We start from the raw sequence: 57,671 nt of genomic DNA on the forward strand, positions 1-57,671 counted from the left end.
CAACATCAACCAGTTGGTCGTCAAGTTGGGCGTTATCGAACTTCCCGGTGTCGGGTCGGTGACCTTCGGTGAGGCTGCGGCCAAGGCAGGCACCGACAAGATCGAGAAGGAGGACGTCGAGCTCAAGCCGTCCGCCAAGCTCAAGGTCGTCGGCACTCCGCAGAAGCGCAAGGACGCTCGCGCGGCGGTCACGGGCGAAAAGAAGTTCGCCATGGACCTGAAGGTTCCGAACGCGCTGCCCACCATGCTCGTGCGCGCTCCTGATCTGAACGGTAAGCCCAAGTCGATCGGCAACAAGGCCGAGCTTCTCAAGATGCCGGGCGTGACTCACGTTGAGATCATCCCTACCGGGGTGGCCATCCGCGCCAAGACCTTCGGCCAGTGCATTGAGGCCATCCGGAAGGCATCGGTCACCTGGACCGCAGGAACCGTTCCTGGCAAGGACGCCGACGACATCCGCAACGAGATCCGCAAGGCTGAGTTGCCGCTTGTCGCGCCCAAGCTTGGTGCGATCAGTGTCGAGGGCGAGTTCACCTTCCACTTCCGCAGTGGTTCACCGCTCGAACCCAACTGCGCCATTGCCGACGTCAAAGGTGGCAAAGCAACCATTTGGGGCTCGCTAAAGTCGCCTCAAGACACCCAGGGCCGGGTCGCCGAGGCTATCGGTACCTCGAAGCTCAATGTCACGGTGAACGTGGTCGAGGGCGGCGGCTCGTTCGGTCGCAAGCTCTTCAGTGACGCTGCGGTCGAAGCCGCACAAGCATCGAAGGCTTTCGGTGCGCCCGTGAAGTTGATGTGGCACCGAGCTGACGAGCCACGCCAGGGTCGGGTGCACCCCATGACTACGTCGCGGGTGCGCGCCTCGGTCCTGCTCGGAACCGTGGTGACCTTCGAACAACGACACACCAGTGTGAGTACCGACTTCACGCACGGTCTAGGTGACCGGCTGACCGCGCAGGTCGCGGCCCTGCCGACTGGCCTTGCCAACCTGGCGTTCTCGCAGACGATCTTCCTACTCACCCAGGAGATCCCGTACAACTTTGGTGTCGTCACCCAGTTGCTGAACGAAACGAACTTCGACTTCAAACGGTTCAACACCAGTTCGGTACGAAACATCTACTCGCCCGATGTTCGCTGTGCCAACGAGCTGATCGTGGATCAGATCGCCAAGCGACTAAGACAGGACCCACTGCAGTTCCGCCTCCGCCACGCGAAGAGCAAGGTCGTGCGCGGTGTCCTCGAAAAAGTTGCCGAGATGGGCGATTGGGGACGGTCGATGCCGGCCGGAACGGCGCAGGGTATTGCGGTCCACAAGGAGTACAAAGGTGCGACCGCCGTCCTTGTCGAGATCGACTGCCGGCCGGAGACGGTCAACCGGAAGGTGCGCGATGCCGTGACCGGTCCGCGTGTGACCAAGGCGTACGTCGCAGCGGATGTCGGTCTGTGCATCAACCCATTGGGCGTCAAGGCCCAGATGATGGGCGGATTCATGGACGGTATGGGTCAGGCGCTGACCTACAGCAACCACCTCAAGGACGGACACTTCCTGGAGGCGAGCTGGGATAACTCGGCCTACGCCCGCCAGTGGAACACCCCGTTCGAGTTCAACTGCGAGATCGTCGACTCGGGGAGCAAGAACCCCGGAGGTGTCGGGGAGGCTGGAGTCGCCGCATCGATGGCTGCCACAGCCTGTGCCTACGGCCGTGCGGTCGGCAAGATGCCGACCGAGTTCCCGATCAATTTCCGAGATGAACTGCACTTCGAGCCGAAGTCGTTCACGCCATCCGTACCCGCGGCGCCCACCGACGGCCTGCAGTTCACCTACTGAGGAAGCGACCATGCCAACGCATACATTCAAGCTCAACGGCGAAAAGGTCACCGTCGACGTCGAAGACGACGTGCGCCTCCTGTGGGTGCTGCGTGACGTTCTCGGGGTCACCGGCCCTAAGTACGGCTGCGGGATCAACGTCTGCAAGGCCTGCACCTCCCACTTCAACGGGAAGGCCTTCAACCCGTGCTCGGTGCCGATCGACAAGATCTCTGAGGACGACGAGATCACCACGATTGAGGGCCTTGCTGACACCACGCCCGGTGAGGGACTGCACCCCATGCAGGACGCCTGGATTGAGGAAGATGTCGCCCAGTGCGGCTACTGCCAGCCGGGCCAGATCATGGCGGCCGTGGCGCTGGTGAACAAGGTTAAGAAGGAAGGCCGAGCCATCTCCGAAGCCGACCTCGACACCATTCGCAACGTCTGTCGATGCGGCACCTACCCGAGGATTCGTGACGCCATCCGTCGGGGCGAAAAGCAGATGTCGTAGCCCGACATCCCAGATGCAGGAATGCCCGGAGGGGTGCCAGAGCGGCTCCTCCGGGCATTCGTGTACGTCAGGGCGCAAAGAAGCGTCGTACGATCGAGTGAATGACCACACCCTCGGACCCGCGGCTTCGCACGCTCACGTCGCTGCGGCAGGTCCGCGACCTGATGGATCGCCGTTATGCCGAGCCTCTCGATGTGGAGGCCCTCGGGCGGGCAGTTCATCTGTCGGCCGGGCACCTCAGCCGGGAATTCAAGGCAGCCTATGGAGAGTCGCCATACTCCTACCTGATGACACGGCGAGTCGAGCGCGCAATGGCCCTCCTGCAGCGTGGGGACCAGACCGTGACCGAGGTGTGTTTCGCGGTGGGGTTCTCCTCGCTGGGAACATTCAGTACCCGGTTCTCTGAACTTGTCGGGATGCCCCCGAGTGAATATCGGCGAACCTCGGCAGGGCCCGACGCGGGCATCCCGCCGTGCGTCGCCAAACGCGTCAGCAGACCGATCAGGAATCAAGAAGCACCACATTCAGCGGGCGGCCTAACGTAACCCTCATGAACCTCACCATTCACCAGTGCTTCTTGCCTCACACCGACTTTGACGCCTCCATCGCGTTCTATCGCGACGCACTTGGCTTCGAACTTCGCAACGATGTCGAGTACGGCGGCGTGCATTGGGCCACGCTGGGCCCGCCGAACCAGCCCGACGTGTCCGTCGTCTTGACCCCGCCAGCAGGTGGCGACCCCGGTGTCACACCAGAGGAGCTCTCCGTCGTACGAGAGATGATGGCCAAGGGGACATACGCCGGAATCAACCTTGCGACACCGAACGTGGACGCGGCCTTTGCCAGCCTGGAGTCGGCTCTCCCAGATGGTGCGGATGTCGTACAGGAACCGACCGACCAACCATGGGGCATTCGCGACTGCGCCCTTCGTGACCCAGACGGCAACATGATTCGAATCTTCGAAGTACGTTGATCTCCAGCACTTTTCGCTGAGCCAATCAGATTGCGAGTTCATGAGCGCTAAGACCCCCGCCAAGGCCGTGAGCATTGACGAGCATGCCGCAGACCACCACGACGTCATCCGCGTCCTGGGTGGTCGCGAGAACAACCTGCAGAACATCAGTGTTGAGATCCCCAAGCGACGTCTCTCGGTCTTCACCGGAGTCTCTGGATCCGGCAAGAGTTCGCTGGTCTTTGGCACCGTGGCCGCGGAGTCCCGCCGGCTGATCGATGAAACCTATTCGACGTTTGTGCAGGGCTTCATGCCGAACTTGCCTCGTCCCGAGGTCGACTCGATGGAAGGTCTGACGACCGCGATCATCGTCGATCAAGAGCGGCTGGGCGCCAACGTGCGCTCGACGCTGGGCACCGTGACTGACGGGTACGCCATGTTGCGTAGCTTGTTCAGCCGCTTGGGTGATCCATACATCGGTGGACCCACCGCCTTCTCCTTCAATATCCCGACGTCCAAGGCCAGCGGGGTCATGACCAATGCCAAGGGTGAGAAAAAGATCGTGAAGAACGCGATCTACCTTGGCGGCATGTGTCCAGACTGTGAGGGTCGAGGGACCGTCTCAGACCTGGATATGACTGCCATCATTGACGATTCGAAGTCACTGGTCGACGGAGCCATTCTGGTCCCTGGTTATACGGCCGACGGCTGGATGGTGGCGCCGTACAAGCAGGTCGTGCCCCCGGACGTGCCGTTGAGAGACCTCAGCGAGGAGCAGCGTCAGGATTTGCTGTACGCCGAGCCTCGGAAAATCAAAGTGGAGAAGATCAACGTCACCTTCGAGGGGCTGATCCCCAAGATCCGCAAATCGATGTTCAGCAAGGACCGGGAGTCGCTCCAGGCGCACATCAAGACCTTTGTCGAACGGGCCGCAGTGTTCCAACAGTGTCCGGGCTGCGAGGGGACTCGTCTCAACGCTTCGGCTCGTTCGGCGAAGATCAAGGGCCGCGACATCGGCGAAGTGACCGCGCTGCAGATTAGTGACCTTGCCGAGTGGCTGCGAACTATCGATGACGGATCCGTCGCGCCACTGATCGGCTCGTTGCTTCATCTTTGCGACACGATGACGGAGATCGGGCTGGGGTATCTGTCCCTCGATCGCCCCTCGGGCACGCTCAGCGGCGGAGAGGCCCAACGAACCAAGCTCGTGCGTCACCTCGGTTCAGCCCTGACGGATGTGACCTACGTCTTCGACGAACCCACGATTGGACTTCACCCGCACGACATCGAGCGGATGAACACCCTGCTGCTGGAACTGCGCGATAAGGGCAACACCGTGTTGGTGGTTGAGCACAAACCCGAGACGATCGCGATCGCTGACCACGTCGTCGATATGGGGCCCGGGGCAGGGAGCAACGGTGGGAAGGTCGTCTTCGAAGGCACTGTAGAGGAACTACGCGGAGCCAATACCACTACAGGGCAACATCTTTCGTATCGCGCATCGTTGAAGGATGAGGTTCGTAGCTCCACGGATGTGATGGAGGTTCGCGGGGCTTCGACACACAATCTCCAAAACGTCGATGTCGACATTCCGCTCGGTGTGCTCACGGTTGTTACCGGCGTTGCCGGGTCTGGGAAGAGTTCGTTAATCCACGGCGCGCTGGAGGGTCGCGAGGGCGTGGTGTCCGTAGACCAGGCTCCCATCAAGGGCTCCCGTCGCAGCAACCCTGCGACCTATACGGGTCTGCTCGACCCGATCCGTAAGGCCTTCGCTAAGGCCAACGACGTCAAGCCAGCAATGTTCAGCGCCAACTCCGAGGGTGCCTGCCCGACCTGCAACGGAACTGGCGTGATCGTGACCGAGCTGGGCTTTATGGAGTCGGTGTCCGCGCCCTGCGAAGACTGCGGTGGAAAGCGCTTCCAGGCATCGGTTCTTGATTTGCGACTCGGCGACCTCAACATTGCGGAGGTACTCGACTTGCCGGTGGCCGAAGCCTTGGAGTTTTTCTCCAATGGCCCGGCGAAGACGCCGGCCGCGGCATCGATCCTGACCCGGCTGGACGAGGTTGGGCTTGGCTACCTGCGCCTTGGTCAGCCCCTCAACACCTTGTCTGGCGGTGAGCGTCAGCGAGTCAAACTCGCGATGCACATGAAGGACAAGGGTGGAGCCTACATCCTGGACGAGCCCACGACCGGTCTGCACCTGGCCGATGTCGAGAACCTCTTGCAACTGCTCGATCGCCTTGTGGACCAAGGAAAGTCGGTGATCGTCATCGAGCACCACCAGGCGGTGATGGCACACGCTGACTGGATCATCGACCTCGGCCCAGGTGCGGGTCATGACGGGGGCCAGGTGGTGTTCGAAGGTCCACCCGCGGATCTCGTTGCCAAGAAGTCAACACTGACGGGCAAGCACCTGGCCGCGTATGTGACGACCTAAACGTGAAGCGGGTCAGTCCTCGTGAATCGGCTGTTTGGGCAGCTTCTTCACCCGGTGACGCCGCTTGGGCCGAGCAGGAATCATGCCGCGCATTTCCTCTAGTCGGCCAAAGCACAGCAGGCGGTCTTCTGCCTCGAGGATGACGTTGCGGGACGGGTTTGGCGTCACCGCCGTGCCACGGTGCAGGGTGAGAACGGTGATGTCGCGGTCGCTGAGTCCGGAGTCGCCCAAGGTTTTGCCGACCATGTCGGCTTCCCCGTGGACCGCGATCTCAGCCACGCCGTACCCGCTTGAAACGCTGAGGCGCTCATGGACATCGACCTGGGGAAATCCGACCTGGTGGGAGATGTAGTCGATGATGGCGCCCGCGACATCGAGGTCGGTGGCTGCCTCGATACCTTCAAGACCGGGGGAGGAGTTCACCTCCATGATCAGCGGTCCATCGTTGCCCTCCAGCATGTCAACACCGGCAACGCGCAGGCCCATGATCCGCGCCGCACGTACGGCAATGCGCTCGGCATCGGAATCGAGAGTGACCGGCTCGACCGAGCCGCCGCGGTGGACGTTTGACCGGAACTCGTCACCCTTGGCAACCCGCCTCATGGCTGCGACGACGCGGTCGCCCACGACGAGAGCACGGATGTCGCGGCCCTTGCTCTCTTTCACGAAGCGTTGAATGAGGACCTGCTGACGGGTGCTGTGCAAGGTCTCGACGATGGCTTCGGCGACCTTTCGCTCGGGCGCGAGAATGACGCCGATGCCCTGGGTGCCCTCCAGGAGTTTCAGGACAACGGGCGCACCGCCGACGCGCTCGATGGCCGGCAGCACATCGGCGCGGTCCCGGACGAAGGTGGTGTCGGGCATCAGGATGTTGTGGCGGGACAGAATCTGAGTGGCGCGTAGCTTGTCGCGGGAATTCGTAATCCCCCAGGAGGTATTTGGGGTGTAGACGTCCATCTGTTCGAACTGCCGGACGACCGCGGTGCCGAAGTACGTGATGGAGTTGCCGATGCGGGGCAAGATCGCGTCATAGTCCGAAAGTTGTTTCCCGCGGAACTGAAGGTCAGGCTGGTCCCCAGAGAGGTCGATCGCGAAGCGCAGGGTGTTGAGCACTTTGACCTCGTGACCACGATCCAGTGCGGCAGACCGCAGTCGACGAGTGCTGTAGGCGCGTGGGGCACGGGAGAGGAGGGCGAGCTTCATCAAATTCTTTCAGCACGAGGAAGGTGTGGGACCGGATCAGATGCCTGATTGGATACCAGGTGTGACTGACCATCAAACCATCGTCGCCGGCTGGCGCGAATGGGTATCACTCCCTGGGCTTGGAGTGCCATGGCTCAAGGCCAAGTTGGACACCGGCGCCCGATCCTCTGCGATTCATGCTTTCCATCTCAGTGAGTTCGAGCGCGAGGACGCCACCTGGGTACGGTTCGCGGTGCACCCATGGCAAAAGTCGGCGGATGATGAGACATGGATGGAGTTGCCCTTGCTCGATCGTCGGCTCGTGCGCAGTTCGTCAGGGCACGTACAACGCCGACATGTCGTGGTGATGCCGGTGAGCATTATGAAGGTGACGGTGGACGCCGAAGTGACTCTCAGCCGGCGCGACGAAATGGGTTTCCGAATGCTGCTGGGCCGGGAAGTGTTGCGTCAGGGTTACCTCGTGGACCCCTCCCGCTCCTACCTTGGCGGTCGCCCCAAACGCAGTGTCCGCCGCAAGAATCGGGGGCGCTGACGATGGCGCGGACATCATTCCCGATGGGCCCGGTACGCGTTCGGGCTGGGATCTCGAAAGAGGTCGAGATCCCTATCACGCGACTGGTCACCGGCGCCGATGTGAGCCTGCCCGTGCAGGTTGTGCACGGCCGCGAGGATGGACCCGTTGTGTGGGTCAATGCCGCGATCCACGGGGACGAGGTTGCCGGTGTCGAAGTTATCCGACGCGTCCTGTCAGTTCTGTCGGCCAAGACCCTCCGCGGCACGGTGCTCGCAGTTCCCGTCGTCAATGTTCTGGGGTTCATGGCGGGGGACCGGTATCTCCCTGACCGGCGAGATCTCAATCGGTCTTTCCCGGGGTCTCGCAGAGGGTCGCTAGCGGGCCGTATCGCCCACCTGTTTATGCACGAGGTCGTGGATAAGTGTTCGGTCGGCATCGACCTGCACACCGGCGCTGATCGACGGACGAACCTGCCGCAGATTCGTGCGGACCTAGATGACTCGCAGACCCTGCGACTGGCCGAGGCATTTGGTGCCCCGGTCATGCTGCACGCCAAGTTGCGTGATGGCTCGTTGCGCCAGGCTGCCCGCGATCGCGGAGCGACGGTTTTGCTCTACGAAGGTGGGGAGGCCTGGCGCTTCGACGACTTCGCGATTGACGCTGGCGTCGCAGGTGTCCTTCGGGTCCTCGCATCACTCGACATGATTGGTCCCGTTCCCGTCGCGGATCGCAAGAGTGTGGCGTGCTCGGAGAGCAGTTGGGTGCGCGCTCGCGGCACCGGAGTCCTGCAGTGGGAAGTAGAACTTGGTGAACGCGTCGAGACCGGACAGCGTCTCGGTGGACTGTCGGACACCTTCGGGCGGCGGGTGCGGTTGGTGCATGCAGATCGGACCGGCATCGTCGTCGGCCTCAATCGAGCACCACTGGTCAATTCCGGTGATGCCCTAGTGCATCTCGCGCGATAAGCCTCATGCGGTAGAGATGGTGCCGGATCCGATCTTGCGCTGTGCGTCCTTAAGGACGTCCTCGGAGAATGTCGGCGTCTTCGCGCTGGTGTCGGTGATCGCGAGCACGACCCAGTTCTCACCATGCAGATAAGGCAGGCGCGGGGCCCGCGTGGTGGATTTGAGGCTACGGACAAGCGGCTCAGGGCCCCGCTTGGCATCGTGGAGCGCGAGGAGGTAGCCCGTCTTGCCGCTCCTGCACTGGATCCCACCGGGTGATCCGACCTTCCCAGCCGTGGAGGTCGGTTTCGCGCTCTGGAACGGTGTGCTTGGACAACCGAGTTTGGTCGCCATCGTGGTCAGTTGCGCTTGGGTGACCGTACCGCCGGGGGCTGCCTCATCCTTCGCGCTGGGGCTCGCGGTCGCCGGATCGGAGGTGGGCGCCGAGGTTTCCGTTGCGGCAGAAGGCGATTCGGCAGTCTCGGACGACGGCGCGTCCGAGACGGCTGAGTCCGGCGCGGCGGATGCTGCCGGGCTGGTGGCGGACGCTCCGGCCGACGTCACGCTCGGTTCGCCGCCATTACTTGAACAGCCAGCGAACGCCAGGGTGGCGGCCGTCGCAGCGACGAGAGCAGAGCTGGTGCGCATGGTCAGTCCTATCCGATGAAAGTGTCCGGGACCTGGGCTGCGTACGCCCACGAGTCAACCTAGTGAATAATCCCAGGTAATGAAAACGATCACTTCGCGTATTGCTGCCGTATGGCTGGCCATCATGCTAGTCGCGGCAACCGTTGTCGGCGGTGCACCGGCCGTGGCAGCCGCGCCTCAGAGCCCACCCGCTGCTCTGCCCGCGACGCTCAAGGTCGGGACCGAGGGGGTGTATTCGCCGTTCAGTTACAAGGAAAACGGGGAGCTTACTGGCTTCGACGTCGATGTGATGCGGGCGATCGGCCGGGAGTTGGGGGTCAAGATCCAGTTCGTCGTTGTGCCTTGGGATTCGATGTTCGACGCGTTGCGAGCCGGACGTATCGACGTGATCGCCAACCAGGTGAGTTACAACGCCGAACGCGCCGGGCTGTACGACCTGTCCAAGCCCTACGTCGAGTCCACCGGCGTCGTGGTCGTGGCCGAAGACAACGATGACATCAAGGGTCTGAAGGACATTCGCGGGAAGCGCGCCGCGGAGAACATCACCAGCAACTGGGCAGATGTTGCCCGCAAGAACGGCGCGAAAATCGTCGGGGTGAACTCCGCGGACATCGCGTTGAAGGCCTTGAAGCAGGGGCGCGTCGACACTGTTGTCAACGACAAGCTGGCGATTTCGTACGCGATCAAGAATCTCGGCTCGAATGCCGGAGTCAAGATCGTCCAGGAAACCGACGACAAGTCGCGCGCAGTCCTCGCGGCGCGCAAGGGCACCGGCTATATGCCGCAACTCAACCGCGCGATAGCGACCTTCGAGAAGAACGGCACGACCAAGAACCTGTACGACAAGTACTTCTCCGCGGAGGCGAAGCCGCAGAGCGACTGGGACCTGGTGGCCTCGAATGCATGGCCGATGGCGGTCGCCGCGATCAAGGTCACGTTGTCCCTCACGGCCATCGCCTTCGGCCTCGGTCTCGTTGTCGGTCTAGGGATTGCGCTGGCACGCATGTCCTCGAATCGCGCCGTCAGCGGCCCTGCGAGGCTGTACATCTCTTTGATGCGTGGCATCCCAGTGCTCGTGCTGTTGTTCCTGGTCTTCTTTGGCCCCAGTCAGTTTGGGGTCAACCTGCCGTCCTACCTCGCGGCCGTGATCGCCTTGACTCTCAACGTCTCGGCGTACTGTGCCGAAACCATCCGAGCGGCGATCCAGTCGATTCCGGGTGGGCAGTGGGAGGCCGGACGGACGGTCGGGATGGATTACCGCACCACCTTGCGGCGCGTCATCATTCCGCAGGCCGCCCGGAGCGCCGTTCCGCCGCTGTCGAATACGTTGATTGAGTTGCTTAAGTCGACCTCGCTCGTGTCTGTCATCTTGTTGACGGACCTGCTGTTGGTGGCTCAGCAGGCGGCGGCACCGTCTGGCCGATTCTTCACGATGTACCTCTTTGCGGCGCTGTACTACTGGCTCATGGTCGTGCTGCTGACCGCCATCCAGAACCGGGTTGAGGCCCGAGTGAGCAGGTTTGTGTCATGACCAATCTCGTTCAGGTCGACCACCTCAAAAAGGCGTTTGGCGACAAGGTGGTGATCGAGGATGTGTCCTTCGGCGTGCCCGAAGGCTCCGTCACCGTCATCCTGGGCCCTTCGGGCAGTGGCAAGACCACCCTCTTGCGTTCGCTCAACGGGTTGGAACTGCCCGAGGCCGGACGCGTGCGCATCGGAGATGCCGAGGTCGACTTTGCCGACGTGACCCCAGACAAGCGCGGGCGACTGTCGGCGAAAGCGCGCGAGAGCGTACGTGCACTGACTGCCCAAAGCGGCTTCGTCTTCCAGGGGCATCACCTCTTCCCCCACCGCACGGCGTTGGAGAACGTGACCGAAGGTCCGGTTGTCGTTCAGGGTGTGCCCGCTCCCCAAGCACAGGAGGAGGCCAACGCCTTGCTGGCCAAGGTCGGGCTGGCCGAGCACGTCAACAAATACCCGCACCAGTTGTCGGGCGGACAACAGCAACGAGTGGGCATCGCCCGTGCCCTCGCAATTAAGCCGCGACTCGTGTTATTTGACGAACCCACGTCGGCGCTTGACCCAGAACTCGTGGGCGAAGTCCTCGAGGTCATGCGCGACCTAGCGCGTGAAGGTTGGACCATGGTCGTGGTGACCCACGAGATCAAGTTCGCTCGCCAGGTCGCCGATCAGGTGCTATTCATCGACCGCGGCCGCGTGATCGAGCAAGGATCACCCGCCGAGGTCATCTCGAACCCGCAACAGCAGCGGACCCGAGGCTTCCTCAAGCGAATCCTCGAACCGATCTGAGGGACACCACGGGAAGACCAGGGGAAATTATCCGCCGCGGTCGACCAGCGTCCTACCTCACGCCGGTCGAGCCTGGACGGCACACGCCGGTCGAGCAGGCGAGCGCCCTAGCTCGAGCAGGCGAGCGCCCTAGCGCGAGCCGTGTCGAGACCTCCCCTGGGGATCAGCGTGGTCTCGATACGGCCTCGGCTACCGCCTCGACCTACTCGACCGGCGTTGGAGAGAACTGTTGGTCGAGCAGGCGAGCGCCCTAGACGACATACGCCGGTCGAGCAGGCGAGCGCCCTAGCGCGAGCCGTGTCGAGACCTCCCCGGGGGTGAGCGTGGTCTCGATACGGCCTCGGCTAGCGCCTCGACCTACTCGACCGACGTTGCGGGAATTAGTCCCAACCGGCGTTAGGTGGCTGCGTCGAGGGCTGCGGCTACCCGCTGGTGCGCCTCCCAGATCTGCGCTGGCAGGCCATCGAACTGGCGCAGGTGCTTCTCGCGGAACCCCATCTCTTGCTGCCACCGGGCCACATCGATTCGCAGGATGCGGTCGAGGTCGGCCAGGCCCTGCTCATCGAGACCGTCGAGATTGAGCTCCTCACGCAAGGGGATGACACCCACGGGTGTCTCTTGACCTTTGACCTCGCCGTCCTTGTACTGCATCAGCCACAGCAACGCGCGCAGATTCTCGCGGTAGCCCGGCCACAGGAAGTGCCCGTCCTCAGCGTCCCGCTGGAACCAGTTGACGTGGGCGAAGATCGGGGTCTCTTTTGCAGCACCGATGACGTCCAGCCAGTGCTTGGCGTAGTCGCCTTCGCCGTAGGACAGGAACGGCCGCATCGACATCGGGTCGTAGCGCAGAACGCCTTCAAGTCCGTCGGCCGCCGATGTGGCCTCGGCTCCGAGAGTGAGGCCGTCGTACACGCCCTCGGCGATGTCGTGGATCGCCCGGATGAGCGGCTCACGATCGCGGGTGCGTCCGCCGAAGATGATGCCGTCGATCGGGACCCCCTTGGGGTCCTCAAAGTCGTCAGCCACATTAGGGACGTTGGCCAACGTGGTGGTGAACCGACTGTTGGGGTGCGCCCAGGGTGCGTCGGCATCGGCGGGGGAGCGGTCGGCGATCCGCTCGCCCTTCCAGTCGAGCCAGCCGTCGAGGTCCTCGGGCGGGTTCTTGGACTTGCCCTCCCACCAGACCTCATGGCTTTTCTCGTTGTACGCGACATTAGTGAAGATCGACTTCGTCCCGGGCGCGATGGAGTCCAACGCAGTCGGGTTGGTCTTCTCATTGGTGTCCTTGGCGACCCCGAAAACGCCGTTCTCGGGGTTCATCCCATACAACTTGCCGTCGTCGCCGACCCACAGCCAGGCGATGTCGTCGCCGTAGAACTCGACGTAGTAGCGGTCGCCTAAGGCATCCGGGGCGAGTGTCATCGCCAGGTTGGTCTTCCCGGACGCGCTCGGGAAGCCGCCGCAGATGTGCCACTTCTTGCCGGTCTGCTTGTCGGTGATACCCAGCAGCATGAACTGCTCCACGAGGAAGCCGTTCTTCCAGCCGTCGTAGGAGGCCTGCCGCAGTCCGTGCGCGATCTTGCCCAGGAGTGCATTGCCGCCGTATGAGGAGCCGTAGTGCAGGATCGTGCGCTCGTCGGCAACCGTGACGAAGTAGCGCTGGTCGTCGTCGGTACCTTGCCCGAGGTTCTCCAGGTCACCCGTGACGTGCACTGCGCGTATGAAGGAATCGCCGAGATCATTGACGTACTCGACACCGACCCGCGCCATGCGATTCATCTGGAGAACAACCCCACGGTTGTCCGTCACTTCAACGCCTGCCGCGAACTTTTCAAGCGGGTTGCCTTGCGGAGACATCAGATAGGGGATGACATACATCGTCTTGCCGGCGGAAGCACCCCGCATCAGCCCTTCGAGCTTTGGCTTCATTTCTGAGGATGGACGCCAGTTGTTGTAGACCCCGCGATCACTCTCGTCGCTAGTTGCCACGATGGTGCGCTGCTCGGCGCGCGCGGTGTCCTTGAAGTAGGACCGCGAGTAGTAGAGCCCGTCTCCGGCCGGGGCGAGTTCACCAGCCTCGACGGCCTCGGCCAGGAGCCGGTCGTCGTCTCCTGACCCCACAACCTCGACACGAGCTGCGCCGGTGATCTCGGCCCAGTGCGCGACGTAGTCGCGAACATGCCGGTTGGTTAGGCCAGCTTCATCCAGCGCCTGTATGACATCCACCATCTACCTGCCCCACCTTTCAGGGAGTACGTCGGTTGATCGCACCGTACCTGGCCGGTGAATGGATGCGGATGAGGTGAGACACATTGATCGGTTTAGGCACTCAACACTGTGCACTTGAACGATCCAGACTGGTGACTCGACCCGCCCGGATCGCGCACGTTCGGTGAACTGGACGCACCTCGAGGTTGGATGGCGTCCATGCGTGAAAACACTCTTGCGATCGTCCAGGCTGGTGGTCAGGGATCTCGGATGGGGGTTCTGACAAAGGAGCGGGCCAAGCCCGCTCTGCCATTTGGCGGGTCCTACCAACTGGTCGACTTTCCGCTCACCAATTTGCACCACAGCGGGATTGAGCAGGTCTGGTTGTGTTTGCAGTACCAAGCCGATTCGCTGCATGACTTGGTCGCAAACGGCCGTCCGTGGGATCTCGACCGCACACGTGGTGGTTTGCGACTGGTGTTTCCGCGGCAGACCGGCGACACCGGGGGAGACCTCGATGAGGGCTTTGCGACCGGTAACGCCGACCAGCTGTATCGGATCCGCGAGGACATCTCGGGCTCTGACGCCGACGTGGTGCTCGTGATGAGCGCAGACCACATCTATCGGCTGGACTACCAGGAGGTGCTCCGCACACACCGGGAGTCCGGTGCCGAATGTACGGTCGTGACCACGGTCGTTTCCTCGGACGCGGAGGCCAGCGCGCACGCCACGGTGACGACCACCAAGACGGGCAAGGTGAAGGCGTTCGCCTACAAGCCGAGCAAGCCGAGCACCCGGACGATTGCCACCGAGGTGTTCGCCTATGACCGCAAGGCCCTCGTGCGGGCGCTCGAAGAGTTGGGTAGCCGACTCAGCGATGATTCCGACCACGATGATTCAGGCCTCGGCGACTTTGGCGACCACTTGATTCCGTGGTTTGTCGGACGCGGGAAGACCTTCGCTCACGCCCAGCCGGGATATTGGCTCGATGTGGGTCGACCGGAGACCTACCTGGAGGCCCATCGTGATCTGCTGGGCGGAAAGGCCGCCGTCTTTGATTCCGACTGGCCGATCCTGACGCAGCAGCCGCAGCGAGAGGCGGCGCGCATCCATCGCGGCGCTCTGATCGAGGACTCGCTCCTCAGTCCCGGAGCCGTCATTTCGGGAACGGTCCGCAGGAGCGTGATCGGGCCTGGCGTGGTCGTGGAACGCGATGCGGTGGTGAGTGACTCAATCCTGTTCGCGGACAGCGTTGTTCGGGCAAAAGCCGACGTTGCGTGGTCTATTCTCGACGAGCGCGTAACGGTAGGGCGCGGCGCCAAGATAGGCGGGCGCCCACGCAAGCGCCCGGTGCCGAGTGAGTCGATCACGATGCTCGGCACCGGGGCTCGCGTTCGTGCAGGGGGACGTGTGGAGCTTGGTAATCAGCTAGAACCGAGAGCACGACGCTGACTGCGAATCCCGAGGAGCATGTCGAGGGCCAGGAAGGCGAGCAGACTCAGCCCCAGGAGTGGCATAGACCATCCGATCAGCGCCGTAATCGCCCCGATCCCCAGCAACGCTGGCCAAGGTGCCTGCCGAAGCGAGCCGCGCGGGTATGCACGCGGTAGGCGAAGGCCTTCGCCTCGGGTCGGACGGCGCTGCCACAACATGCGATAACCCAGGAGGATGAGGGTGATGAGGGCGATGCCGAGCGCCATCAGTGCCAGTTCGTTGACGACACCGAACAGCGATCCCATGTGGATATCGATGCCCCACCGGGCCATTTTGGCCATGAATGGGTAGTCCTCGAAGCGCACGATGTCGGTGACCTGCATCGTGGCCGGATCGACCGCAGCCACGTCAACCTGGGTCGGCCAGCCACGATCGACCTCGGTCACCGTCCATGCTGCGTCTGGCGCAGCAGCTGGCGCGACCTCGATTTTTGCGGCGTTGATTCCCCCTTCGCGAGCTGCGGCGACGACGTGATCGATATGCCCAAGGTCGTCGCCCGCCAGACCCGACTGCCCATGGCCGGCGTGCTCGCTATGCCCCGCGGCTTCTCCCGCTCCGGTGTCGACCGCTGGTGCCAGCCAACTGAGTTGGCTGCGTACCTCTTCAATCTTGGCCCCTGCGTGGATCGACCAGGTCAAGCCGGTCACTGACAAACCCAGCATGCCGATCAGTGCCACCGCGCCGACGCGGCCGTGAAGACGTCGAGTCCACGCGCGGGTTCGTCCCGGCGTCGACTCTGTGGATCGTGGTGAGCGACGAATCCGGTTGAACCACAACACAATTCCACTAAGTGCGATCACCCAAAGCCACGAGGCCGCGAGCTCAGAGTAGTGCCGACCTGGGTCGCCGAGGTGCAACGAACGGTGCAGGTTTGACAACCAGGTTCGCAGGGGAAGGGACCCAGAGGTGCCATACGTCACCAGGACCCCTTGCGATGTCGCAGTTGCAGGATCGATAAAAACAGAGCGTGTTTCGGAGGCTGCGAGGGTGGGGTCGGCGAACATCACGCGCGTCGTGGCGCCTGCCTCTGGTGCGGGGCGGACAGACTGAACCTGGAGATCCGGCAGCACGGCGCGTGCGGTGGCCACCTGCTCAGTCAGGGGGAGTGGCGCGCCGGTTGTGCGCGAGTTGAGTTGGTCCTGGAAGACGATTCGCTCGGCCTGTGGCGCGATGGCGTAGAGCGTGCCGCTGACGGCGGCGGCAAGGATCAGTGGCCCGATGAAGATGCCGACATAGAAGTGAAGCCGCAAGACGAGTGCGCGGAACCATCCGCGCCCTGGCTCGACGGGCGGTGCGGGATCTTTTGATTGAGTGACGTGCGTGTCAGACATGGGTGCTCCTGGGTACAGCGAGGCAGGCCTACGGGCCTACCCCGTGCCCGCTCGGCGGGCGAAAGTAGTGGAAGGGCGCGGGAAGCTACTGGCCCAGGAGAGGTGGCCCGCGACGAGCGGGCGGCAGCGACTTCCAGAGGTCTCTGGGGTGCGCGCCAATCGGCTCCGCCCAGCGGACAAACTGGTGCGTACGGGCGCGAATAAGACTGGGAGCACTCAGGGTTCGCAGTCCAGCCGCGAGATACCCCGCGCGCTGGACGAGTTGGATTCCAGCACGTCGCGCCCGTTGCGCCAGACCGACCCCGCTCCAGGATTGTCCGGAGGCGGCGATGAGCCATCCAAGAAGTGCCGCAGCGCCGATGTGGGCCGCGAACATGCCCGGCGACGGCATGAGTGCGTGCGCGGCGTGACCACCGGACCCGGCAGTCACACTCTGCGGCGCGTGACCACGATGCTCAGCGACATACGAGACGCGAGCCGAACTACCGGATCCCATGGTCAGCACGGCGTGGGTCGCCAGTTGGTGCGCTAACAGCAGGGGAGCGGCGAACTCAAGTCGTGACGGCCGCAGCGCGAGGGGGAGTGTGAGGACGGTCAGCAACACCACGATCGCCGCGACAAGACCGAGTCCAGGAACTGGCCCGCCAGCCAGAACGTGAGCGCTTGCACCGCAGAGGACACCGCATAGCGTCAGCGCGATGGCACGGCAGAGACGCAGCCATGCTCGGGTGCGCTCGAGGCCTGTCACGATGGTTGAACGTACCAGTGGATCGGCCATATGGGGCCAAACTCGTGCGGCGGTGGTGAACCCAGCAAGGGGTCGGGAAGGTTTCAGGCGGTGAAGTGTCGCCAATGACCTTCCGACACGACCTCCACCGCGTCATCGACAACCGTGAGTGCAGTGGCGTCGTCGATTGCGTATGCAGGGTGCGACAGCCCCGCCGCCCAACGCTCTGCGTCGGCCATCGTGTTTTCGGGAAGGTCCGGATGATCAAGGTGAGGGAAGATTGAGAAGTCGATCAGTCCAAGGGCATGATCGCCCCCGCCCGGCCGCTGCCAGCCCACGAAGTCGGCGCCAATGTGCGGTGCCATGATCATGCTGCCAGCGCTGAATCCGACCCACAGTGTGTCGTCAAGCGTCGGGAGCAGGTCTGCTAATCCGGACTCGACCAACCAATGTGCGAGGAATATCGGGTCGCCGCCATTGACCAGGAGGACATCGGCGTCGCGGACCGCTCGCACCCAGGCATCACGATCGATGCTCAGCAGCACGCTGAGCTCCAGGACTCCGACCGATTTCCAGCCCAACTCAGTCATCGGGCACTGTGTCTCTCGTCCGGCGACGAATGCCCACGCGCGGGTCAGCCCGCCATGGTTGGCGTACGCCGCGGTCGGGATGCACAGCGCATTCGCCTCAGCGATCGGCTTGCCAAGTAAGTCCAGGAGTGCGCGATGAATGCTGGGATTCTTGATCCCGGCGGAGGTGAGCAACATCTTCATGGACTCACTCTTTCGGGTTCGGACTGCGGGGTCTATAGATGGCCAGGTTCACCAGGGCAAGCTGCACGTACCTGGCGACCTGCAGGCGCGGATCGCAGATCCCGGCGCTCGCACCCTCGGACTGTCGCCGACGCATGGGCTCGCGATCTCCGATCTTCCCGTGCATCACCGCGACCCGTTCGACCGACTGACTATCGCCCAAGCAATGCTCGAAGGACTGACCGTTGTCACGGCTGACACGCGATTCGCGGCCTACGGCATCGAGTTGCTGGAGGCGTAAACCGGGCTCGGGCGCTGCGCTTCTCCGTTGATCGGTTCAACCCCGATAATCTACATTATGTCAAGTAGCAGCTTGAGGGCTGCATCTGATGAATCACCGACGCCTCCCCGAGGCACTCCCCGCTCGGCGGCACGGTGAGCGTGGAAAGCGGATCTACTAACCACGCGGAGTAACCGTGATGACCTCGCAGGTGAAGGGGGCGCCGGAACGTTCGATCTGATGACAAACATCTCGCCTCAGGTTGCCTCTACGCCCGCCGATCGAACCTGCCTACGTCAAGGTCGAGCGCTCTAGGTCCGGGTCAAGCGGACGAGGTGTGCTGATTCACGAAGGTGGTCGCGTTGGTGAGCGCACGCGTGATGCTGCCTGAATCATGAAAGCGAGGCCAACGACGCACTGGCCGCACGCTAACAGTCGGGCTACTCCCTCGGACGATGTCGCCAACCAAATGCCGGCCAGGAGAATGACCGCACCCGCAACACATTGAATGTAACGACGGCTAATGGAAACCTCCCCCGGCTGGCTGATCGCTCATTTCGTGCGCCGCTCACGGCGCCTACGTCAGGCTACCGCGACAGAAATGCGTCGGTCGCGCGTGAAGGACTCAGGTAATGTCGCCAACCATGGCGGGGTTAGTAACTGCGTGCAGTGGCTCGACCGCTACGACGATCCTGACTCCCCCACTTGATCCGAACCGCCGCCTGTGCACCTTCTTCCGCTGAGTAACGTCAGCTCGAAATGCTGGCTCCCCTTGCCAGCCCGGGCCTCAATGCGTACCTGCCAGCAGGCACCGCGGTGATGCTCAGTTGTTAGCGTCTCGAGATGACTGCTGGAAGTGCCGACCTGTTACCGGAGTTCGCCCGGCGACTGGTTCGTACGGTGTTCGGCGCGCGTGCCACCGAACCGCATGCGCTAGCGGCTGGCGCCTGGTCTCAGGCGTTGCGAGCGGACTGTCGACGGCACAGCGGACGAGCTCACACCCAACCGCCGATAATCGAAGTCAGGTGCCTGAGCGGCGAATCGCTACCATGACGGGTGTTGCTCACACAGAATCCGATCGCTCGAGAGAAGGACGCGGTGGACGAGGACGCGCTCCAGCGGATCGTGGATTCGCTTGCTTCCCGGTTGTCTCGCTCGGTGGCTCTTGATGACCCCGGAATGCGCCTCCTGGCGGCGAGCCGCCATTTCGGCGACGAAGATCAGGCGCGTCTACTGTCGCTCGTGCAGCGTGAGATGCCTGCCGAGAACTCCAGATTCGCGTTGTCCCACGGGATTTCCAGTTCGACACGGGCCCAGAGCATCGGGCCATCTCCCGAACTCGGCGCGTCGGCGAGGGTTTGTGTGCCTGTCCGCTGTTACGGCGCATTGTTCGGATACCTCTGGCTGATAGACCCCGACGCGACGTTGAACGATGCGGATCTGGCCTTTGCCGAGAAAGCGGCACACGATGCCGGTTTGGTTTTGTACCGGCGGGTGCTCCACAACGAGCGCGCGCGAGAGCGGGAGGAGATGCATCTGCGCCGTCTCCTTTCGGCTGACACCGAGTTGCGGGCTCAGGCATGTGTTGAAGTTGACGACGAGCGCGCCCTAACCACCCCTAATTTTTGCGCGGTGGTTGTGGCTGAAGTTGAGACCTCCCACGGTTTGGCGGCGCATGTCTTCGAAATGGCGCTCCGAGGTGCGGCGGAGAACGCTGTCCGAGTGTTGCCGCCACGGTCAAGTATCCACCTCATTGAGGGCCGTCAACTGGTCCTGTTGGTAACTGGTGCCGTCGCATTGAAGAAGGACATTGTCCTGGATATCGCCCAGCGGGTGGCCGACCGTGTTCAGCAGATGCTCCCGGCGGGACCCGCGGTGAAGATTGGGATCGGGTCCGTCGGCCCCCATCTAACCCACGCAGTCTCGTCCGTTAATGAGGCGCAACAAGCAATCCGGGCTTCTAGAGTTCTTTCCACATTCGGGTCCATCGTCGATTGGGACGAACTCGGCATATACGGCCTGCTGCTGCGGCTGGCACCGCAGGAATTCGTCGCCACTGACTACCTTCCGGCGCTCGTACGACTGAGGGACGGCGATCGCCACGGTAAGTTGCTGGAAACCATCGAGACATACCTCGACAAGGCTGGCGACGTGGCCCGAACGTCGGACGCCTTGCACATCCACCGCACGACGCTTTACTACCGATTGAGCAAAGCGGAGGAGCTCGCAGGCGTCAGCCTCGATAGCGGCGAGGATCGGCTCATGATGCACCTGGGTATCAAGCTCGCCCGACTCTCCGGGGCCTTGGACACGCCAACAGGTACGTCCTAGGCCGAGCAATAGCGGCGTCCAACTGGGTGCGCGGACCTCTCCTACAAATGTCGAACTTGGTGGCAGATCTTTCCTCGTATGAGCGGATGTACTAGGTCTCCCGTTGGCCACATCCTTGGAGCATGGGGTCGGTGCGATTCCGCCGCCGACGGCACCACAATCGACGTCACCACAGGTAAGGAGATGCGTCCGTCATGAAGGTCGACTGGAACCAACGAGTCCGGGACAGTGTCGACGAGCAGACCGACGAGATGTTGTCATTTCTCGTCGACCTGGTTCGCATGCCGAGCATCGGCGGGACCGACAACGAAAATGACTGCCAGGCCTACCTCGCTGACGTCTTCGCGAAAGAGGGCCTCGAGACCGACAACTGGCAAATCCCCGTTGCTGATCTTGAAGCCGAAGAGGCATTTCCTGGCATGGAAGTAGAGCGCGCGGAGGCGTGGGGCCTGGTGGGCAAGCTCTCCGGATCGGGCGATGGGCGCACCCTGATGCTGAACGGGCACCTGGACGTGGTGCCTGCTGGAGACCTCACCACGTGGACCGACAAGGACCCTTTCTCGGGACGAGTCAGCGGCGGGAACATCCTCGGGCGGGGCACGTGCGACATGAAGGCTGGCCTGGTCGCGGCGCTCTGGGCAGTGCAAGCGGTCCGACGTGCGGGAGTCCCCCTGCGCGGTGATTTGTTGCTCGCCAGCGTTCAGGGCGAAGAAGACGGCGGGCTTGGCACCTACGCAACGCTTCGTCGCGGTTGGCGTGCAGACGCCTGCGTGATTCCAGAACCCACGAGCCTCGACCTCGTCCCAGCAGCCGCGGGATCGTTGACGTTCCGCCTCCGCGTGCCGGGGCACGCTACCCACGCCTCCCGCCGTACAGCAGGAGTCAGCGCGTTGGAGAAGTTTTGGCCTTTGTTCGCCGCTCTGGAAAAACTTGAGCAGCGCCGCAACGCATCGGTAGATCCGCTGTTCGCGCGGTGGGAGCTCGCCTATCCCATATCGATCGGGGCCGTACGTTGCGGGGATTGGGCATCCTCGGTACCGGACCTGCTCCTTGCTGAGGGGCGGCTCGGCGTTGCTCTCGGGGAGGACCCGGCTCAGGCCAGAGCTGCCCTCGAGGAAACCGTCGCCGACGTCTGCAAGGCGGACCCGTGGTTGCGATCCAACCCGGCCACGGTGGAATGGTGGGGTGGCCAATTCGCGTCAGGGCAGCTGGCTGCCGACAGTGATCTGATGCCTCGAGTGCGCGAAGCCCACACGAGCGTCACAGATGGCACACCTCAGGAGGCCTGGGGTGCGCCCTACGGCAGCGATCTACGTTTGCTGACCCATTTGGCTCAGATACCAACCCTTCACTACGGGCCAGGCGATGCCACTCTCGCCCACGGTCCGGACGAATCGGTTCCGGTGGACGAGGTCATCACCTGCGCCCGAGCGCTTGCCACCCTCGCCCTCGACTACTGCGGCGTGGAAGATCACTGAACGACCCGTATTTACGCTGAACGACAGATCGAACTGAAATTCGGGAGTCGGTCTCCCCCTTCCCCGAGTCCATAAAAAACGAAGGAGCCCAACAATGACTATGTTCGTCGGAGTCTCCGACATGGCCCACTGGATCCGCACCGTTGGTCCAGAGGTCATCATTGACCAAATGTCTCATGAGATCGAGGCAGATTTTAAGCGCTGGCGAAGCTTCGATCTGGTGCCAAGGTTGGCGAGTCACACGCCGATCGGCGTCATCGAACTAATGCCCACTAGTGACGGCACTAGTTACGCCTTCAAGTACGTCAATGGTCATCCGTCCAATCCTGCACGAGGTTTTCAGACGGTTACCGCATTCGGCGCGCTTGCCGACGCGGATAATGGTTATCCGGTCCTGCTTGCCGAGATGACGCTCTTGACCGCCGTCCGCACGGCCGCAACGTCTGCGATGGTGTCCCGGCTTCTTGCACGTCCAGACTCTCGCCGCATGGCTTTGATCGGCGCGGGGAGTCAAGCGGAGTTCCAGGCACTCGGCCACCGAGCCGCGTTGGGTATCAATCAGATCGCAATTTGGGATACAGACCCCGACGCAGCTCGCAAAGCGGAGCGCAATCTTCTTGGCCTCGGTTTCGAGGTGCACGTGGCTGATAGTGCACATGCGGCCGTCGCTGGCAGCGATGTGGTGACAACGTGCACTGCTGACAAGATTCAGGCCACCGTGCTATACGACGCGTGGGTCGAGCCAGGAATGCATCTCAACGCGATCGGCGGAGATTGCCCAGGTAAAACCGAACTTGAAACAGTAATCCTCGACCGGGGTCCCGTGTTTGTCGAGCACACCCCACAGACCAGGATCGAGGGTGAAATCCAACACCGCGACGGCGAGTTTCCCGTAATCGAACTTTGGCGCGTCATTTTGAATGAACAGCATGGTCGTGAGACACCCGAGCAGGTCACGATCTTCGATTCGGTCGGCTTCGCGATTGAAGATTTCTCTGCGCTTCGGTACCTCCACGCCAGTGTCCGCGCCAACGGGACGTACACGGACATCGATCTCGTCGCAGAGCCGGAGGACCCTAAGGATCTCTTCGGCATGGTCGGTGCGCCTGTGCCTGCGTTATAGCCACGTCGCCGCCAAGCGCGGCCACTCCCCCACAACGTTGGGATTTGGCCCTTTCGCCGAAGATGCGGTCGGGCCAGAACAGCAACGCCCCATCACGCTGCAGCGATCAGCCAAGTCAGCGCATCCGCGCCAGAAAGCTCTGCCATCCCTCGACGTGCGAGTCCGCCTCGAGTCGCTCGTCGGCGTGTCGCCGTACGGCCCGTGTCTGACCGTGAGCGTCGTGCCCCCGGGGCTCGCCACCTTCGCAGTTACGTCCACGCGGCGCTCAGGCTCATTGGGGCGACCCCACGTCCAACTAAACGCAAGCGCCTGAGACTCCAGGAGGAGAATCCTCCCGTTCATCGTTTGACCTAATTGTGGGAAGTGCACGGTATATAAGTCTCCCGGGTTAGAGCCGATCGTCAATACACCTCCCCACCATTCTGAAACATGCCTTGGCTCGGTGAAACGACGTATGGCATCTTCCGGAGTCAGGTTCGCCAATTCCACCCACAGTTCAACCATGTCGCTAGCCCGGCGGTGGTGAACGTTCACACGTTACCCTCCTTTGGTTGGATTATTTCTAAGTATCCGGCTGTGGCGTTGCGTTTACTCCTCACCCTTTTCATGTACATGACGCTAACGCCACATGCTCCGCGGTGCCGCGATATTCAGGATTTCTATGGGCCCGGCTTGGCCCGGGCGTGTGCCGCGCTCGATGTCAGTGCTGCCGCCTACCTTTGAGCCATGCCTTCACACCACGCGATCAACTACATCGAGATCGGCGTCGCTGACGTCGCTGTGGCCAAGACGTTCTACGGCGATGCCTTCGGCTGGACGTTCACCGACTATGGGCCGGAGTACGCCGGAATCCTCAGCCCGGAGGGCGGCGACCGCGAGGTCGGCGGACTGAACGGTCAGGGCGTACGACCGCGCGGCGGGCCGCTCGTGCTGCTCTGGTCAGCTGACCTGGATGCCTCAGCGGAGGCCGTTGCCGCTGCCGGCGGCGAGGTCAACGAGGGGCCTTACGAATTCCCCGGCGGCCGCCGTTTTCACTTCATTGACCCCGCGGGCAATGAGCTCGGCGTATGGGGTGCGTAGGCGGCAGTCGCATCACGCAAGGGTCCGACGTACGACGCGGCGTCGCAATGTGGGTGAGGCGTAGACGTCATACCCGGCGTCGAGAAAGACCTGCAGCAACCCGACTGACGCCTCGTCCCAGATCACCTTCTTGCCTGGTGCCGGTTCGATCGGGTAGCCCTCTAGGACTGATGCGCCGACCTGCTGCCCGTACTCGACGGTGGCCGCTGCGAGTTCGTACATCAGCCCGGTGTTGCGCATTCCTTTACGGACGACGAAGCACGTCACCGACCAGATACCGTCGCGCTCAGGTTCCATGCGCATCCAGGGCTGCTTGCGACTCCAGATCCTCGGATAGGTGTCCCGAGGCTCCACGGCGACCCATCCCGCGGGCTCACCGTCGACGTACCCGATGAGTCCCGATGTCGGACTCGTGGTGCCGCAGGCAGTCTGCTCCCGGAGGGCGGCTTCGCGCCCATCCTGAGTGCTATCGCGCCAGATCCATCCTGGGACCTTCAGCGCCTGGCAACGGCACTTGCTCGCGCCACCGGCGTCGAAGACGGCCGCGACGTCTTCAACGGACGCCTCGTTGGCCGGCCGCCAGGAAAACTGCAGGCGCTCAGTGCTCATCGGGTCTGAACTGCGAGACGTCCGGCAAGCGCGACGAACGTGCCGGCGAAGACTTTGCGCATCGCGTCAAGGACCCGTGGACGCGCTAAAACCCGATCACGCACTGCGGCCCCGAAGAAGCTCAGGCCCAAGCGCCGTGATCAGGAAGGCAGGCGACATGCCACTCAGCGTATGCGGGGCGTGGGCCCCACGCATCGTTTCCGCCCACCGCGGCCCAGGTCGGCCATATGCGTGACTTCGACCACAAGGTCGGCTCTTGGCTTGGATAGACACCCGCTCGCGACCTAACCTAAGTAAAGGCTTACCTAACTTAGCGCGAAGGAGATGCAGTGCGTGACCTGCGAGTGGCGGTTATTGGAGCGGGGCCGGCAGGGATCTACGCCGCCGACATCCTGACCAAGGAGCACGAGGGAGCCTCGGTGGACATCATCGAACGTCTACCCGCTCCGTTCGGGCTTGTCCGCTACGGCGTTGCCCCGGATCACCCGCGCATCAAAGAGATCATCAAGGCACTCAACCGAGTGATGGGACGGGAGCGCATCCGCTTCCTTGGCAATGTCGAGTACGGCACCGACCTCAAGTTGGATGACCTGCGCCGCCACTATGACGCCGTCATCTTCGCAACGGGGGCGATGGCTGACCGCGCATTGGACATTCCCGGCGTCGAATTGCCGGGCAGTCACGGGGCGGCAGACTTCGTGAGTTGGTACGCAGGCCACCCGGATGTCCCGCGCGACTGGCCTCTCGATGCACGCGAGGTCGCCATCGTCGGCGCCGGGAACGTCGCCCTGGATGTCGCGCGCATGCTCGCCAAGCCGGCGGATGAGCAGCTCACCACTGAAGTCGCCGACAACGTATATCAGGGCCTAAAAGCCAACCAGGCCACCGATGTTCACGTGTTCGCGCGGCGCGGACCCGCCCAGATCAAGTTCACGCCGATGGAGTTGCGCGAACTCTCCCACTCCCCCTCGGTCGACGTTATCGTCCACCCCGAGGGCTTCGACATCGACGAGGCGAGCCAGAAGGCCATCAGCCGCAACAAGGGCACTCGGCTTGTCGTCGACACCCTGCTCAAGTACCTCGAGGCAGAGCCGACGGGCGCTGAACACCGGATCCACATCCACCTCTGTCAGTCGCCAGTGAGCGTCCTTGGCAATGACCGAGTCGAAGGCATCCGTACGGAGCGGACTGAGCTTCAAGGCGATGGGACCGTTCGCGGCACAGGCGAATTCATCGACACACCGGTACAGGCGATCTACCGAGCCGTCGGCTACCTCTCGTCCCATTTGCCGGGCTTGCCGTTCGATCATCACGCCGGAGTGATGGGCAATGACGCTGGGCGCGTACTCGACCTGGATGGCGCTCAGATCCCCGGCGTATATGTCACCGGGTGGATCAAGCGCGGCCCAGTCGGACTGATCGGCCACACCAAGTCCGATGCTGCCGAGACGATCGCGAACCTGCTCGCTGATGTCGCCAACCTCCGGCGGCCCGAGATTGAGGACCCCGACGCGATTCTCGAACACCTCGCCGGTCGCCAGATCACAGTCATCGATGCGGACGGGTGGGGCCGACTCGATGCCTACGAGCGAGAGATCGGCGAACAACAGGGTCGCGAACGCATCAAGGTCATCCCGCGAGAGGACATGGTGCGCGCTTCGACGCATCGGGATTGACCGGCCGACGATCGAAGTCGTCTGCTTGCCAACGGTTTTCCACAACCTCCTCCATCCGCATTCGAACAGGTGTACGATGTGAGCATCGGGTTGAAGTCCTGATAGGGCGAAAATAGGGGGTGGTTGGGAATGGTCCATGACGCGCACACCGTCGCTGCTGATCTTGCTCGGGTGTTGCCCGATGTCGCGGCCCTTCCCGAGCATGTTCATCAACTCCACGGCCCAGAGTTAACCTCGCTGGTCCGTGACCTGTTAGCGACGATGCAACTGTGCGAGGCCGCGGTCATTGCTGCGATCGCGGACGCACTCACCCGCGGTGTGATCAATGAATCCACCGCCGGCAACCCAACACAATGGGTTTCGCGTCTGGCCGCCGGTGAACCTCCTGGAACTCTCTTAGGCCAGGCTCGGCAGCGATCCGGCCCGCTGACCCCACTCGATGAACCCGACGCGGACACCGCCGCGACTGGAGCGGATGTGGCCTCTAGTGGTGAGCAGGGTCCTCGCCCGATCGTGCCGGGTCTGGAACCAGCACACGCCAGCCGGATCGCTACCCTCGCGACCGCCTGCACCCAACCACGCAACACCGTCCTGGCCGAAGCATTGACCACCGGCAGAGTCGGGACCAGTGCCGCACGGACCGCGCTCCGGGAAATCGACAAAATCATGCCACTGCTCCCGTCCGCGAAACGCGATGACGTGTTCGGCCACTTCCTGGCCCTGGACCCAGGTGCCGGGGCCCGCCACATCCGCGAACTCACCACCCGCGTCATCGCGACCTACGCCGATGAAACGTTCCTACGCGAAGCGGACGAACGGCTGGAATCAGTCGAAACCGTGACCTGGAGTCACCTGCCCCACGGCATGACCCGCCTGACCGCTGACCTCACCCCGCTGCACGCCGCACAAGTCCGGCACGCGATCGACGCGCTGTCCGCGCCATCCCCAGGGAACGACTGCTGCGACAACGTGCACCACCGCCACACCGGCGAAACAACCGGGACCCCCGATGACCGGACCCCAGCCAAACGCCGCGCGGACGCCCTCATGCTGCTCAGCACCCGCGCCGCAGAACTCCTCGACACCGACAGCGCCATACCGACCAGCGGCACCACCCGCCTGACCATCACCATCGGATATGACGAACTCGCCGGGACACTCCAAGGATTCGGCACCACCCACACCGGTCAGGCCCTGGAAGCGCACACCATCCGAGCACTCGCGTGCGACGCCGACATCCTGCCCATGATCCTGGGGTCCGAAAGCCAACCCCTGGACGTCGGACGAGAACGTCGACTGGTCACACCCGCCCAACGCGCCGCCGTGATCCAACGCGACCGACATTGCACCTTCCCCGGATGCGATCGGCCACCCACCTGGTGCCAAGTCCACCACCTCATCCCCTGGCACGCCGGCGGAACAACATCACTGCAGAACTCAGCCCTGCTCTGTCCCCGACACCACACCATCGTCCACCGCCACGGATACACCGCGACCAACAACAACACCCACATCACCTGGAACCTCACCCCCGGCCAAATGACCAAAACCACCCGCGACACCCACGCCGCCTGACAGTCGTCTGCAACGTCGGTCGAGAATCAGCGCTTGGTCAGCACGAAAAATAGGAAGCAGAGAACGGCCTCCTTTTTTCGAAGATCTGGCGGCAACAACTCCGGCGGAGTATCCGGCGCGTATGGCGGGTCACTGATCACCGAGATATCGAAACCTGCACGGGTGAACTCATCGCTCATCAGACTCAATGGTCGGTGGTAGCGCGATCAACCTCCGACCGCCGGGTCGCAATGTGCGGTTCAACTCTCCTTGGGCATGCGGCGATTCTCCTCGCTCGGGGGTCGGGCCGAATCAGGGATCATTCGGCGAGTTCGGGTCCAGAAGCGCATGCAACGACCTGAGGTAATTCGGATCAGCAAGGACCAGCGCGTCGAGCTCCTCGCGTCGGAACCAGCGCAGGTCGTCATGCTCGTCGGGCTCTTGGTTGGTCGGCTCGCCTGACCAATCCGTCACGACGAACGCATGCAGGTCGAGGGCAGGGTCTGAGTTCTCCAACGGCAGGGTCTCAAGGGCCCGAATCTCCACTCCGATCTCCTCTAAGCACTCTCGACGGAGGGCGTCCTCGACGGACTCCCCCGCCTCGACGTGACCTCCAATCAGGTCCCAGCAATTCGGGTAGTTATCGCGGTCAGGATGCCTGTGCCCCAACAGGATTCGCCCGTCGCGAATCAACACTGCGGCGGCGATGCGGTGCGGTGGCGTCATGTATCCCTCAAACAGTCCTCAGACAGGATCCTAGAATCGCTTCATGGAATTCGTCTCGGTTCCCAAGGCAAACGCCGGGGACAAGATCGCCGTGGTCTCGCCATCGTTCGCCGCACCCGCCGTTGCGCCCGAGGTGCATGAGCAGGCGATGGAGCGACTGGCCGCTCTGACCGGGTTGATCCCCGTCGAGTTCCCGACCACCCGGATGCTCAATGCTCCGGCGCAAGCACGCGCAGCCGACATCAATGCGGCATTCAGCGACCCGGAAATTCGTGCGATTCATGCAGTCATCGGCGGCGAAGACCAGATCACTGTCGTGCCTCACCTCAAGGCAGAACTCGCCCGACAGGATCCGAAGCCGTTTCTTGGCTACAGCGATAACACCAACATCCTCAACTGGCTGTGGACCAATGGCATCCCGGCGTTCTATGGCGGATCCACCCAGGTGCAGCTTGGACCTGGCCCGCGAGTTGACCCGATTCATGAGCAGTCGCTGCGTGCGGCATTGCTCACGGGCGAGACTCTCGAACTCTTTGAGCCTGGCGAGTCCGAGGACATCGGACACGAGTGGACGGACCCGCGAGCACTGACCGAGTTTGGCGAACGGGAAACCACAAACCCGTGGGCCTGGTCCGGTCCCGCGAAGTCGGTCACCGGCCGTACCTGGGGTGGGTGTATCGAGGTGATGCAGTGGGTGCTCACGGCGGGCCGATTCCCGGCCGACCAAGCGGTGCTGGATGGTGGCGTGCTGCTCCTGGAGACCTCCGAAGAACTCATCTCCACCGCTGAATTTGGTTGGATCCTTCGCGCGCTCGGTGAACGCGGCCTCCTCGCAGCCATCGACGCGGTGGTCGTCGCTCGGCCGCCGACGATGTCCTTCGACGTGCGTCCATCCGATCAGGAGCGCCAAGCCAAACGCGATGAGCAGCGTGACGCAGCGTTTGCGATCGTGGCGAAATACAACCCCGACGCGGTCGTCGTTGCGGGTCCACCGTTCGGACATACCCGACCCCAATGGGTCGTTCCGTACGGCGGCGTCATGACGGTCGACGGAGCGGAGCAGCGAGTCTTCGCTAACTACCGGTGATCAGGATCCACGCAGATCGTTGAACTAGGCTCCGTTGGATGATCGGTCTCAAGCCCCTCGGCGGCGAAGTCACTGTCCAGATGGACGCATCCCCTGACGCTGTGTGGGACCTCGTCAGCGATGTCACCCGCATTGGGGAGTTCTCACCGGAGACCTTCGAAGCCGAGTGGACGCACGGAGCTACTGGCCCCGCGGAAGGAGCCCGATTCAAGGGCCACGTCAAGCGCAATGGCGTCGGGCCGACCTACTGGACGCCGTGCACCGTGACCGAATGCGTCGTGCCGACCGCCGAGTCGAGTGGCACCTTTGAGTTCGCGGTCGGCCTCGAGAAGAACCCCATCAACACGTGGGGATATCGAATCTCGCCGGCCGCTACCGGCTGTGAGGTCACGGAGTACTACCGCCTCACGCCTGCGTGGTACATGCGTGGGTATTGGCTCGTCCTGGGCACGCTTCGCGGCCGGACGAATGAGCGCGGAATGCGCACCACGCTGGAACGAATCAAGGCCGTCGTCGAGAAGTGACGCTGAAGCCACCCGACACTCCAGCCGTGTGGGACGGGAGTGGACGGCGGCAGACTTTAAAATGACGCCACGAACCTCACGGCAGGAATCTCTCATCGACCAGCAAGAAATCGCGCGCCCTACGTTCGGTGTGGTGGTGCTCACCCAAGGCACTCGCCCAGCCGAGTTACAGCGTGGGCTTGAGTCGCTGCGTGTTCAGAAGGGTGTCCAGCTGGACATCGTGGTGGTGGGCAATGCCTGGGATCCCGTTGGCCTGCCCGAGGGAGTCGCGACGTTGGCGCTCCCCCATAACGTGGGCATTCCTGCTGGACGCAACGCGGGTGTGGACCACGTCAACGGCGAGTTCCTGTTTTTCCTGGACGATGACGCCTGGCTGATTGACGATGACTTCCTGCTGAACTGCGCTCAGGCCTTCCGGCGAGATCCCACCATCGGCATGATCCAACCGCGCATCGAAGACCCCGACTCCGTCGACTACCCGCAGCGATGGATTCCCCGTCTGCGCAAAGGAAGTCGGTTCAAGTCGTCCAATGTTTTCTCCGTAGTGGAGATGGCCGTCGCGCTCCGCCGCGAGGTGTTCGACGCCACGCTCGGCTGGCCGGCGCCGTTCTTCTATGCCCATGAAGGCATCGAATTGGCATGGCGCGTATGGGGAGTCGGAAGCCGCACGGTCTATTTGGGGCATCTTCGCGCTGGTCACCCAGTCATCGACCCGCGCCGCCACGCCGACTACTTCACCAAGAATGCACGCAACCGCGTATGGCTCGCCCGCCGCAATCTGCCGTGGCCCGTCAGCTGGGGATACGTCGGATCATGGACGCTAGTTCAGTTGATCCGGTGGCGGCGTGAGCCGGAGAACCTCAAACCATGGTTCGCGGGATGGTTCGACGGGTGGACACAGCAGCCTTGGGCGCCGGAGGAACCACGCCGCAAGCTCTCCTGGTCCACCGTGGTCCGCATGGGCCGCGCCGGGCGCTGGCCGCTTATCTGAGCAGTTAAAGTGGGCGCACTTTGCCCGTTTGATCGCATCCGCCTAATCGGAATGAGCTCGTGAACTCCCAGACTCGTCGGCCCACCATTGACGAGCTTCGTGCTGTCTCCCAGCCGGAGAGCGTTCGGGGCCGCCAGAACGCCGAGCACTGGTCGGGCGAATACCTTCGTCACGGATCGCTGTACGTCACCAGGTTGCTCGTCCCCACACGCATCACACCTAATGGCGTCACGGGCGTGATGATCATGTCCGGCTGGTGCATCGCGATCAGCCTGATCGTGCCGGGAATCTGGGGACCGCTGCTAGCCGTCTTCTTTGCCCAGTTGCAGATGTACCTCGACTGTGTCGATGGCGAACTGGCTCGCTGGCGCCAGAAATTCAGCCCAGCAGGAATCTTCCTTGACCGGGTGGCGCACTACACCACGGAGGGATTCATCGGGCTCGCCTTCGGTCTTCGAGCCATCGGCTGGGGAACCGATGCCGATACCAGCACCGCTGACAGTTGGAAGTACGCCTTTCTCGGTGCCGTACTCATGGGCGGGATCCTCGTCAACAAGGCGCTTAACGACATGGTGCACGTGGCTCGTGCGCTGAGCGGCGCGGAGCGTCTCCCCGATACCAGCGAGGCCAAGGCCGTACCACGCCGAAGCCTGATCGGATTGCTTCGCAGCGCAGCCCGATTCCTGCCGTTTCACCGTATTTTCCACTCCGTCGAGCTCAGCATCCTGGCCCTTGTCGTGGCAATCGTCGGACTCGTCCTGGGCCACGGGGTGGAGATCTTCCAGTACACCGTGTGGGTGCTGGCACCTGCGGTCTGGATCGTGGTGGTTGGGCACTTCGTCGCAATCATGGCCTCACCACGCGTACGAGCGTCTTGATGCCTACGCTCCGTCGCCTGGCTCAATCAGTGCTCGCTGTTGCGGCACTGGTTCTGGGCGCTGCAGTAGCCCTCGGACTCGGGGCGGCGGGCGTCACATCCGCGGTGGTGGGGGTGCTGATTCTCGGTCTCAGCGCAGGCATCGCCTGGGTTAGTCGATTCCGCCCCGGACCGGTCATGAGTGCGGTGACACTTGCAGGCGTCCTCACGGCGTTAATCACTCTCCTGGCCCACGACAACCTCGGGGGCGCGGTGATTGCGGCAATCCTGGTTGCCACGATCGCCGTACTGATCAACGACCCGCTCGGCCAGCGCCTAGCACCAGGCGTACGCGCAGTCGGGCTTCCGGGAATGCCATCGGACGACCGCAAGGAGTTGCCTGGTCCGTTCGCCACCATCACTCTCGTATTCCTCGCGGCCCTCGGGATGCTGTTGCTGGTAGCGGCGGTCACGTCGCTTCCCATCTGGCTCGAAGTACTGCTCTTGGCCGGAGTGCTGATCGCCACCGGTGCTGGCGCGGTCCGGTTGCGCGCCGCGGTGCGCGCGCGCCGTCATGGGTCAGCGGACGCTGCGGCGACGGCGGCCCTGAACGCTTATGCGCCGCAGTTCTATCTCTACTTCAGCGGGACCGCAGACGGTGACTACCAACTCCGCATGTGGTTGCCCTATCTCGAGCGACTCGACCTTCCCTTCGCGATTCTGACGCGTGAGCCAGGACTCCTTCCTCGCGCGCGGGCGCTGACGTCCGCGCCTGTCGTCTTGTGTGAGCGACTCGCGGCGATGGATGCCGTCATGGTCCCGAGCGTGCGCGCCGTGTTCTATGTGAACACGCACCACCAAGCAGTCGACCCGGTGCGCTATCTGGACCGCAACCACATTCATCTGAACCACGGGGACTCGGACAAGCCGTCGAGCTATCACCCGATGATCGGCATGTTCGATGAGATCTTTGTGGCCGGCCAGGCCGCTATCGACCGCTTCGAGCGTCACGGGGTCCTGGTCCCCCGGGAGAAGTTTGTGGAGGTGGGGCGTCCCCAAGTCAGTGAGGTCGCGAGCACCAACCACGACCCGCTCCCCTGCACCAGCGTGCTGTATGCCCCCACCTGGCGAGGCGGCGTCCGCGACATGTCGTTCAGCTCGCTATCTCACGGCGAGAAGATCGTGCAGGCGTTGCTTGCGCACGGCGTTCGAGTCATCTTTCGCCCACACCCATTTTCGTTGCGGGAGAAGGCAACTGCCGCAACAGTGGCTCGCATTGATGAGCTGTTGACGAGCGCTCGATCTCCTGAGTGTCCCCATCTCACGAGCTCGCAGACTGCGCGACAGAGCATTGTCGAGGCCTTCAATCAGAGTGACGGTCTGGTGACTGATGTGTCCTCGGTCGCTTCGGACTACTTGCAGTCCGGCAAGCCGTTCGCCGTGGCTGACCTCGGCTCAGTCGGAGGCCAGCCCGCGGATGCGGAGTCATTCCCGGTGCTGCGCGCGGCATACCTCATGCGCGTTGATGGCGACATGCACGATGCGATCGAGGCGCTTCTGTCATCCGATCCGCTGCGGTCTACCCGTCATGATCTGCGGCGCTACTACCTCGGCGACGCACCCGATAGTGCGACGCATTTCATAGCGCGCGCCGCACGCGCAGTGCGACACCCCGACTGACAAGTTGGGGTCCGCTCCTGATGAGGGGATATGGTGCCGACCATGTATACGCTGGCCCTCCTCAATGGCGGCGTGGGTTCACGGGTGGCTGCTGGCCAACCCAAGCAACTCATTCGCGTCAACCACATTCCTGCCATGGTCTATCCACTCGTCGCGGTCGACGAGATCGACGAGATCACTCAGATCGTCTTGAACTACCCAGATGGGTGGCGTGACGCGATCGAGAAGGTCGTTCGGGATTACGCCATCAAGACGCCCATCACCTTCGTCGAAGCGGGCGATACCCGCCATTCGTCGGTACGCGTCATGCTGGATCACTGCGACAACGACCACGTGATCATCCACGAGACCGCTCGCCCTCTGGCGACCGCAGATGATTTCCGCACCCTCGTCGATGACGAGCACGAGAACGTCAGCTACATGCTGGAGATCCCGTTCACGGTGGCGCCAGTCGACCCCGAGCAAGGCAAGGTGACCGGGTCCCTGGACCGCGCGACTCTTCGCAACGTGCAGCTTCCGCAGAAGTACCGCAAGAGCACCCTGGTGGAGGGGCACGCCCACGCCGAGGCCGAAGGCCTTGTCTTCACCGAGGACGCCACCATGTGTGCCGTCGCCGGCGCAGACGTCTACTTCATCCCAGGCAACGACCAGAACTTCAAGATCACCACGAAGACCGACGTACGCCTCGCGGGCCACCTTCTCGCTGGAGGTGACCAAGAAGATGAGTAAAACCCTTCTTGTCACCGGAGCTTCCAAGGGCATCGGCCTGGCCACGGTCGAACGCTTCTTCCAGGCCGAGAACGACATCACCGACGTCATCATGTTGGCGCGCGAGTCCGCTGAATACACCGAGGCAGAGGCCGAACTCCGGGAAAACAACCCGCACGGTAAAACTCTGACCTGTTACATCGGTGACCTGTCGGACAAGGACGCCATCGAACCTCTCATGAAGACCATCATGGAGAAGCATGGCAAGGTCGACCTTCTCCTCAACAACGCTGGTTACACCGCACCAGACCCGATCCACGAGATCGACTTCGCGGACTTTGAGCAGACGATCGGCGTCAATCTGTACGCGCCGTTCTTGGTCGTCCAACACCTTCTCCACTTGGGGAACCAGTTCGAGTACATCGTCAATGTCGCCTCGACCGCGGGCATTACGGGCCGCTCGGGGTGGCTGACGTACTCCAGCTCCAAGGCTGCGCTGATCGCCATGAGCCAGGTCCTCAAGGAGGAACTGGCCATCTACGGCACGCGCGTCATCTGCATCTCACCCGGACGCTGCGCCACGGCATTACGCCGCAAGTTGGCACCGGATGAGGACCCCAGCACGATCATGCAGCCGGAAGATGTGGCTGCCGCAATCGACATGCTCACCAGCCCGGTGGGTCGCTTCGTCGACAGCGAGAATCTGGTCGTCCGACTGTGAATTAAGCGCCTTTGTAGGTCGCACGCTGAGCCCGCCCACCACCGCATGGTGGTGGGCGGGCTCAGTTGTGCTCGACGCGCCGTGGACTCGACTTTGCAGGCTCCGCCCGCGCACCTAGTCTCGATCCGTGAATTGGGATGACTATGACGCAGTGCTGTTCGACCTGGACGGCGTGATCACGCCGACCGCCGAGGTCCACATGCGCGCCTGGAACCGGATGTTCAACGCCTTCCTGCAAGGCCGAGAGGAACCCCAGGAGCCCTACACCGACCAGGACTACTTCGCCTATGTCGACGGCAAGCCTCGCTATGACGGGGTCGCCTCATTCCTTAAATCACGCAACATCGACATCCCCCAGGGTGACCCAACCGACAGTCCCGACCAGGAAACGGTGGGCGGGCTCGGCAACCGCAAGAACGATGAGTTCAGTCAGGTCCTTGAGGACGAAGGCGTGGTCGCCTACCCCGGGTCGGTCAAACTGCTGGAGGCGCTCCGTGAGCGCGGGATGCCGATGTCAATCGTGTCGTCATCGCGCAACGCACCCGCGGTGCTTGAAGCAGCTGGCGTTCGAGATTTCTTCCGTGACGTCATGCATGGCGGTGAGGCGGAGAAGCGGGGTCTGCCGGGCAAACCAGCACCCGACACCTTCCTCGCCGCAGCGCAGGACCTTGGTGCTGATGTTGCGCGCACGGTGGTGCTGGAAGACGCACACTCCGGTGTCGCCGCAGGGCGTGCAGGAGGATTCGGTCTGGTGATAGGCGTCGATCGAGGCGCTGGCGAACAGGCATTGAAGGACAGCGGCGCGGATGTCGTCGTGAGCGACTTGGAGGAACTTCTGTGACCGCGTTCGGCCCCATTACCGGTGACCCGTTGGACCGAAACCGGTTCCCGATCGATGAGTGGGCACTGGTTGAGACCCGCTTCGAACCGAGCGACCTCGGCGTCACCGAGACTCTGTTTGCGGTCGGCAACGGCTACCTCGGACTTCGGGGCAACTATGAAGAGGCGCGCGATGCGTACGCCGACGGCACGTTCGTCAACGGCTTCCACGAGACCTGGCCGATTCACCACGCCGAGGAGGCCTTCGGTCTGGCTCGCGTCGGCCAGACCATGGTCAATGCGCCAGACCCCAAGATCATCCGGCTCTATATCGATGACGAGCCGCTCGAACTCTCGACAGCCGATCTGCTGGACTACCAGCGTGTCCTGGACTTCCGGACGGGCGTGCTGTCCCGTGACCTGGTGTGGCGGACCACGAGCGGGAAGAGAGTGCGCGTACGCAGTCGGCGGATGACCTCGTTCACCGAACGACACCTGGGCGTCATGCAACTTGAGGTGACGTTGCTGGAGGGCAACGCCGCTGTTCAACTCTCCTCCCAACTGGTGAACCGCCAGGATCGCGACGTCCGCTCGGAGCAGGTCGAGCCCGCGCAGGGCACGATCGCCGATCCGCGCAAGGCCGAGCAGTTCGGTCGGCGTGTTCTTCAACCTCAATACAAGGATCTTGACGAGGACGCCGGCCGCATCGCGCTCGGCTATCAGACTGTCGACAGTGGAATGACCATCGGCGTTGTCGTCGATCACCACCTCGACTCACCGGTTCCTTATCGCACCGAGGGCCGGGTCGAGGATGACCAAGGCAAGCTCATCTATCAGATCCGCGCCGAAGAGGGTCACACCATCCGGCTGACCAAGCTGGTGTCGGTGCACACGGCGACACGCGTCCCGGCACGCGAACTCATCGACCGCTGCGAGCGGACGCTTGATCGGGCGAACGAAGACGGTGTCGAGGCGCAGTTCGAGGCTCAGCGCGAATGGTTGGACGCGTTCTGGGAACGCTCCGACGTGGAACTCCCCCGTCAGCCTGATCTGCAGCAAGCCACTCGCTGGAATCTGTTCGCGCTCACCCAGGCAACGGCTCGCGCCGATGGCTTGGGTATCCCCGCGAAGGGCGTATCGGCGGCGGGCTATGGCGGCCATTATTTCTGGGACGCCGAGATCTACGCGATGCCGTTCTCGACCTACACCACTCCCAATGCGACGCGGAACGCGCTGCGCTTCCGGTACTCCTTGCTCCCGGCGGCCCGACGCCGCGCGGTCGACCTGTCCCAAAAAGGTGCCCTCTTCCCGTGGCGGACTATTAATGGAAATGAGGCCTCCGCGTACTACGCGGCGGGCACCGCGCAGTACCACATCGACGCCGACATCGCCTATGCGGTGAGCCAGTACGTCGGGGCCACCGGAGACCTTGACTTCCTGGTTCGCGAAGGCGTCGACATCCTGGTGGAGACCGCGCGCCTGTGGGCCGATATTGGCTTCTGGCGGCAAGAGAACGGCTCGTCGTCGTTCCATATCCATGGCGTCACGGGTCCGGATGAATACACCACGGTCGTCAACGACAACCTCTACACCAACGTTCTCGCGCGCTTCAATCTGCGCCGGGCGGCCGATGCCGTGACTGAGGTCAGGGAGTCTCAGCCGGATGCCTACGACGAGGTCGTGCGGCGGACTGGGCTGCGTGAGGAGGAGATCGCCGAGTGGCGCGAGGCCGCGGCGGGAATGCACGTCCCCTATGACGCCAAGGTCGGCATTCACCCCCAGGACTCCCGCTTCCTGGACCGCGAGATGTGGGACCTAGAGCACACCTCGGCCGACGTACGCCCGCTGTTGCTGCACCATCACCCGCTGGTGATCTATCGCTTCCAGGTCCTCAAGCAGGCCGATGTTGTCCTGGCGCAATTCCTCCAGAGCGAGGAGTTCACGACCCAAGAGAAGCGGGCCGATTTCGAGTACTACGACCCGATTACGACGGGTGACTCGAGCCTGTCAGCGGTCGTGCAGTCGATCATTGCCGCAGAGGTCGGCTACCACGAGTTAGCGCTGCAGTACTTCTATGAGGCGGCATTTGTCGACCTCGCCGACCGGCACGCGAACGCCGCGGACGGCGTACACGTCGCCTCCACGGGCGGTGTGTGGAGCGCTCTCGTGTGTGGCTTTGGTGGTTTCCGAGATCACGGTGCTGGGCGTTGGCACTTCGATCCGCGACTGCCCGCTGGATGGGATGAGTTGAGCTTCCGACTCACCATGCGGGGCACCCGAATTCGAGTCACCGTGACGTCGGACGCCTTGACCGCGATCGTCGAGGATGGCGAAGGTGAAGTCACCTTCTCTGTCCGCGACACCGAAGTCACCGCAGCGCCCGGCCGACCAGTCGAGGTTCCGCTGGACGGTCAGGGTGCTCGGATCGAGGGGCGTCCGCCGAATCCGGCAGGGACCCTCCGCGCGGACGGCACTGTGATCTCGGCGACTGTTCCGGGGCGCTGACGCTGGCGGGCGCTGTACTCGAGCACACTGGATTGGTGTCACTACCACGGTGCGCTATCTTTACGCTGCATGTTGAACGGCGCGTCGGCGCCAGACAGGAAGGCTGCCAGGCGTGCTGCGACAAAAACGCGTGCGAGGACGGCACCATGCGGCTCCTCGCTGGCGGGCGGTCGACATGGTGGCCATGGCGTTGACCGCAGGTTTTGTGGCTGCAGGCGTGATGATGGCAGTAGGTCCAAGCGATGTGGGGCCATCAAGCCCCGGCCCCGCTAAACCTGCACCAGCCGACGCCCCGGCAAGCATCGAACTCGATCGCTGACTCGCAACCTGACACTCTGGTCCGGTGCAGTGCGACTATTTTGACGCTGGCGAGTGCGCCTCGTGCTCGCTGTTGGACATTTCCCACCCGACTCAGATTGCTGAACTCGATCGTGTCGTACGAGATGCCCTCTTTCCCCAGGTCGACGAAACAGCATTCCTACCAACGGTTTTCGGCCCAGAGCACCATTTCCGGAATAAGGCAAAACTGGTGGTGGGCGGAACAAAGTCCGAGCCAACCTTTGGCATCCTGGATACCAACAGGCGAGGCGTCGACCTTCGCCACTGCGGGCTGTATGAACCCGGTTTAGCGCGGGCACTCCCCCGCCTCTGTGATGCCGTCTCGGCCTTGGGTTTGACCCCGTACGACGTCAACACCCGGTCGGGTGAGTTCAAACACTTGATCGTCACGCACGCACCGTCGGGCGATCTTATGGCTCGATTCGTCTTGCGCTCGCCGGGCCAACTACCGCGTCTTGAGCGTGCGATACCAGAACTGCAGGAGGCCATTCCCGGGCTCCGCGTGGTGTCGATCAACGAGCAGCCCGAGCACAAGGCGATCCTCGCGGGGCCGAGAGAGCACGTCCTGACGGAGGAGGACTCTCTACCTCTTCAGGTTGGTCCGGTAACCGTCTTCCTCCGACCCGAGTCGTTCTTCCAGACCAATACTGCGATCGCGGCTCAGCTGTATAGCCAAGCCGCTCGATGGGTCCATGGCTCAGGAGCGGACACACTCTGGGACCTCTACTGCGGTGTCGGCGGGTTCGGTCTGAGCGTGGGCGCGCAGGCGCCAGTTCGCGTCGTGGGAGTTGAGATTGAACCCGCCGCAATCACTGGGGCGCAACGCTCAGCGGCGGCCGTTGAGGCACGAAACCCGCTGTCTTCGTTCGACTTTCGCGTTGGAGATGCATCAACGATTCTGCGCAACGAGCAGCCGGCTGACGTCGTGCTGGTCAATCCGCCACGTCGCGGAATCGGCTCGCTCGCGGACTGGCTCAACAGCAGCGGCGTGGAACAGATCATCTACTCCAGTTGCAATGTCACGTCTCTACAAGCCGACTTGGAACGGTTGACGTCCTACCGGGCGACGGCCGTACGGGCGTACGACATGTTTCCCCAGACCCGCCATCACGAAGTGCTCGTGCAGTTGGTTCGACAACCAACTGCAAGTCGATCCTGTGGATAACGTCCTGGAGAGTTCCAACGGCGGAGTATCTGTCCATGACATCTTCACGCGATTCCCTCCCACGCCAGCCCATCCGTAGCGACGCCGACCTATATGCCCTCTGGGACAGCATCGTCGGAGAGCCTGGCTTCGCCAGGCGCTGTCTCTGGCTGATCTTCCTCGACCTGGACCATCGGCCGATGGACGTCATTGTGCCGATTGATGGCATACCCGAAACCCCAGAGATCGAGGGCGTCTCCCGGCTCCTGGAGATGGTGCGCGGCCAGGTGCCAGAGGGCACGGTGGCCACGATGCTGTCGAGGCCAGGTAGCCAGCGCATCCGCGAGTCTGATCGCGCCTGGGCTCGGGCTATCGAGTCGCTCCTGGCCGATCAGCGCCCGCACTGGCCAGTCCATCTGGCGACCGATCATGGCCTCGGTGTCTTTGCGTTGGACGACCTGCTGGTGGCCCACGGCGGGTAATTCGGTCTCGGTCTGCTACTCCAGTGCCTTCCCACGTTGTTCAGGCAGACCGAACGCCGCGAGCGCCGCGATGGCGAATGCCGCAGCGAGAACCGAAAACACCAAGCCGGTACCGCCAGCATCGGTGAGTACCGGCACGAGGAGCGGCGCAGCGATCGCAGCGATCCGCCCGAACGCTGTGGCCGCACCGGCGCCAGTCGCGCGCATCGAGGTCGGATAGGTCTCTGGGGTGATCGCATAGAGCGCGCCCCATGCTCCGAGGTTGAAGAAGGACAGCGCACAACCGGTGATCAGAATGGTGGTCTCTGAGCCTGCCTGCCCAAAGGCCAAAGCCGAGATGGCCGACCCGGCAAGGAAACTCGCCAAAGTCGCACGCCGCCCCCACACCTCGACGAGAACCGCCGCCACGGCATATCCCGGAATTTGAGCGAGGGTGATGATCAGGGTGAAGCCGAAGGACTTCGCCATGGGGAAACCCTGTGCAACGAGGAGCGTGGGGATCCAGATGAAGGCCCCGTAGTAGGCGAAGTTCACTCCGAACCACACCGCCCACAGGGATCCCGTCCTGACCCTTAACTCGGGTGTCCACAACTGACCGGGAACCGCCGCGACGGCTTTCGCTGCTGGTGGCGACTCAACCGGCGCGACTCCAGCAGCCTTCTCAAAGTCCCGGACAGCGGATTCGGCCTCGTCGGTCCGACCCTGGCTTTCGAGGAAGCGCACCGACTCCGGAAGTGAGAAGCGAACGACCAGTGCGTACGCCGCAGGGACGAGTCCGATGGCAAATGCCCAACGCCAGCCGTTGTCTGAGGCGGGCACCACCTGATAACCGATGATCGCGGCCAGCACCCAACCCAATGCCCAGAAAGACTCCAGTGCCACAACAACGCGCCCACGAATCTTGGCCGGGGCGTATTCGCTCACCAGTGTTGAGGCCACGGGCAGTTCGGCACCGAGACCGATCCCAATCACGAAGCGCAGGACCAAGAGCATGGCGAGGCCGGTGGACAGCGCCGCGGCACCCGTGGCCAGGCCATAGACCAGCAGGGTGAGTGCGAAGACTGATCGGCGTCCGATGCGGTCCGCCAGGAGACCACCGGCTGAGGCACCCACTGCCATACCGATGAAGCCAATGGATGCCACCCACGACACCTCGGTCGAGGTCAGGCCCCATTGCTGTGCGAGCGCAACCATGACGAAGGACACCAGTCCAACGTCCATCGCGTCGAGCGCCCAACCGATTCCCGACCCGACTAATAAACGGCGGTGTCGTCGGGTGAACGGCAGCCGATCGAGGCGCTCAGGCCGGGTTAGCGGCTCTGACGTTGTGGTCATGTGGTGCTCCTGGGCGGGGCCAACAGGGAGGATAGGACGACGCAGCGCACGCCGCCCGGTTCACGCGAACCGGCCGTACGCGAGGATATGCCTGCAGCCAAACCGTAAAGGGGAGCAGGTCGACATGGCCACACCGGCGTCCGAAGAACCAACCTGGCGGCAGTGGACCACCTGGGTCCCGCCGCTCGCTGGCGTTGGCCTTGCGGCGTCGTGGGGTCGTGGCCTTCCTACCGTCCTGCTCGTGGTCATCGCCGCGCTGCTCGTGGGTTCAGTGCTGGCGGCCGTCCATCATGCTGAGGTCGTCGCACACCGTGTCGGTGAACCCTTCGGTTCTTTGATCCTCGCCGTCGCGGTCACCGTGATCGAGGTGGGGCTCATCCTCACTCTCATGCTGAGCGGTGGGGATGCGGCCAGCACTTTGGCCCGCGACACCGTGTTTGCGGCCGTCATGATCACCACCAACGGCATCCTGGGTCTTGCGCTCCTTGCGGGGGCCTTGCGCCACGGCATTGTGCACTTCAATGCCGAGGGCACGGGCTCGGCATTGGCCTGTGTCGCGACGCTGGCGACGCTGTGCCTTGTGCTCCCCCGCTTTACCACCGCAGCGCCCGGTCCAGAGTTCTCCGGCTCGCAGCTCGCGTTCGCAGCGGTGGCCTCGCTTGCCGTCTACGTCATGTTTGTTCTCACTCAGACCGGCCGGCACCGGGATTTTTTCTTGCCAGTACCGCTCGGCAACTCGCCGGACAAGGACAAAGATGGGCACGCGGACCCGCCAAGTGGCCGTGCCGCGCTCGTCAGTCTGGCCCTGCTCGTCCTGGCGCTCGTGGCCGTGGTTGGCCTGGCCAAGGTGATTTCGCCCGCCATTGAAGACGTCATCGACGGTGCCGGGCTCCCCCATAGTTTTGTCGGTGTCGTGATCGCGCTCATGGTTCTGGCACCCGAGACCCTTGCGGCCGTGCGCGCCGCGCGGCTGGACCGAACCCAGATCAGCCTCAACCTGGCGCTGGGTTCGGCAATGGCCAGCATCGGCTTGACGATCCCCGCGCTGGCCATCGCCAGCATCTGGCTTCCGACGCCGCTGCATCTTGGGTTGGAATCAACCCACATCATCCTGCTGGCGCTCACCATGGTCGTCGGTGTCCTTACCGTCGTTCCCGGGCGAGCGACGCGACTGCAGGGTGGCGTACACCTGGTGCTGTTGGCGTCGTTCATCTTCCTGGCCGCCAACCCCTAGGCCGGGGCGAAGTCAGCTAAACGGCGCCGGGTCGCCTGCACCCACGCGCATTACCTCGGGCACTCCGTCCGAGAAATCGATGACGGTCGTCGGTTCGAGACCGCACTCGCCTGAGTCGATCACCGCATCGACCTGGTGGTCGAGCCGCTCCTTGATGGCCCAGCCTTCGGTCAGCGGGTCCTCATCATCGGGCAGCAGCAGCGTGCTCGACAGCAACGGCTCACCCAACTCCTCCAACAGCAGTCGTGCGACGGGGTGGTCGATGATGCGTACGCCCACAGTCTTCTTCTTGGGGTGCAAGAGTCGCCGAGGCACCTCAGAGGTCGCGGGAAGGATGAAGGTGTAGCAGCCCGGGGTGTGGTTCTTCACCGCCCGGAAGACTCGGTTGTCTAGCTGCACGAGTTGGCCGAGCTGGGCAAAGTCGCGGCAAACCAGCGTGAAGTGATGCTTCTCATCGAGACGCCGGATGTCGACGATTCGGCTCTTGCCCTCGGCATTCCCGAGTTGAGTGCCCAGCGCGAAGCACGAGTCGGTCGGGTACGCAATCAGGCCACCGGCGCGCACGATGTCCGCTGCTTGACGAATTCGTCGCGGTTGGGGGTCGAGTGGGTGAACGTCGAGATACCGTGCCATATGCCTATGGTGGCGAAATGTGGGAGGGAGCGCCATGGGGGACGACGTAATTTTGTCCTACGACCTGCCGTGTCCGGCACAGCGTGCCTTTGTGAACTACGTAGACGACATAGGGTCCTGGTGGCCTGGCCATGTCAACGCTGACCCGTCACGGTTCGACGGTCTTTACTTCGAACCGTGGGTGGGTGGGCGCTTGAACGCCAGATACCAGCCGGATGAGGAGGTGCAGTGGGGCACCATCGTGCGCATCGAGCCGGCGGTGGGCATTGTCCACACCTTTTCACTCCCGCATCGGTCATCGGCGCAGACCACCGTGACGCTGAGCTTTTCCGAACTCGATACCGGGTCACGCCTGACCTTTCGACACACTCCGTGGAACGGCATCGATGCGTTGGGGCAGACCAAGTTCGGTGAGTGGCCACTGATCCTGGGGCACTACGTCGAGTTGGTTCGCGCGTCGTCCCGACGAGTCTGAGGTCGTCGGCCGCGAGATCGTCCGGCCTCTACTGCGTCAGCGTGGTCGTCACGGGAGTCGCCAGTTCGACGGTCCGGCTCACGGTGCATAACCGATCGTGGGAGCGCTGCACCGCACCGGGAAGTACCGCACGGGCGGCGTCGCCCTCGGGACCTTCCGGGAAAGTCACGGTGAAGGTGACGTCGATCGCACCCATCCGGTTGCCGTCGGCGTCGCGCACCTTGTCGCCGCCGCACTCCACCGAGAAGACGCTCGGCTCGCTACGGCGCGTCGTCAGCACGTCGACGTCAACAGCCGAGCAGGCAGCAATCGCCGTCAGCAACAACTCCACTGGTGTGAAGGATTCGTCTTCGCCCGTACCGGTCGTGAGTCTGCCGCCACGCTCGTTGGTCGCGGCGAATCGTCCTGCACCGTCACGGTCGAGCGAGATAGAGCGGCGGGCGTCAGAGGTCGTCATGGGTCCAGAATGCCAGGACGAGTAGCCTCCCCCCATGACCAACGCCACCGATCAGCCTGGCCGGATCATCCTCATTCGCCATGGCGAGACCGAATGGAGTCTCTCGGGCCAACACACCGGGACGACGGACCTACCGTTACTTCCCGAAGGCGAGGCCGTCGCTCGTTCCTTGCGCGAGCCATTGACGAAGTTCAACATCGTGGCGGCGTATAGCTCTCCGATGGCCAGGGCTCGGCGTACCGCGGAACTCGCGGGACTAGAGCGGGTCACCGTGCTTGAGGATCTCCGCGAGTGGGATTACGGCCGATTCGAAGGCATGAGCACGCCCATGATTCGTGCCGAGCTGGGCTACCCGTGGGAGATCTTTACCGACGGAGTCCAGCCCGGCGAGTCGCCCGGTGAGACCGTCGAGGATGTCGCCGCTCGAGCCAGCCACGTGCTCGCCACGGCCCGTGAGGACGCCCGACGAGGGGACGTCGTCCTCGTCGGACATGGCCACACCAGCCGCATCCTGGCTGGGGTATGGCTGCGCCAGGAACCGCGCTTTGGCGCAAACCTTGAACTCGGAGCCGGCCGGATCAGCGTCCTTGGCCAGCACCACGGCATTCCCACACTGGAAATGTGGAACGCCGCGGGCTAGATCCGACGTGATGCCTAGGGAAGTTCCCAGGTGTGGACCGGCTCGTTGCTGTGCATGCCCTCGATATAGAGGTCGAGCATCGAGTGCAGAGCAGTACGGCGATCCTGGCCGCGCTCCTCGAAGCGGCGGACCGCTTCGATCTGCCAGGACGCGCCATTCATGCCAGATCGACACCGCGCCTCGATGATGCCCAGATAGCGTTCAGCAACTTCCGGGGCGACACCCCATTCAGCAAGGCCCTCGTACGCCAACGGGAGCAGGTGTCGGACAGCAAGTTCAACGGCGGGAACCTCGCCATAACCGGGCCAATAGACCCGGGCTTCAATACCTTTGGCAGCGCACTGGTGGAAATTCTCCTCCGCAGCAGAGAAGCTCATCCGCGTCCAGATCGGACGGTCGGTTCCGGCCAACTTCTTGATGGCACCGTAGTAGAACGCCGAGTTCGCCATCGAGTCAACAATGGTGGGACCGGCAGGTAGGACGCGGTTCTCGACGCGCAGATGCGGGCGACCCCCGACGATGTCATAGATCGGGCGGTTCCAGCGGTAGACCGTGCCGTTGTGCAGTCGCAGTTCGGCGAGTTGTGGCGCCTCACCAGCGGACAAGACCGCCTGGGGGTCTTCGTCCGTCGTCTCGGGCAGGAGCGCTGGGAAATACCGCACATTCTCTTCGAAGAGGTCGAAGATCGAGGTGATCCAGCGCTCGCCGAACCACACCCGAGGCCGGACCCCTTGATTCTTCAACTCGATCGAGCGGGTGTCCGTGGCCTGACTGAACAACTCCACGCGCGTCTCGTGCCACAACTGCTTGCCGAAGAAATACGGCGAGTTAGCGCCGAGGGCAAGCTGGATGCCGCTCAACGCCTGCGCGGCGTTCCAGTGCGCGGCAAAGTCACTGGGTTGGACCTGAAGGTGAAGTTGAACCGAGGTGCAGGCTGACTCTGGGGCGATGCTGTCCGCGTAACGTTCGAGGCGCTCCCCCGACGGCCCTTCGATGTCTATCCACAGATCCTCGCCGCGGGCCGAGAAGATGGCTTCGTTGAGGGCGGCATACCGCGAGTTTGCACTCATCCACTCGGTCGTGAAGTGCTCAGGCATCAAGGTCGGCAGGATGCCGACCGCAACGATCTTGGCGTTAGCTTCCTCAGCGAGCTTCTCGGCCCGGTTGAGGCTGGCCCGCAGGTCGCGCTCCAAGTCGAGTGGCGCCCGGCCTGGCAGCGGACGCGGTTCGACATTGAGCTCGATGTTGTATTGGCCGAGCTCGGTCTGATAATCCGGATCGGCGATCCGCTCGAGCACTTCAGCATTAGTGAAGGTCGGCTCGAGTTGCTCATCGACGAGGTTGAGCTCGATCTCCATCCCGGTGAGCGGTCGATCAAACTCGAAGCTGCTCTGGGTGAGCATCCGCTCAAATACGTCGAGGTCCTGGCGAACCTTCTCGCGGTACTGCTGCCGCTGTTCGCGGGTATAGGTGGTGCTGTTGACTTCGGCGCCCATGGACCCTCCTGACAGATGTGGCGCCAACTTCTCACACCGAGTCCACTTCTGTCACAGATTGCACTGACGGTCTCAGATTCTGCGCGGTACGAGCCCCAGACGGGACCCGATCTGGGACGGCCGGGTGCGCCTCCGCCGGCTTGTCGGAGGTCGCACCTAACCTGACACGCATGCGGCTGCTGCACACGTCTGACTGGCATCTGGGGAGGCGTCTGCACGGCGCGGACCTCCTGCCGGCTCAGGAGCAGTTCTTGGAGCACCTCGTGACTGTCACCGCACAGGAAGAGGCTGACGTCGTGCTGGTGGCTGGTGACGTCTATGACCGTGCGCTGCCGCCGCCAGCCGCAGTAGAGCTGCTGTCGCGCACCCTGCGCGATCTGATCGCCACCGGTGCGCAGGTCATCCTGTCGGCAGGTAATCACGACTCCCCCGCCCGCCTCGGCTTCGCCGCTGACGTGCTTGAGCTCGCGGGCGTGCACGTGCGCACGGGAATCGATCGTCTGCAAGATCCGGTCCATGTCAACGGCGTCGATGTGTATCCCGTGCCCTATCTCGAGCCCTCCGTCGTGGCAGCTGAGCTCGGCGCCCGACGGGCCACGCATGCAGAAGTCATGCGCGCTGCAATCGACCGGATCATTTCGACGATGACCGACCGACCGGCAATCTTGATGGCACATGAATTCGTTGCCGGATCCACCTCGAGCGACTCTGAGCGCGATGTCACGGTGGGTGGTCTCGGCGTCGTGCCAGCGGAGGTTTTCGCGCCGTTCGCCTACACCGCTCTGGGCCATCTGCACCGCCCGCAGTCAGTGACCGACCAGGTCCGCTATTGCGGATCGCCAGTGGCGATGTCGTTCTCAGAGGCAGACCAGGTCAAAGGCTCGCTTCTGGTCGATATAGGCGACGCCGGCGATCTCGATGTTCAGATGGTTCCAGCTCCCACGTGGCGCCCACTACGGCGATTGCGCGGAGATCTGAATAGCCTTCTGTCTTCAGCGTCGATCGCCGATGCCGAAGACGCCTGGTGCGAGGTCACCTTGACCGATCGGGTGCGTCCTGCCCACGCGATGGACCAGGTACGACAACGTTTTCCCCATTGTTTGGCCTTGCGGTGGGACGCACCCGAAGGCGTGTCCGACGTACGCACCTATGCCGATCGGGTGCGCGGCCGAGATGATGCCGAGTTGTGCGGTGATTTCGTTGAGCATGTGCTTGGCCGACCCGCTACCGACAGCGAGCAGGACCTTCTCAGCGAGGCGATCGCCGGGACGGCGACCATGCGGCGAATCAACGATCGCGAGCAGGCCCCACCCCGTATTGGCTCCGACTCGGCGTCGGGAGTGGCATGAAGCTCCATCGCCTCTCGTTCCAGGCGTTCGGTCCGTTTCCCGACGCCCACGTTATCGACTTCGACGCGCTAGGCGATTCGGGAATCCACCTCATCCACGGCGCAACTGGCGCTGGCAAGACCTCCATCCTGGACGCGATCTGCTTTGCCATTTTCGGCCAGGTTCCCCGGACCCGGCAGGGAGTCAGTGGAAGTGGACCTGCGAGTTCGTCTGCTGCGCAAGGAATTTCGCCCGAGGTAGTCCTCGAAGCAACACTGGCGGGACGACGGCTGCGTTTTACCCGGGTTCCTGAATATGCGCGCCCGAAGAAACGCGGTGCGGGTATGACCATCGTGCGCTCGAGCGTGGTGCTCGCCGAGAGACATCTACACGGTTGGCAGACCATCTCGACGCGGGTCCAGGAAGTCCAACACATCGTTGATGTCTCACTTGGGCTTCAACTCGACCAGTTCGCGCAGGTCATCATGCTGCCGCAAGGTGGGTTTGCTGAGTTCCTGCATGCCGAGCCCGACGCACGCGCGGGTATTTTGCAGCGACTCTTCGACATCGAGCGGTTCACCGACATCGAGCAGTGGTTCGTCGCGAAGCGCCGCGAGGCGACGGCGGCAGTCGAGGTGGCCAGGGCGCCTGTCGATCGCGCACGCACAGTCGTCGAGCTTGCACTGGCCGATCTGCCCGTGCGAGAGGACTCTGACCAAGACGCTCCCCCTGAACTGGTTCAAACAGAGTCATGCCCCGAGGAGGGCCTGCCAGCCCTGATCGCCGCGTTGGCCCAGGACGTCGCCGACCGTGCGACGTCGGCGGCGGCCGAGGCGGATCAGGCACATTCGGGAGCACGGTCTGCCCATGCTGAGTTGGCCCGGGCTGAGCAACGCTCGCGCCTGCGTGCACACGCCCGCGCCGCACGTCGAATGCTCAGGCTGCTGGAGGCACCCGATGCTCAGGCCGCCGATCGCGCCGCGCGCACACAACTCGACTCCGCAGATCGTGCAGGACGAGTTGCACCCACGCTGGCCGCCACGAGGGCGGCTGCCGCGGGCCTCGCCGAGGCCCGCACGGCGTATTCCGCTGCCGTTCCGCCTCCCCTCGTTCAGCGCACCCTGCCGGACGAGGCATCGCCGGCGGCAGCATGGGTCGCACTGCTGACACAGCACAGCGCGCAGGTGCGGTCGGCGGCCGAGCAGGGAGCAGCAGGGCGTTCAACCCTGGCGCAGGCGCGCGACCACCTTCTACGGCGCGCCGCCCTTGAGCAGTCCTTCACGTCAATTCAGGACCGCCTTGACGCGCTCATCGAACAGCAAGAAGCCGCCGAAGAGCGGCTTGCGGTGGCTCGGTCCGCAGCGGAGCCTGCCGGCGCAGCCGATGAGCTTGTGCGGCTCGTTGACGCTGCTGACAAGCGCCAATCGGCGGCGGCCGAAGCAGCCGACAAAGAAGCGTTCTATGCCGAGGCAGTTCACGAAACGGACGATTCGGTGGCTACAGCGACCCAGCACGCGGAACGCTTGCGACGAACCCGCGTGCACCAGGTGACCGGCCAACTTTCGGCCCAACTGCGCGACGGTGAGCCCTGCAGCGTCTGCGGGTCCACGATCCATCCCGCTCCGGCCGAGTTGTCCTCAGACGAGGTCGTCACCCAAGACGAACTCGACGCAGCGGAGCACGCACAACAGTTGACGCGTGAGGCGTTCGATGCCGCGATGGCCGACCTGACGCGCGCGCGCACCGCACATCTGCATGCGACAGCCGAATACGAGTTCGCTTTAGCCGCAGTTCGATCCAGCGCCACAGAGTTCTTCGGCGACCACGCGCACCAGGGTCTATCCACCGCTGAGACCACAACAACGTTCCTTCAGGAAGTACGCGCTCAGACAGTGCGCCGACGGACCCAAGCCCAGCAGGCGCGTGCTGAGACGGACCGGCTTGAATCTGAGCTCGACACCATTCGCGCCACGATCGCTACTACTCAGGAGCAGTTAGTTGAGGCCAAGCTCGACCACGCCTCGGCGCGAACGCGCGCCCAGGAAGCCGCTGCCACGGCGCTCGAACACACCGTGCGCGCGGTCTCGTTGGCGACACATCATGCCGAGGAGTGTCCCTGTTCCGACAACAACCCCCTCCCTATCCCATCGTGGGCCGGTACGACACCGGATGACGTGCTCGGGTGGGTCCTCGACCAGCCAGGAGAGTCCGCTTCGCTGGATGACTTCGCGCAGTCTTTAGCGGCCGCCGCGGCGCAACATCGCGAGCTCGAACGTTCGGTCACGACATGGCAGACGGCCGAGTTGCGCTTCCACGAAGCTCAACGCCGTCATGAAGAGTCAGACGACGCGTTGCGGGCGCTGATCGCGCAAGAAGGATTCACTGATCCGGCGGACGTCGATGCCAGCACACTGACACCGGCAGAGCAAAGCACCGTGCGCGATCAACTCGACCGCACCGCTGCGGCACGAACGCGTGCGGAGACGATTCTTGCCGACCCCGATGCGGCTGCTGCACTGAGTGCCAGCGCGAGCGACCTGGAAGCGATGCGGGCCGAGGCGGCCGACGCAGAGGTTCGCGCGCGGCAGGCCCGAGACCGCGCCTCGACACTCGAACGGGTTCGGGGAACGCTGCGTACCGCTGCTCGCGACCTGCATGGAGCCTTAGCAGCGCTCACTCCGCTGCGCGCACGGCACGAGGCACTCGACCACCTAGCCGCCATCATCAATGCCGAACGAGGGTCCGCTGGAGACCGCAGAATGCGGCTGTCGGCCTATGTTCTCGCGGCTCGACTTGAAGACGTCGTCCGCCTAGCCAACGACCGCCTGGCCACGATGACCGCGCAGCGGTTCACGCTGGAGCACGACGACGGCCCAGGGTCGCGCGGCTCACGGGGCGGGCTCGGCCTGCGCGTTCATGATGCGTGGACGGGCACCTCCCGGCCGACGCGCACCCTCTCGGGCGGCGAGACCTTCCTTGCGTCATTGGCACTCGCGCTGGCGTTGGGCGAAGCGATTCAACACGACGCTGGCGGCAGGCAACTGGACACGCTGTTTATCGACGAAGGTTTCGGCTCGTTGGATGAGGACAGCCTTGAGCTCGTCTTGGAGGTGCTAGACCAGTTGCGCGGCGGCGGACGCATGGTGGGCATCGTCAGCCACGTCCCCGAGTTGCGTCAGCGGATCCCGGCGCAAATCGAGGTGCGCAAGTCTGAAGCAGGCTCCTCGGTGCGGCTTCATCTGCCTGGCCGCTCATCTGCCGCCTGACACACACCGCATGGCGCCGGCGTCTCGCGACAGACCTGTGGGATTCTTAGCCTGTGCGCCAAATACGCCAGTCGGCCAAACTCAAGGGTGTCCGGTACGACGTACGGGGCCCCATCCTCGTCGAGGCCCAGCGCCTCGAGGCTGAGGGGCAACGAGTACTCAAGCTCAACATCGGCAATCCCGCGCCGTTCGGCTTTGAAGCCCCCGACGCGATCGTCGCCGACATGGTGCATCACCTGCCCGACGCCCAGGGCTATTCCGACAGCCAAGGCATCTATTCAGCGCGCACCGCCGTCGCCCAGTACTACCAAGGTCGTGGCTTGCGCGACACCGCCGTCGACGACGTCTTCATCGGTAACGGTGTCTCTGAGCTGATCTCGATGGTGCTGCAGTCTTTTCTCGACGACGGCAACGAGATCCTTGTCCCGGCGCCGGACTACCCGCTGTGGACCGGCGCGGTATCGCTGTCTGGTGGCACCCCCGTGCACTACCTGTGCGACGAGGACAACGACTGGCAGCCTGACCTGGAAGACATCGAGTCCAAGATCACGGACGCCACCCAGGCGATCGTCATCATCAACCCGAACAACCCCACCGGTGCCGTCTACTCTGATGAATTGGTGCGCGACCTGGTACAACTCGCGCGCAAACATGACCTGGTGATCTTCTCGGATGAGATCTACGAAAAGATCACCTTCGACGGGTTGGAGCACCACCACACCGCAACGTTTGCGGGCGATGACGTGCTGTGCCTGACCTTCAGCGGTCTCTCCAAGGCCTACCGGGTGTGTGGCTATCGCGCCGGCTGGTTGATGATCTCCGGCCCGAAGCACCTGGCCACGGATTTCCTCGAGGGCCTGACCCTGCTGGCCAATATGCGCATGTGTGCCAATGTGCCCGCCCAGCACGCCATCCAAACGGCGCTCGGTGGATATCAGTCGATCAACGACCTCATCGTGCCGGGCGGGCGCTACTACGAACAGTCGATGCTCGCCTACCGGTTGCTCAACGAAATTCCCGGCGTCTCGTGCGTGCGTCCACAGGGAGCGCTCTATTGCTTTCCGCGCCTTGACCCCGAGGTGTATGCCATCGAGGACGACCAGGACTTTGTGCTCGGCCTCCTACGCGCGAAGCACCTCCTGGTCACACACGGGACCGGCTTCAACTGGCCGAAGCCCGACCATTTCCGTCTTGTGACCTTGCCCGACGTCGAGATGCTCACCGAAGCCATCGGCCGCATCTCCGACCACCTGGCCACACTGCGCTGAGCCGATGTCCGACCTCTTCTGTCCCGCGACGTTGATTCTCGCGCGACACAGTGAGGTGAAACTCGCCGACTACCTGCGCGGCCGCAACGTCGCGCACGTCTACAGCAGCACGATGATCCGCGCAGTTCAGACCGCGGAAACCGTCGCTGAAACCCTCAACCTTGACATCACGGTGAAGGAATCTTTGCGTGAGGCGGTGGCGCAGGAGGGTAGTGGTGACCTGGTGGCGAGATGCCGCGCCGTCATTGAGGAACTCTCCGACGTGCATCGTGGCGAGACGGTCTTGGTTGTCACGCACAGTGACGTCCTGGATAGTGCTGTGCCTGCTCTGGCGATGATGGCGTCCGGAGTCGGCCGGGTTCCCCACCCGGGGCTCGTCGAATTACAGGTCGATGCCGACGGCATCGTCTGCACAGCATGGGCACCGTCATCCAGCTACCCGCCTCGAGAAGCCATCGACTAGCGGCAAATGCAGGGTACGTACGCCGTCGCACCGCGCATTTGCCCCTAGTCGACGGCCATTTCGCCGCTCAGTCTTCGTAGGCCTCGGGAGGCGGGCACGTGCAGACCAGGTGACGGTCGCCGTATGCGCCGTCGACCCGGCGAACTGGAGCCCAGTACTTGCGTAGCGGGTCGACACCGGCCGGGTAGGCGGCCTCTTGCCGGGTGTATGGGTGTTCCCATTCTCCGGCTAGTGAGAGCGCAGTATGCGGCGCATGGCGAAGGACGCTGTCGGCGGCGGACACCTCACCGTTGGCCACGGCGTCGATTTCTTCGCGAATGGCGATCATGGCCGCGCAGAAACGGTCCAGCTCGGCCAGGTCCTCGCTCTCGGTGGGCTCCACCATCAACGTTCCCGCGACCGGGAAGGACATAGTCGGAGAGTGGAAGCCATAGTCGATGAGGCGCTTGGCGACATCGTCGACGGTGACTCCCGTCTCCTTAGTGATGCCCCGCAGATCAAGGATGCACTCGTGTGCGACCAAGCCATCCTGTCCTGCGTAAAGGACCGGGTAAGACTCCCGCAGACGCGTCGCGACATAGTTGGCGTTCAACACGGCCATCTGGGTCGCTTTAGTGAGACCAGCCCCGCCCATGAGCCGGACGTACGCCCACGAGATCGGAAGGATCGACGCCGAGCCGAACGGCGCGGCTGAGATCGGGCCGACGCCCGTCGTCGGGCCCGCGTGTTCGGACAGTGGGTGATTGGGCAGGTAGGGCGCCAGGTGGCTCCGCACTGCTACCGGACCCACGCCAGGACCGCCACCACCGTGCGGGATACAGAAGGTCTTGTGCAGGTTGAGGTGGGAGACATCGCCACCGAACTCGCCCGGTTGCGCCAAGCCGATGAGGGCGTTGAGGTTGGCACCGTCGACGTACACCTGGCCACCCGCTTCGTGCACCAGCGAGCACAATTCGGTGATGGTGTCCTCGTAGACGCCGTTGGTGGAGGGATAGGTCACCATGAGCGCGGCTAGTCGCTCGCCATGCTCTTTGACCTTTTGCTTGAAGTCCTCCATGTCGACCTCGCCCGTGGGCGCGGTCTTGACCACGACGACCTTAAGGCCAGCCATGACGGCGCTTGCTGCGTTGGTGCCGTGGGCGGACGCCGGAATGAGGCAGATGTTGCGCTCGGCCTCACCGTTGGCCTGGTGGTACGCGTGGATCGCCAACAAACCAGCGAACTCCCCCTGCGAGCCAGCGTTGGGCTGCAACGAGACTGAGTCATACCCAGTGATCGCGCACAGCCACTGCTCCAGGTCCGTGATCAGTTCACGGATACCGACCGTTTGATCTGCGGGGGCAAAGGGGTGCAGGTTGGCAAACTCCGGCCACGTCACTGCCTCCATCTCGGTCGTGGCGTTGAGCTTCATGGTGCACGACCCGAGCGGAATCATGCCGCGGTCGAGTGCGTAGTCGCGGTCGGAAAGACTGCGCAGGTAGCGCAGCATCGAGGTTTCACTGTGGTGGGTGTTGAAGACCGGGTACTGGAGATAGTCCGATGTACGCACCAGCGCGCTCGGCCAATTCGGTTCTACCGGAACAGGCTTGGGCGAGTTCACCCCAAATGCTTGAGCGACTGACCGCAGGTCGTCATCTGTCGTGGTCTCATCGACGCTGACCGAGACATGGTCCCCGTCGACCTCCCAGATGTTGATGCCGCGTTCCAGCGCGGCTTGAACCACCGCGTCGGCGCGACCGGGGACCACCACGGTCACGGTGTCGAAGAAGTGGTCTGGCAGGACCTCGACTCCCCCAGCCTCAAGTGCGTCGTGCAGGGCGCGCGCCTTGGAGTGAACTGCGACGGCGATCCGGCGCAGACCGTCGGGACCGTGGTAGACGGCATACATCGAGGCCATGACCGCCAGCAGCACCTGCGCCGTGCAGATGTTGGAGGTCGCCTTCTCACGACGGATGTGCTGCTCGCGGGTCTGCAGCGCAAGCCGGAACGCTGGGGCGCCGACGGCGTCGACGCTGACGCCGACCAAGCGACCAGGAAGGGTACGTTGCAAACCATCTCGGACGCTCATGTAACCCGCGTGCGGACCGCCGAATCCCATCGGCACACCAAAACGCTGGCTGCTTCCGACGGCGATGTCGGCGCCCCACTCACCCGGCGGGGTGAGCAGCGTCAAGGCCAACAGGTCGGCAGCCGCCGTGACGAGTGCGCCCGCGTCGTGCGCCGCGGTCGCGAGCTGAGTCCAGTCGTGAATCGTGCCGTCCGCACCGGGGTACTGAACGACGACACCGAAAATGGCTCGCCCATCAGTTGCGGCCAACAGTGCTTCACCATCGGTGATTTCGCTCAGGTCAGCAACCACGACATCGATGCCGAGTGGCAGAGCGCGCGTGCGAGTGACGGCGATCGACTGTGGGAGCAACTGCGCGTCCAAGAGCAGAACGGCGTCCTGCGCCGCCTTACTGCCGCGGCGCATCAACGTCATGGCTTCGGCCACTGCCGTTGCCTCGTCAAGCAAGGAGGCGCCCGAGGTCAGCAAGCCGGTCAAGTCGCTGACAACCGTTTGGAAGTTGAGCAGCGCCTCCAGGCGCCCTTGGGAGATCTCTGGCTGGTAGGGCGTATAGGCGGTGTACCACGCCGGATTCTCCAGCACATTGCGCCGGACGACCGCCGGGGTGTGTGTGCCGTAGTAGCCCAGTCCGATCATTGAGGTCAGAACGGAGTTGCGCGACGCTTTCACTCGCAACTCGGCGATCGCGGCGGGCTCGGATGCGGCTGCCTGCAGTTCCAACGGGCGGCGCGCAGCGATGACTTCGGGGATTGCTCGTTCGATCAGAGCGTCCATTGAGGAGGCACCGACGACCTCCAGCATCCGCGTCTCGTCATCAGAGGTTGGTCCGATGTGGCGCTGGACGAAATCAGGGTGAACGTGCGTCATTACTCTCCCAGTCGCGATGGTCGATACGCCGCAGCGCATCGTCCCCCTCTGTCACGCATTCGTGTTCCAGAGTCGCCTGGCCCGAGCGGTCCGGTGGCCTGAGAGCTTGTGGGGAGTTTGCCCCTTCGGCGCCCCGCGATCAATGCGCGAGGACTCTCCCGCTCGGTGTAGACAGCAGGGTCAATCTATCAGCCGGTCTTAGCCTGTCGGCGAGCCCGCAACTCGTCGCCCGGGTGGTCGGCCGGGGTCTGCGCATCGGGCCGTTCGCTCGGCAGATCGGACAGCGTGCCTTCAACCTCACGCCACACGGTGCCGAGCGCAATCCCGAAAACACCTTGGCCGCCACGCATGAGGTCAATGACCTGGTCATCGGAGGTGCACTCATAGACAGAAGCACCGTCAGACATCAAGGTGATCCCGGCCAGATCGCTCACACCGTGTTCGTGCAGGGAAGACACCGCCACCCGGATCTGCTGCAACGAGACACCGGTGTCGAGCAGCCGCTTAATGACCTTGAGTACCAGGATGTCGCGAAAGCCATAGAGACGCTGATGGCCCGAGCCAGTGGGATTGCGTACGGAGGGTTCGAGCAGTCCGGTCCGCGCCCAATAGTCGAGCTGCCGGTAGGTCACCCCTGCGACACGGCATGCCTGCGCACCGCGATAGCCCGCCCCGTCGGTCATCGACTCGGGCAACTCCTCGGCGAACAATGCCTCCTGGAGCGGCTCCGGTGCTGATGACCGTGACGGTTGTGCTTCGCCCGCGTTGGTGGCCACGGTTACCTCCGACATGCGGGGCGGGATGGCCGCCCAATGGAATGGTGTGAACTGATGATGACGCTATGGGTGTGGGCGGGGCCGGTCAACGACCTCGCACTTAACGCCTCGGCGTGTCGCACATCGCGGCACATATCTAACCTTCAACTTGAGGTTTAGTCTCGTTCACCCGCGTCCTCGGCTTCGCCCGGTGGCTGCTCAAAGTCTTCTGCGGACACATGGTCGAGGAATTCCCTAAAACGCTCGACTTCGTCATCTTCTTCGTCGGGTACCACGACGCCCACCTCTTCAAGGACGCTGTCGTCGACCAAAATCGGCACACCCGCTCGTAGGGCAATCGCAATGGCGTCGGAAGACCGGGACTCGATGCGCCGATTGCCGTCGATGACGAGTTCGGCGTAGAACACGCTGTCCTCAAGTTTGGTGATGTGCACCGCATCGAGATGATGTCCAAGCTCGGACAGAAGGTGCGCCAAGAGGTCGTGGGTCAACGGCCGCGGCGGGGTGACGCCTTGCTGTGCGTAGGCGATAGCGCTGGCTTCGGCAGCGCCTACCCAGATGGGTACATGGCGATGCCCCTCCTCTTCGCGCAGCAGCACGATCGGATGGTTCGTGGGCATCTCCACTCGGACTCCGAGTACTTCTACCTTGCGCACGATGCCAGGCTACCGCTGCAGGTCAGCCTTCACGAGGGTGACGTGCAGTGCAAGACATGCCGCAGCGACTTCGGCGCGGCGTTCAGGCGAGCTTCCGGCCGCTTGTTCGACAAGGCCCGACTCACGATCGGCTGCCAGTCGGAAGGGCCGTA

Annotated in this window: 52 protein-coding genes and 1 riboswitch (2 of these 53 running past the window's edge); of the genes, 35 read left to right on the forward strand and 17 right to left on the reverse strand. The window is 63.3% G+C overall.

Features of this window, described 5'->3' with window-relative positions; translation table 11 throughout:
- From F562_RS0104870 to F562_RS0104890, 5 genes are all read left to right on the forward strand, one after another.
- On the forward strand, positions 1–1,828 hold the 3' portion of the coding sequence (locus F562_RS0104870) for a molybdopterin cofactor-binding domain-containing protein (RefSeq protein WP_018155811.1). Its footprint begins 503 nt before the window's first position; only the last 1,828 of its 2,331 coding nucleotides appear in the window; its start codon lies off the left edge, out of view; the stop codon is at positions 1,826–1,828.
- Between the two features lie 10 nt (positions 1,829–1,838).
- Positions 1,839–2,321: a (2Fe-2S)-binding protein gene (locus F562_RS0104875; protein ID WP_018155812.1), complete on the forward strand. Its 483-nt coding sequence runs from the start codon at positions 1,839–1,841 to the stop codon at positions 2,319–2,321.
- A 101-nt stretch (positions 2,322–2,422) separates the two neighbouring features.
- The gene (locus F562_RS0104880; RefSeq protein ID WP_018155813.1) at positions 2,423–2,866 is read left to right on the forward strand and encodes a helix-turn-helix transcriptional regulator; all 444 of its coding nucleotides are present in this window, start codon (positions 2,423–2,425) and stop codon (positions 2,864–2,866) included.
- Positions 2,867–2,871: 5 nt separating this feature from the next.
- A complete protein-coding gene (locus tag F562_RS0104885) occupies positions 2,872–3,294 on the forward strand; it encodes a VOC family protein (RefSeq protein ID WP_018155814.1) in 423 nt (140 codons plus the stop codon).
- 40 nt (positions 3,295–3,334) lie between these two features.
- On the forward strand, positions 3,335–5,713 hold the full coding sequence (locus F562_RS0104890) for an ATP-binding cassette domain-containing protein (protein WP_051080149.1): 2,379 nt from the start codon (positions 3,335–3,337) through the stop codon (positions 5,711–5,713).
- A gap of 12 nt (positions 5,714–5,725) precedes the next feature.
- Here the strand turns inward: F562_RS0104890 and F562_RS0104895 are convergent, their stop codons facing one another.
- A complete protein-coding gene (locus F562_RS0104895; RefSeq protein ID WP_018155816.1) occupies positions 5,726–6,916 on the reverse strand; it encodes a RimK family alpha-L-glutamate ligase in 1,191 nt (396 codons plus the stop codon).
- Between the two features lie 61 nt (positions 6,917–6,977).
- Between F562_RS0104895 and F562_RS0104900 the strand changes: the two genes are divergently transcribed.
- The gene (locus F562_RS0104900) at positions 6,978–7,448 is read left to right on the forward strand and encodes an ATP-dependent zinc protease family protein (RefSeq protein ID WP_018155817.1); all 471 of its coding nucleotides are present in this window, start codon (positions 6,978–6,980) and stop codon (positions 7,446–7,448) included.
- Positions 7,449–7,450: 2 nt separating this feature from the next.
- Entirely contained in the window at positions 7,451–8,395 is a 945-nt protein-coding gene (locus tag F562_RS0104905) for a succinylglutamate desuccinylase/aspartoacylase family protein (RefSeq protein ID WP_026181009.1), read from the forward strand.
- Between the two features lie 3 nt (positions 8,396–8,398).
- Here the strand turns inward: F562_RS0104905 and F562_RS20060 are convergent, their stop codons facing one another.
- Complete coding sequence (locus F562_RS20060; protein WP_018155819.1) at positions 8,399–9,022, reverse strand: hypothetical protein; 624 nt, start codon at positions 9,020–9,022, stop codon at positions 8,399–8,401.
- 79 nt (positions 9,023–9,101) lie between these two features.
- Here F562_RS20060 and F562_RS20530 point away from each other — a divergent pair, with 79 nt between their 5' ends.
- Together F562_RS20530 and F562_RS0104920 are read left to right on the forward strand one after the other, a co-directional pair.
- Entirely contained in the window at positions 9,102–10,553 is a 1,452-nt protein-coding gene (locus F562_RS20530) for an ABC transporter substrate-binding protein/permease (RefSeq protein ID WP_018155820.1), read from the forward strand.
- Positions 10,550–11,332: an amino acid ABC transporter ATP-binding protein gene (locus F562_RS0104920; protein ID WP_018155821.1), complete on the forward strand. Its 783-nt coding sequence runs from the start codon at positions 10,550–10,552 to the stop codon at positions 11,330–11,332. The genes F562_RS20530 and F562_RS0104920 overlap by 4 nt, the downstream gene beginning before the upstream one ends.
- A 396-nt stretch (positions 11,333–11,728) precedes the next feature.
- Here F562_RS0104920 and F562_RS0104925 read toward each other — a convergent pair whose 3' ends face one another.
- Positions 11,729–13,561: a phosphoenolpyruvate carboxykinase (GTP) gene (locus tag F562_RS0104925; protein ID WP_018155822.1), complete on the reverse strand. Its 1,833-nt coding sequence runs from the start codon at positions 13,559–13,561 to the stop codon at positions 11,729–11,731.
- A gap of 198 nt (positions 13,562–13,759) precedes the next feature.
- On the opposite strand from F562_RS0104925, the gene F562_RS0104930 reads away from it, so the two are divergent.
- Positions 13,760–14,992, forward strand: coding sequence for a glucose-1-phosphate adenylyltransferase family protein (locus F562_RS0104930; RefSeq protein ID WP_026181011.1), 1,233 nt, complete (start codon positions 13,760–13,762; stop codon positions 14,990–14,992).
- On the opposite strand, the gene F562_RS0104935 is transcribed toward F562_RS0104930, so the two are convergent.
- The 3 genes from F562_RS0104935 to F562_RS0104945 form a co-directional block, all read right to left on the reverse strand.
- Positions 14,965–16,365, reverse strand: coding sequence for a PepSY-associated TM helix domain-containing protein (locus F562_RS0104935; RefSeq protein ID WP_018155824.1), 1,401 nt, complete (start codon positions 16,363–16,365; stop codon positions 14,965–14,967). The genes F562_RS0104930 and F562_RS0104935 overlap by 28 nt on opposite strands.
- An 85-nt stretch (positions 16,366–16,450) precedes the next feature.
- Positions 16,451–17,113, reverse strand: a complete 663-nt coding sequence (locus tag F562_RS0104940) for a hypothetical protein (RefSeq protein ID WP_156822541.1) — start codon at positions 17,111–17,113, stop codon at positions 16,451–16,453.
- Positions 17,114–17,196: 83 nt separating this feature from the next.
- Positions 17,197–17,865, reverse strand: coding sequence for a Type 1 glutamine amidotransferase-like domain-containing protein (locus F562_RS0104945; protein ID WP_018155826.1), 669 nt, complete (start codon positions 17,863–17,865; stop codon positions 17,197–17,199).
- On the opposite strand from F562_RS0104945, the gene F562_RS18110 reads away from it, so the two are divergent.
- The 5 genes from F562_RS18110 to F562_RS0104970 all read left to right on the forward strand — a co-directional run bounded on the left by F562_RS18110 (position 17,864) and on the right by F562_RS0104970 (position 24,136).
- Complete coding sequence (locus F562_RS18110; protein ID WP_018155827.1) at positions 17,864–18,145, forward strand: type II toxin-antitoxin system VapC family toxin; 282 nt, start codon at positions 17,864–17,866, stop codon at positions 18,143–18,145. The two genes, F562_RS0104945 and F562_RS18110, sit on opposite strands and share 2 nt — an antisense overlap.
- 1,035 nt (positions 18,146–19,180) lie before the next feature.
- On the forward strand, positions 19,181–20,455 hold the full coding sequence (locus tag F562_RS18115; protein WP_018155828.1) for a helix-turn-helix domain-containing protein: 1,275 nt from the start codon (positions 19,181–19,183) through the stop codon (positions 20,453–20,455).
- Between the two features lie 194 nt (positions 20,456–20,649).
- Entirely contained in the window at positions 20,650–21,933 is a 1,284-nt protein-coding gene (locus F562_RS0104960) for an ArgE/DapE family deacylase (RefSeq protein WP_018155829.1), read from the forward strand.
- Between the two features lie 94 nt (positions 21,934–22,027).
- Positions 22,028–23,056 carry an ornithine cyclodeaminase gene (locus F562_RS0104965; RefSeq protein ID WP_026181012.1) on the forward strand — a complete coding sequence of 343 codons (1,029 nt, stop codon included), beginning with the start codon at positions 22,028–22,030 and terminating at the stop codon, positions 23,054–23,056.
- 726 nt (positions 23,057–23,782) lie between these two features.
- Positions 23,783–24,136, forward strand: coding sequence for a VOC family protein (locus tag F562_RS0104970; protein WP_018155831.1), 354 nt, complete (start codon positions 23,783–23,785; stop codon positions 24,134–24,136).
- Positions 24,137–24,148: 12 nt separating this feature from the next.
- On the opposite strand, the gene F562_RS0104975 is transcribed toward F562_RS0104970, so the two are convergent.
- Positions 24,149–24,745: a GNAT family N-acetyltransferase gene (locus tag F562_RS0104975; RefSeq protein ID WP_018155832.1), complete on the reverse strand. Its 597-nt coding sequence runs from the start codon at positions 24,743–24,745 to the stop codon at positions 24,149–24,151.
- Positions 24,746–25,074: 329 nt separating this feature from the next.
- Between F562_RS0104975 and F562_RS0104980 the strand changes: the two genes are divergently transcribed.
- On the forward strand, positions 25,075–26,421 hold the full coding sequence (locus F562_RS0104980; RefSeq protein ID WP_018155833.1) for an FAD-dependent oxidoreductase: 1,347 nt from the start codon (positions 25,075–25,077) through the stop codon (positions 26,419–26,421).
- Between the two features lie 129 nt (positions 26,422–26,550).
- Entirely contained in the window at positions 26,551–27,996 is a 1,446-nt protein-coding gene (locus tag F562_RS20065; protein ID WP_018155834.1) for an HNH endonuclease signature motif containing protein, read from the forward strand.
- Positions 27,997–28,022: 26 nt separating this feature from the next.
- Here the strand turns inward: F562_RS20065 and F562_RS20730 are convergent, their stop codons facing one another.
- Together F562_RS20730 and F562_RS0104995 are read right to left on the reverse strand one after the other, a co-directional pair.
- On the reverse strand, positions 28,023–28,175 hold the full coding sequence (locus tag F562_RS20730) for a hypothetical protein (protein WP_018155835.1): 153 nt from the start codon (positions 28,173–28,175) through the stop codon (positions 28,023–28,025).
- A 112-nt stretch (positions 28,176–28,287) separates the two neighbouring features.
- Entirely contained in the window at positions 28,288–28,701 is a 414-nt protein-coding gene (locus F562_RS0104995; RefSeq protein WP_018155836.1) for an NUDIX domain-containing protein, read from the reverse strand.
- 43 nt (positions 28,702–28,744) lie between these two features.
- Here F562_RS0104995 and F562_RS0105000 point away from each other — a divergent pair, with 43 nt between their 5' ends.
- The 11 genes from F562_RS0105000 (at position 28,745) to F562_RS0105050 (ending at position 40,557) form a co-directional block, all read left to right on the forward strand.
- Positions 28,745–29,788 carry a S66 family peptidase gene (locus F562_RS0105000; protein ID WP_018155837.1) on the forward strand — a complete coding sequence of 348 codons (1,044 nt, stop codon included), beginning with the start codon at positions 28,745–28,747 and terminating at the stop codon, positions 29,786–29,788.
- Between the two features lie 38 nt (positions 29,789–29,826).
- Positions 29,827–30,312, forward strand: coding sequence for an SRPBCC family protein (locus tag F562_RS0105005; protein ID WP_018155838.1), 486 nt, complete (start codon positions 29,827–29,829; stop codon positions 30,310–30,312).
- A gap of 61 nt (positions 30,313–30,373) precedes the next feature.
- Positions 30,374–31,303, forward strand: coding sequence for a glycosyltransferase family 2 protein (locus F562_RS0105010; protein ID WP_018155839.1), 930 nt, complete (start codon positions 30,374–30,376; stop codon positions 31,301–31,303).
- Between the two features lie 59 nt (positions 31,304–31,362).
- Positions 31,363–32,181: a CDP-alcohol phosphatidyltransferase family protein gene (locus F562_RS0105015; RefSeq protein WP_018155840.1), complete on the forward strand. Its 819-nt coding sequence runs from the start codon at positions 31,363–31,365 to the stop codon at positions 32,179–32,181.
- Positions 32,181–33,839, forward strand: a complete 1,659-nt coding sequence (locus tag F562_RS18125) for a CDP-glycerol glycerophosphotransferase family protein (RefSeq protein ID WP_018155841.1) — start codon at positions 32,181–32,183, stop codon at positions 33,837–33,839. The genes F562_RS0105015 and F562_RS18125 overlap by 1 nt, the downstream gene beginning before the upstream one ends.
- A 42-nt stretch (positions 33,840–33,881) precedes the next feature.
- Positions 33,882–34,568: an IspD/TarI family cytidylyltransferase gene (locus F562_RS0105025; RefSeq protein WP_026181014.1), complete on the forward strand. Its 687-nt coding sequence runs from the start codon at positions 33,882–33,884 to the stop codon at positions 34,566–34,568.
- Positions 34,561–35,268, forward strand: a complete 708-nt coding sequence (locus F562_RS18130; RefSeq protein ID WP_018155843.1) for an SDR family NAD(P)-dependent oxidoreductase — start codon at positions 34,561–34,563, stop codon at positions 35,266–35,268. Before F562_RS0105025 ends, F562_RS18130 begins: the two co-directional genes overlap by 8 nt.
- Before the next feature lie 127 nt (positions 35,269–35,395).
- Complete coding sequence (locus F562_RS0105035; RefSeq protein WP_026181015.1) at positions 35,396–36,109, forward strand: HAD family hydrolase; 714 nt, start codon at positions 35,396–35,398, stop codon at positions 36,107–36,109.
- Positions 36,106–38,592, forward strand: coding sequence for a glycoside hydrolase family 65 protein (locus F562_RS0105040; protein WP_018155845.1), 2,487 nt, complete (start codon positions 36,106–36,108; stop codon positions 38,590–38,592). The genes F562_RS0105035 and F562_RS0105040 overlap by 4 nt, the downstream gene beginning before the upstream one ends.
- Before the next feature lie 343 nt (positions 38,593–38,935).
- Complete coding sequence (locus F562_RS0105045) at positions 38,936–40,096, forward strand: methyltransferase domain-containing protein (RefSeq protein ID WP_018155846.1); 1,161 nt, start codon at positions 38,936–38,938, stop codon at positions 40,094–40,096.
- Positions 40,097–40,131: 35 nt separating this feature from the next.
- On the forward strand, positions 40,132–40,557 hold the full coding sequence (locus F562_RS0105050) for a hypothetical protein (RefSeq protein WP_018155847.1): 426 nt from the start codon (positions 40,132–40,134) through the stop codon (positions 40,555–40,557).
- Between the two features lie 15 nt (positions 40,558–40,572).
- Here F562_RS0105050 and F562_RS0105055 read toward each other — a convergent pair whose 3' ends face one another.
- Positions 40,573–41,892 carry an MFS transporter gene (locus F562_RS0105055; RefSeq protein ID WP_026181016.1) on the reverse strand — a complete coding sequence of 440 codons (1,320 nt, stop codon included), beginning with the start codon at positions 41,890–41,892 and terminating at the stop codon, positions 40,573–40,575.
- Between the two features lie 124 nt (positions 41,893–42,016).
- Here F562_RS0105055 and F562_RS0105060 point away from each other — a divergent pair, with 124 nt between their 5' ends.
- A complete protein-coding gene (locus tag F562_RS0105060) occupies positions 42,017–43,126 on the forward strand; it encodes a calcium:cation antiporter (RefSeq protein WP_018155849.1) in 1,110 nt (369 codons plus the stop codon).
- Positions 43,127–43,138: 12 nt separating this feature from the next.
- Here the strand turns inward: F562_RS0105060 and F562_RS0105065 are convergent, their stop codons facing one another.
- Complete coding sequence (locus F562_RS0105065; RefSeq protein WP_026181017.1) at positions 43,139–43,759, reverse strand: L-threonylcarbamoyladenylate synthase; 621 nt, start codon at positions 43,757–43,759, stop codon at positions 43,139–43,141.
- A gap of 34 nt (positions 43,760–43,793) precedes the next feature.
- Between F562_RS0105065 and F562_RS0105070 the strand changes: the two genes are divergently transcribed.
- Positions 43,794–44,234 carry an SRPBCC domain-containing protein gene (locus F562_RS0105070; RefSeq protein WP_018155851.1) on the forward strand — a complete coding sequence of 147 codons (441 nt, stop codon included), beginning with the start codon at positions 43,794–43,796 and terminating at the stop codon, positions 44,232–44,234.
- Between the two features lie 28 nt (positions 44,235–44,262).
- On the opposite strand, the gene F562_RS0105075 is transcribed toward F562_RS0105070, so the two are convergent.
- Positions 44,263–44,691, reverse strand: a complete 429-nt coding sequence (locus F562_RS0105075) for an OsmC family protein (protein WP_018155852.1) — start codon at positions 44,689–44,691, stop codon at positions 44,263–44,265.
- Positions 44,692–44,725: 34 nt separating this feature from the next.
- On the opposite strand from F562_RS0105075, the gene F562_RS0105080 reads away from it, so the two are divergent.
- Positions 44,726–45,331, forward strand: a complete 606-nt coding sequence (locus tag F562_RS0105080) for a histidine phosphatase family protein (RefSeq protein ID WP_018155853.1) — start codon at positions 44,726–44,728, stop codon at positions 45,329–45,331.
- Between the two features lie 14 nt (positions 45,332–45,345).
- Here F562_RS0105080 and F562_RS0105085 read toward each other — a convergent pair whose 3' ends face one another.
- The gene (locus tag F562_RS0105085; protein ID WP_018155854.1) at positions 45,346–46,827 is read right to left on the reverse strand and encodes a glutamate-cysteine ligase family protein; all 1,482 of its coding nucleotides are present in this window, start codon (positions 46,825–46,827) and stop codon (positions 45,346–45,348) included.
- Positions 46,828–46,997: 170 nt separating this feature from the next.
- Here F562_RS0105085 and F562_RS0105090 point away from each other — a divergent pair, with 170 nt between their 5' ends.
- Genes F562_RS0105090 through F562_RS0105105 form a run of 4 tightly spaced genes read left to right on the forward strand, consistent with a single transcriptional unit; the run spans position 46,998 to position 53,152 of the window.
- A complete protein-coding gene (locus F562_RS0105090) occupies positions 46,998–48,176 on the forward strand; it encodes an exonuclease SbcCD subunit D (protein WP_018155855.1) in 1,179 nt (392 codons plus the stop codon).
- The gene (locus F562_RS18135; RefSeq protein ID WP_018155856.1) at positions 48,173–51,421 is read left to right on the forward strand and encodes an AAA family ATPase; all 3,249 of its coding nucleotides are present in this window, start codon (positions 48,173–48,175) and stop codon (positions 51,419–51,421) included. Before F562_RS0105090 ends, F562_RS18135 begins: the two co-directional genes overlap by 4 nt.
- A gap of 53 nt (positions 51,422–51,474) precedes the next feature.
- Positions 51,475–52,689, forward strand: a complete 1,215-nt coding sequence (locus F562_RS0105100; RefSeq protein ID WP_018155857.1) for a pyridoxal phosphate-dependent aminotransferase — start codon at positions 51,475–51,477, stop codon at positions 52,687–52,689.
- Between the two features lie 4 nt (positions 52,690–52,693).
- Positions 52,694–53,152, forward strand: coding sequence for a histidine phosphatase family protein (locus F562_RS0105105; RefSeq protein WP_018155858.1), 459 nt, complete (start codon positions 52,694–52,696; stop codon positions 53,150–53,152).
- Between the two features lie 67 nt (positions 53,153–53,219).
- On the opposite strand, the gene gcvP is transcribed toward F562_RS0105105, so the two are convergent.
- The 4 genes from gcvP to ftsR all read right to left on the reverse strand — a co-directional run.
- Positions 53,220–56,087, reverse strand: coding sequence for an aminomethyl-transferring glycine dehydrogenase (gene gcvP / locus F562_RS0105110; protein ID WP_018155859.1), 2,868 nt, complete (start codon positions 56,085–56,087; stop codon positions 53,220–53,222).
- A 76-nt stretch (positions 56,088–56,163) separates the two neighbouring features.
- A riboswitch (glycine riboswitch) is annotated at positions 56,164–56,258 on the reverse strand.
- A 17-nt stretch (positions 56,259–56,275) separates the two neighbouring features.
- Positions 56,276–56,863 carry a MerR family transcriptional regulator gene (locus tag F562_RS0105115; RefSeq protein ID WP_018155860.1) on the reverse strand — a complete coding sequence of 196 codons (588 nt, stop codon included), beginning with the start codon at positions 56,861–56,863 and terminating at the stop codon, positions 56,276–56,278.
- Positions 56,864–57,018: 155 nt separating this feature from the next.
- Positions 57,019–57,519, reverse strand: a complete 501-nt coding sequence (locus F562_RS0105120) for a bifunctional nuclease family protein (protein WP_026181018.1) — start codon at positions 57,517–57,519, stop codon at positions 57,019–57,021.
- A 9-nt stretch (positions 57,520–57,528) separates the two neighbouring features.
- Positions 57,529–57,671 carry the 3' portion of a transcriptional regulator FtsR gene (ftsR, locus tag F562_RS0105125; RefSeq protein ID WP_018155862.1) on the reverse strand. Its footprint extends 499 nt past the window's final position, so only the last 143 of its 642 coding nucleotides appear in the window; the start codon falls outside the window, past its right edge; its stop codon occupies positions 57,529–57,531.

The sequence above is a fragment of the Demetria terragena DSM 11295 genome (assembly GCF_000376825.1).
GTDB classification, from domain to species: Bacteria; Actinomycetota; Actinomycetes; order Actinomycetales; family Dermatophilaceae; genus Demetria; species Demetria terragena.

Bases quoted from the DNA above. Each gene is read 5' to 3' on its own strand.
- F562_RS0105000 (WP_018155837.1), top strand. From the start codon at position 28,745: ATGGAATTCGTCTCGGTTCCCAAGGCAAACGCCGGGGACAAGATCGCC.
- F562_RS0104885 (WP_018155814.1), top strand. From the start codon at position 2,872: ATGAACCTCACCATTCACCAGTGCTTCTTGCCTCACACCGACTTTGAC.
- F562_RS0105055 (WP_026181016.1), bottom strand. From the start codon at position 41,892: ATGACCACAACGTCAGAGCCGCTAACCCGGCCTGAGCGCCTCGATCGG.
- F562_RS0105010 (WP_018155839.1), top strand. From the start codon at position 30,374: ATGACGCCACGAACCTCACGGCAGGAATCTCTCATCGACCAGCAAGAA.
- F562_RS0104905 (WP_026181009.1), top strand. From the start codon at position 7,451: ATGGCGCGGACATCATTCCCGATGGGCCCGGTACGCGTTCGGGCTGGG.
- F562_RS18135 (WP_018155856.1), top strand. From the start codon at position 48,173: ATGAAGCTCCATCGCCTCTCGTTCCAGGCGTTCGGTCCGTTTCCCGAC.
- F562_RS0105075 (WP_018155852.1), bottom strand. From the start codon at position 44,691: ATGACGACCTCTGACGCCCGCCGCTCTATCTCGCTCGACCGTGACGGT.
- F562_RS0104965 (WP_026181012.1), top strand. From the start codon at position 22,028: ATGACTATGTTCGTCGGAGTCTCCGACATGGCCCACTGGATCCGCACC.
- F562_RS0104880 (WP_018155813.1), top strand. From the start codon at position 2,423: ATGACCACACCCTCGGACCCGCGGCTTCGCACGCTCACGTCGCTGCGG.
- F562_RS0104960 (WP_018155829.1), top strand. From the start codon at position 20,650: ATGAAGGTCGACTGGAACCAACGAGTCCGGGACAGTGTCGACGAGCAG.
- F562_RS20730 (WP_018155835.1), bottom strand. From the start codon at position 28,175: ATGAGCGATGAGTTCACCCGTGCAGGTTTCGATATCTCGGTGATCAGT.
- F562_RS0104920 (WP_018155821.1), top strand. From the start codon at position 10,550: ATGACCAATCTCGTTCAGGTCGACCACCTCAAAAAGGCGTTTGGCGAC.
- F562_RS0104925 (WP_018155822.1), bottom strand. From the start codon at position 13,561: ATGGTGGATGTCATACAGGCGCTGGATGAAGCTGGCCTAACCAACCGG.
- F562_RS0105070 (WP_018155851.1), top strand. From the start codon at position 43,794: ATGGGGGACGACGTAATTTTGTCCTACGACCTGCCGTGTCCGGCACAG.
- F562_RS0105085 (WP_018155854.1), bottom strand. From the start codon at position 46,827: ATGGGCGCCGAAGTCAACAGCACCACCTATACCCGCGAACAGCGGCAG.
- F562_RS0104975 (WP_018155832.1), bottom strand. From the start codon at position 24,745: ATGAGCACTGAGCGCCTGCAGTTTTCCTGGCGGCCGGCCAACGAGGCG.
- F562_RS20530 (WP_018155820.1), top strand. From the start codon at position 9,102: ATGAAAACGATCACTTCGCGTATTGCTGCCGTATGGCTGGCCATCATG.
- F562_RS0104995 (WP_018155836.1), bottom strand. From the start codon at position 28,701: ATGACGCCACCGCACCGCATCGCCGCCGCAGTGTTGATTCGCGACGGG.
- F562_RS0104895 (WP_018155816.1), bottom strand. From the start codon at position 6,916: ATGAAGCTCGCCCTCCTCTCCCGTGCCCCACGCGCCTACAGCACTCGT.
- F562_RS18130 (WP_018155843.1), top strand. From the start codon at position 34,561: ATGAGTAAAACCCTTCTTGTCACCGGAGCTTCCAAGGGCATCGGCCTG.
- F562_RS20060 (WP_018155819.1), bottom strand. From the start codon at position 9,022: ATGCGCACCAGCTCTGCTCTCGTCGCTGCGACGGCCGCCACCCTGGCG.
- F562_RS18125 (WP_018155841.1), top strand. From the start codon at position 32,181: ATGCCTACGCTCCGTCGCCTGGCTCAATCAGTGCTCGCTGTTGCGGCA.
- F562_RS0105080 (WP_018155853.1), top strand. From the start codon at position 44,726: ATGACCAACGCCACCGATCAGCCTGGCCGGATCATCCTCATTCGCCAT.
- F562_RS0104970 (WP_018155831.1), top strand. From the start codon at position 23,783: ATGCCTTCACACCACGCGATCAACTACATCGAGATCGGCGTCGCTGAC.
- F562_RS0104945 (WP_018155826.1), bottom strand. From the start codon at position 17,865: ATGAAGATGTTGCTCACCTCCGCCGGGATCAAGAATCCCAGCATTCAT.
- F562_RS0104875 (WP_018155812.1), top strand. From the start codon at position 1,839: ATGCCAACGCATACATTCAAGCTCAACGGCGAAAAGGTCACCGTCGAC.
- F562_RS0104935 (WP_018155824.1), bottom strand. From the start codon at position 16,365: ATGTCTGACACGCACGTCACTCAATCAAAAGATCCCGCACCGCCCGTC.
- F562_RS0105025 (WP_026181014.1), top strand. From the start codon at position 33,882: ATGTATACGCTGGCCCTCCTCAATGGCGGCGTGGGTTCACGGGTGGCT.
- F562_RS0105060 (WP_018155849.1), top strand. From the start codon at position 42,017: ATGGCCACACCGGCGTCCGAAGAACCAACCTGGCGGCAGTGGACCACC.
- gcvP (WP_018155859.1), bottom strand. From the start codon at position 56,087: ATGACGCACGTTCACCCTGATTTCGTCCAGCGCCACATCGGACCAACC.
- F562_RS0105050 (WP_018155847.1), top strand. From the start codon at position 40,132: ATGACATCTTCACGCGATTCCCTCCCACGCCAGCCCATCCGTAGCGAC.
- F562_RS20065 (WP_018155834.1), top strand. From the start codon at position 26,551: ATGGTCCATGACGCGCACACCGTCGCTGCTGATCTTGCTCGGGTGTTG.
- F562_RS0105090 (WP_018155855.1), top strand. From the start codon at position 46,998: ATGCGGCTGCTGCACACGTCTGACTGGCATCTGGGGAGGCGTCTGCAC.
- F562_RS18110 (WP_018155827.1), top strand. From the start codon at position 17,864: ATGGACTCACTCTTTCGGGTTCGGACTGCGGGGTCTATAGATGGCCAG.
- F562_RS0105065 (WP_026181017.1), bottom strand. From the start codon at position 43,759: ATGGCACGGTATCTCGACGTTCACCCACTCGACCCCCAACCGCGACGA.
- F562_RS0104930 (WP_026181011.1), top strand. From the start codon at position 13,760: ATGCGTGAAAACACTCTTGCGATCGTCCAGGCTGGTGGTCAGGGATCT.
- F562_RS0105005 (WP_018155838.1), top strand. From the start codon at position 29,827: ATGATCGGTCTCAAGCCCCTCGGCGGCGAAGTCACTGTCCAGATGGAC.
- F562_RS0104890 (WP_051080149.1), top strand. From the start codon at position 3,335: ATGAGCGCTAAGACCCCCGCCAAGGCCGTGAGCATTGACGAGCATGCC.
- F562_RS0105105 (WP_018155858.1), top strand. From the start codon at position 52,694: ATGTCCGACCTCTTCTGTCCCGCGACGTTGATTCTCGCGCGACACAGT.